The following is a 57,671-nucleotide window of genomic DNA, read 5'->3' on the forward strand; positions in this document are numbered from 1 at the left end:
GAATCCTGACTGTTATTTCTCATCGCAACAAAATTTATTAAAGTTAAATTTTGTTACCGAATTATCTAACCTTTACAATTTCGACCGAAGGGAGACCCGAGCGATAGCGAACAGGCGAAGCAAATCTCCACAAGTAGCTCGACAAAGATTGGCTATTTAGATTGCGGGGCTTCGACTTCGCTCAGCCTGACAAAGGTGTTCAATTTGTCTATTCGTTTAGTTTGTCATTTCGAGGAACGAGAAATCTCCACAAGTAGCTCGACAAAGATTGTCAACTCACTTTGCGGAGTTTCTCGCGAAGATTTGCTTCGCCTGTTCGCTATCGCTCGTGTCTCCTCACGTCGAAATGACAAAAATGCGATAAATACCTCCTGAAATATAGATTTCTCCTTGCTAGCGCTCAAGTGTAGCAACTAACGAACGCAATATACATCACTACAATATTTCATTTTTCTACTTTCTCTCTTTTGTAAAAAATAAGATTTTATATTAATTTATATTTGTAGTATATTTTAATCTAAAACTATGGACATACTCGGCGACTATGAAGTACAATTCTATATCATGTGGGGTAAAATGATTAATACTAAATACACATGGTTAACAGCTTACATAAATGACTATAAGGAATTAGAGGAAGTTCAGAAATTTTTAGACGAACATATTTATACCGTTATAAATGGAGAAATAGAAAGAGGTGGGGAAATTACAGAAAGTCAATATTTTGCTGATATTAATATTTTGGAAACAAAAATATACAAAGATGCAAGAGCTTGGCAAAATGATAATGCTATCGAACCTGATCTTATTATACCAACTCTTCATTTTACAACGATTTTTGAAGCATGGCGTGATTATTCTCTTATATATGGTTAGAGATTTTAATTATTTTTAAAGCTATTTTAAAATAATATTTTTCTTACTTTTTTAAAAAGTTTTCTTACATTTGAAGTTCTTAAATCTTCACATTAAGACAACATAAAAATTTGCCCTCGTGCTATGTAGTAAAGCTCCGAAAGGACTTTGACGCCGTGAAGAAGCGTAAGACTACTAAGGTATGAGGGTTTTTCTTAAATTCTTCACTTTATGAAAACTAACACCCTTTCCAAAGAAGCCGAAACAAGGCTGATTGATTTTTTTAACCATATTATAGATCCTGAAGATATGGCTAAAATCTTAAGACAAGTAAATTGCATTTTAGCTCTCGGCGTAATGCGACAACACGAAACCCTCCAAATTGGACTAACCAATTTTGAAGACAATTATTATTGGCTCAATGAATTGGCAGAGATTTTGAATCCTTATTTGAGTGAGGAGTAAAGATTTATTAAATTTAAAAACCTCGATTTTTTTAAGAATCGAGGTTTTTATTTTGATTAATTTATGCTTACAAAAGAAAGTCAGCATAAGTAAATTGCGAATTATTTATAATGTATTTATGGAAATATTAGGCTCTAAATAAAGGTTTCTTTGATGATATTTTGCTACAAGTTTCTTCACAAATAAATATGTCTATTTTCCAGGTTGGTTCTTCAATCAATAAATTTTGCCAATCGTTACTAACTTCAATAATCATATCCATAAACATTATTCTCCGCTCATGAATTTGGCTACGTCTTGCTCGACGAACAGTGACACGTAAATATTTAGCAACAATTTCATTCTTATTATCATTTCTTTCTACCGTATTATAAATAGATTTTGTATAATAATTAAAGCGCGCACTTTCATTTATCATCTTATCGTGATAACTATGACTGAAATTTGTAAAAGCATCAAATATATCTACATTATCTCCTTGGCGTAAATCATATAAATAATTAAAAAATGTTTGAATTTCTAAATTTGTTTGAAAGTTGTGTTGCCAAAAAGTAAGTCCCATTTTACCTCTTGCTGCTAAATCATAAAATAAATAATCACGTTGATTGTTCAAGTTTGAAAGTGTTGCAGAAAATTTTGATTGTGTTGAGTCAATATCGTTAAATGAAAGATTAACATATGTTTGATTTCGGGAAAGTGCAAGATATTTTCTTTCCATTGCTTGGAGCAACAACTGCAAATTACCACCAGATGCTGAAATGCTAATAGATTGATTATTTATAAAAGTTGCAAATTCATCTCTGAAAAAATCACGTTCAGACGTATTTTCAGGGAATTCTTGTTCGAATAAATCTAGTAGTGCTTTATTTAAAACAAAATGATTGGTTTTAGTTTCAAAGACTTGGCTTACTAATTGTTCTTCTGTTGTTTTTTGGAATTTTGATCTAGTATTAATGTAAATTTTCACTAGTTGTGGTGTTAATAATATTTCCATGATTAATCCAATAAAGCTCTTGAGAGTTGATATGAATTGTCAAAAAAACCAGATGGAAAAGAAGGAATTAGTTTCCCATCCTGTTGAATTTTGTGAGCGGTAACTTTACTATTTTCTTCGCGAATTAAGTAATGAATACTTACGCTTTCAGGAGTTAACTCTGCTTTTTTCTCTTTTACTGCAACTTGAAGTTTTCTAAGAATATGTTCACTATGTGTTTCGATTACATAAGTCGTTCTTTTGGATAACATTAATAAAGTATCTATTAGTTTTGCATGTAGTTTTGGGTGTAAATGAACTTCTGGTTGTTCTATTAAAATTATAGACCCATGACGTTCCGGAAGAATTTCGGCTAAAAAGCATTTTAAAATTATTGGAAGTTGTAATGACACTCCATATCCTACATCAGTTATGTTACTAAAATGATCTTTAATTTTTACTCTTAACTCACGAACAGGAAGCTTTGGATCATTAAGGATTTCTAAGTCATCTAAAATCCCAAAATTTTTCAATATACTTATAAATACTCCTAATAATATTTTTGTTTGCTCATTTTCTTTACTGAAAAAATGAACAAAATCTTCAATATCGTTAATGTGTGAACTATCTTTGGCATCTCTAGCAAAATAAATTCGATTAGGCGCTGTCTTGATTGGATTAATATATTCCATTTTCTCAATATTACGTTGCAAATAATTTTGAGCAATAAGAAGATATGAAATTGGATAAAAAACAGATTCGTAATTTAATTGATTTTCTCCTAACAAGTCTTTTGCAGGTGAAGGTAAGTCTAATAATTTTAAGATTGAAGCTTCTAAGGTAGAAGCTTGTACAAGTGTCAAAAAGCCATCTTTCTCAAAGCGTAAATTATTCAAAGTAAATTTTTGCTTAGTTCGATAATCTTCAAATACTAAAGAACATGGTTTGGAAGTTTCAAGAAATATATTTTTGTTAGAATCTTGCGCTTTAATAAATAAAAAAGTTATTTTTCCTAGTGCTTCATTTTCTATAAAACAATTTATTGATTCATGATTATTCAATTCTTTAGTGAGTGAGAAACTTACATTTGTAGATTTTTCAGCAGCGTTTCCTAAAGATGATTTTATACGTCGGATTGATCCAAAATTTACATTTTTGACAAAACTAAAGAAGTAAGGATCAAATTCGTAAAGAGAAAATGCAAAAGAAAGAGGGAGATCCTCTTGATTATAGAATATTGTCTCCTTGTAATTACCTAAATCAGCGTATTGACCAGAAAAAGCGAAATTTGTTTCAGTATTATTTTGTGAACTAAGAGTTTGCTTAAGTGCAAGAAAAAATTTAAGCAAACTACTTTTTCCTGAGCTATTTTCACCAATCAAGATATTTATTTTTGAAAACGAGAAATCTTGATCTTTGAAACTTCGAAAGTTTTTAATTGTTAAATCAAACATAGAGTAAAGTAATTTTTAGTAATATTACAATTATTTTGTACATAATTTCTATTTAGGTTTGGAAAATTGAATTTTTATTTTTAAGTTTAGTAAGATTTTGTTTACTTCTTTAATTGTTAAAAAAAAGATTATGGTATTTCGTTAAAAAAGGAAAAATTTCCAAGTTATGATTAACTTAAATTTAAGTAAACTTTTATTTGCGATAAAATCATTAATTATTATCGAAATAATTTTGTTCCTTAATTTGTTAATCCAAAAATATTGAATTTATTAAAACAGATAATCAGGTATTTTTACCTGTTTATCTGTTTTAAATAAAATTTAATAGAACCTCATAGTTATGCTTAAAAAACAAATATTCAAAATTTGAAAAGTTCAAAGGCTTTTTTTTAGCACTTTTATGTATATAAACAAAAAAAACAGTCCCTCCACAAAGAGGAACTGTCATAAGGCAAATTTTTAAATTTGCATTCCTAAGAATGCGTACAGTTTTTGGTAATCACTAAATTGAAGACTAAAACGCAGGTTATTCGTTTATGACATCGCCTTCCTTAGTTTCTTCGCTGGCAATTTTTACCAGTTTATCGTTTGGAGTCAAATCGCCGAAAATTTCGATTTTATCTTCGATTTCTCTTCCTTTTTTAATGTCAACTCTTGTCGCTTTGTGGTTTACCACTTTCACCACATATAAACCTTCTGCAGAATTCACCACTGCCGATTTTGGCACTACAAACGTACTGTCTTTCGCGTTAAGCGGTAACAAAACTTCGGCAACCATTCCAGGCAATAAATTTCCTTTGGTGTTGTGAACGTCCATTTCAACTCTTTCTGAGCGTAGTTTCAAATCTAAAGCGCCAGACATTCTGGTAATTTTTGCTGTAAATGTTTCTGGTAACGATTTTACATTAAAACTCATTTCGTCGCCTGGGTGTAAATATCCTGTATATAGTTCTGGAACCGAAACCGCCAAACGCAATTTACTTTGCTCCTGAATCGTTAATAAAGGCAAATCTGAACCTTTTCCTGCCGGGCCAACAAATGTTCCTAAATTCACATTTCTAGCTGCTACAACGCCATCAAAAGGAGCACGAATTTCAAGATAACCTCTCATAATCGCAATTTCTTTATGAGCTGCAATTGCTGCTTGGTATTGTGCGTAATCAGAATTCTTTTTACCGCTTGCCATTTCTAAATCGTTTTTAGAAATCGTTCCTTCTACTTTGCTTGTTTCATACAAACGGTTGTACGTGCTTTTGCTGGTTGCATAAATCGCTTCCATAGATTTCAATCTCGATTCGGCTGCAGCCAATTGCGAACTGATTTCTGGTGCTTCTAAAACGATTAAAAGCTGTCCCTTTTTTACTTTCGTACCAATATCAACTTTCAATAATTTTACGAAACTGCTCACTTTTGCATACAAATCAACTTGTTGGAAACCGGTTAATTCGGCTGGTAAACGCAATTCTGTTGTTAGTTTTTCTTTCGCTAAAGCGAAAGTTTCTACTTTAGGTTCGATTTCCGCTTTTACTGTTTCTTCTTTTTTAGAATTACAGCTGTTCAGGAAAAATACTGCTGCTAGAAACAGCGGGCTATATTTTATAATTTTAGTGTTCATTTTTTGGTTTTAATGATGAGATATAATGGATGCTTTCTTCGTCTTCAGGATCTAAAGAAACAGATTGTGTCGATGTTTTTTCTTGTGCCCACGCAAATATCTGCGGAAGGATTAATAATACGGCAAAAGTAGAAAATAATAATCCGCCAATAACCGCTCTTCCTAACGGAGAAACCTGATCGCCTCCTTCGCCGTGTCCAATTGCCATTGGCAACATTCCCGCAATCATCGCAACCGAAGTCATGATAATTGGACGAAGACGTAACGCAGCAGCTTCACGCGCAGATTCTAACGCATTTCCGTTTATTTTTCGAAGCTGTTCGGCATTCGTAACCAATAAAACGGCGTTGGCAATAGAAACTCCGACGGACATAATGATTCCCATATACGATTGTAAATTTAATGTAGAACCTGTAATAGTTAACATTAATAAAGATCCTAAAACTACCGCAGGAACTGTCGTTAAAATAACCAACGAAACTTTAAACGATTGGAAATTAGCAGCCAACATTAAGAAGATTACAAAAATGGCAACCAATAATCCTGTTTGTAAACTGCTTAATGTTTCGGTCAATACAGTACTTAGTCCAATTGGCGTAATAAACAAACCACGAGGTAATTCGCCCAAAGCGCTAATTGTTTTGCCCACATCTTTTGTAGCCGTACCTAAATCGGTTTGGTAGATGTTTGCCGTAACGGTAATGTATGGCATGGCTCCTAAATTGTCGTTTTCACCGCTTACAAAGCCCGGTGTAATTTTGGCAACGTCGCTTAAAACAGGACGAAGCGAGTTTTTCAATACCGGAATTTCTCCAATATCGGTTTTGCTTTTCATTTTATTTAATGGTACTTGAACCTGAACAGAATACGATAATCCTGCTTTTTCGTCTACCCAGTTATTTTTTTCGGTATAACGAGAAGATGAGGTTGAAGCCACCAATGAACGCGAAATATCATTCATATCAACTCCTAATTCGGCAGCGCGAGTTCTGTCAATATCAATATTCATTGCTGGATAATGAATGGGCTGACCAATCTGTACGTCTCTGAAATACGAAATCGCTTTTAGTTTGTCTACAATTTGAGTCGCGTATAATTCGTTTCGTTTTTTGTCTTTTCCGGCCACTCGAATCTCAATTGGAGTAGGAGAACCCTGGCTTAAAACTTTATCCGTCAATTCGATTGGCTCAAAAGAAAGTTTGGTGTCTGGCAATACTTTTTTAAGTCTTGCTCTAAACTCATCTTTAAAATCATCCATATCTTCATGATAGTCTTTTAAACTCACTTGAAAAACTGCTTCATGAGAACCTGCCATGAATAGATAAATCGGGTTGATCGAGAACAGAGAAGGGTGCTGGCCGACATATACAGACGTAATTCCGATATGATCTTTACCCACCATTTTTTCCAATTCTTTTAAAACAACTCTGGCTTGTTCTTCGGTTCTTTCCAAACGCGTTCCGTCAACAGCGCGCATTCTCAATTGAAACTGACTAGAATTGGTTCTCGGGAAAACGTCTTTTCCGATAAAAGTAAGAAATACAATCGCCAGAATAATGGATCCTGTTAGATAAATAATAGTCGTTGCTTTTTTATGAACAAACAAACGATCTAAAGTTCGCATGAAACGATTTCTGAATTTTTCAAAACCGCTTACTTTTCCGTCGTTATTGAAATCTTCTCTTTCAACCAAATCTTTTTTCTGACCAATTAAATTCTGCTCCGATTCAGGCGTTAATCCGCAGGCGTTAAACTCTGCTTCGTCGTCTGTAATGTTTGGTTCGTGTGCGTGTTTTTCATGACCTTTCATCATCCAGTTGGCCATTACAGGAACAAAAGTCTGCGAAAGCAAGAATGAAATTACCATTGAGAATCCGATTGCTAAAGCCAATGGCAAGAACAACGCTCCCGGAATTCCGACCATGGTAAAGGCTGGTGCAAATACGGCTAGAATACAAAGAAGGATCAACAATTTAGGCAAAGCAATTTCCTGACAGGCATCCCAAATGGCGAGTGCCTTGGGTTTTCCCATGTCGAGATGCTGGTGAATATTTTCGATGGTTACGGTACTTTCATCCACCAAAATACCAATTGCCAAAGCCAATCCTGAAAGAGACATTAAGTTAATCGTCTGTCCGAATAATTTCAGGAATAAAACTCCAGAAATAATCGAAATCGGAATTGTCATAATTACGATTAAAGCGGCACGACGGTCGCCCAAGAATAATAAAACCATTAAACCAGTTAGAACCGCACCGATAATTCCTTCGGTAATCAAACTTTTAACCGAGTTGATTACATAAACCGACTGGTCAAATTCGTACGTAATGTTTACATCTTCAGGAAGCGTACTTTGAATTTTAGGAAGCTCTTTTTTCAATTTCTGAACCACATCCCAAGTAGAAGCGTCGCCCGCTTTTGCAATACTGATATAAACCGAACGTTTTCCGTTTACTAATGCGTAACCTGCCGTGATATCGGCACCGTCTTTTACATTGGCAACATCGCCTAGTTTTAAGTTTTGAACACCGCCTTTGAATAACGGAATCTGCTCAAAATCTTTAATTTCTTTAATCGTATTATTGGTTGGCGTAATATAGTTTTTGTCGCCCATACGTACGTTACCAGATGGAGCCGTTTGGTTGTTTAAACGAATCGCTTCCACGATTTGATCTGGCGTCATATTATGAGAACGCAATAAATCTGGATCTACGTTTACCTCAATAGTTCTTGGACTTCCTCCAAATGGAGCTGGAGATAATAAACCAGGAATCGAAGTAAAAGAAGCACGAACATAAACGTTGGCCAAATCCTGTAATTCGTTGTTTGAACGTATTTTACTGCTCAAAACCAATTGTCCGATTGGCAGTGAAGAAGCATCAAAACGAATGATAAACGGAGGCTGTGTTCCCGGAGGGAAAACCGCTTGGATTCTGTTTGAAAGCGCACTTAACTCGGCAGCCGCCTGAGCCATGTTGGTTCCTTCATAATAGGTTAATTTCATAATCATTAACCCTTGAATATTTTTAGTTTCTACCGATTTGATACCATTCGAAAAAGGTAAAACGTTTACGTAGTTTTTGGCAAAATAAGCCTCCATCTGGTCTGGCGTGTAACCTCCAAACGGATGCGCGATATAGATAACCGGCAAATTCATTTTGGGCAGAATGTCTACCTTAATGTCTTTGATGGCACCAATTCCGAAGAAAAATAGACCCGCAACCAATACTAATATGGAGATGGGTTTGCGGAGTGCAAAACGTATTAAATTCATTAGGATTTATAATTAAAATTCATTTATAAATAAGTCAAAATTTCCTGTCGCAGCGACTTTCAATAAGTACGATTGCCACACATTATTATTGACAATATCTTGATCGATTTCAGCGCGATTTAAAACATACATCGTTTGTGTTAAATCAGTCAAATCAGTTAAACCGTTTTTGTATAAAGTTGATTTCTGTACATAAGCTCTTTTTGCCGCATCAACTTGAATAGGCGCTTCGGCATAATTTTCTAAAGTAATTTTGATCTTATCTTCGGCAAAATTCAATTGCGATTTCAATTCTCTATCGGCCTGATTGTATTCTTCCTGCAATGCCTGAGAAACAAATTTCTGAGCGCTAACTTGTTTGCTTGATCTAAAAGGAGTGGTTAAATTCCATGTAATTCCAACACCAACCAAATAATTGGTACGATCCGGATTTACGCCATCCCAATAGTTTCTGCTAAAGGCATTTTGGTCTGTAGCATAAGTATTCTCAAATCCCGAAGCTCTGGTTTGTAAAACCCCAAAAGCACTCATGGTCGGATAATAAAATCTCTTATACAATTTAACCTGCTGGTTGCTGTAATCGATTTTCGTTTTATAGAATTGTAATAAAGGATGAAGACTATCTGTAGAAGCTTCTTTTGTTACTAATTCCTTCGGAATCTGAGTTACAAATAAAGTATCTGTAACGAAATCCTGAGGCGCAACGCCCATTAAATCGACTAATTTGTTGTTTTGTTCTTTAACGAAGTTTCTAGCAAGGTTTAAAGCAATTTTAGCTTTAGAAACCTCGGCTGTAGCCAAAGTAGAATCGACTCCGGCCAATAATCCGTTTTTAACTCTCGCTGCAGCAGTCTTTTTGAAAACTTCTGCACGATCTAAGTTCTTTTGCTGTGAAATCACTAATCTCTGGCTCGCCAATAGATTGAGATAAGCAGCCGAAATTTTGATTTCCTGCTGGAATTTTTCCTGCTGTAAATCTTTTTCTTTAGCCTGAACATCAATTTTAGATAAATTGATTTTTTCCTGTGTTTTTCCGAAAGTGAAAAAATCCCAGTTCATGTTGACTAAATAAAGTGCGCCAAAAGCCGAATTCCAGTTTTGTTCTGGTAACGGAAGTCCTGATGAAGCAACTCCTAAACCTCCAAAACCATAAAGCGGTCCGTTTTGTCCGTTTACAGTTCCGTAATCCTGCTGTGCCGATAAATTTAAGTTCGGCAGATAATCACGTCGAGATTGTTTTAGAGTCTCTTTTGATGCATTGGTGTAATTGTTTTTTGCTCGGATAGAACCGTAGTTTTCAAGACCTATCTTTAATGCTTCTTTTAAAGACAGGGTTTGAGCATAACCGATTGAGGCAAAAATCAATAAAAATAATAAGGTAATTTTTTTGAAATACATAAACTCAAGGTGTGAATAGAAATGTTTTTGAAGCAACAAATTTATTTCTCTTATGCTGATAAAAGTCAGGTTAAGTGATGTACTGCACTAGTAAATGACGAATTGAATTGGTCATTTTTTGAAAAAATTAATTAAATATTTGTTCGTACTTTGTAAACTATTTCAAAATTAAGAATGAACAAAAAAATTGATAACATACTGGATAACAAATGGTGGCAGGAGGTTGCCGTTGTCCTTTTCTCCTTTACAATATATACCCTAAAAAATGATTGGATGTTATTTAGTTCATTCATTTCTATTGCAATGGGTATATTTTTCTATTGCGTTTTGTACATGCATGCCCAGTTTAATCGCTTTTTTCTGCTTCCTATTTTATTCAAAGCAAACAAACCTTTTACCTATATCATTTTAACGCTTTTTGGAGTTTTTGTATTTTCTGTCATTTTGTATGAAATTACAAGGATGGATATGTTTGCCAAATGCCATTTGTATCAAAACTCGCATCAGAGAAGTTATGCGTACCAATTGGCAAGTGTTTTAGGAACTTTGGTCTGCATTCTGAGTCCGATTATTGTCTTTAAGTTTTATCGTATTCATAGAAAACAAACCGATGCGGCTTTATTGTTCAATCAAATGCAATTAAATTCATTGAAAGGACAATTAAATCCGCATTTTTTGTTCAATACTTTTAATACATTGTACGGAATCAGTCTGGAATTTCCAGACAGAACGCCAGATTTAATTATGAAGGTTTCGCAGTTAATGCGTTATCAATTAGAAAGCAATAGTAAACAATGTGTTTCTTTAGAAGACGAACTCGAATTTATAAACAGTTATGTTCAGTTGGAAAAAGAACGTGTTGGTTATCGCTGTGATATTACTTTTGACAGTACGGTAGACAAAGATTACACGTATAAAATTTCGCCAATGCTTTTAATTGCGTTTATAGAAAATGCATTTAAACACGGAACTTGCGCTATTGAAAACTGCTTTGTAAAAATTGCTATTAAAGTTGAAAATGGATTATTGCATCTTCATGTTACCAATTCAATTCCGAAGAAAAATGATGTGATTTCGACTAAAATTGGTTTAAAAAACACGATCGAACGTTTGAATTTAATTTATGGAAAAGACTATAAATTAGACATTCAGGACGATAAAAAGACTTACATTGTTGATTTAGAAATACAGCTAAAAAAGTTTGTAGGATGAGAGAAACAAAAAGATGTATTATAATTGATGATGAACCCGCTGCACATTATGTTCTGGCTAATTACATTAAGCAGAACCCGCAGTTAGAATTGGTTTTTCAAGGATATAACGGCATTGAAGCGATGAATTACCTTAGAGAAAATTCAGTCGATTTAATGTTTCTGGATATCAATATGCCTGAAATTTCGGGAATGGAATTGCTTAAAATTCTTCCAACGCATCCTAAAACTATTTTAACCACAGCCTATTCTGAATTTGCATTGGAAAGCTACGATTACGGCGTGATTGATTATTTACTGAAACCAATCTATTTTCCAAGATTTTTAAAAGCAATTGACCGTTTTTTTGCTACTGAAAGTACCAAACAAAAGACAGAAGAAACTGTAAATTCAGTAAGTGTAAAAGTTGATGGTTATTTAATGGGAATTGAATTGGACCAGCTTTTATACGCCCAGAGTTTTGGTAATTACGTAAAACTTCACACCATCAAAAGAACGTATCTGGCTTCTATCACGACAACAGAGTTTGAAAAATGTCTTCCCGAAAAGAGTTTTATGCGTATTCATAAATCGTACATCGTAGCGCTGGATAAAATTGATGCAACCGAAAAAGATTTTGTGGTCATTAAAAATGAAAGAATCCCAATCGGAATTACGTATAAAAGAGAACTAACAGATCGATTAAAAAAGCTTGAATTGTAATCTAAAGCTTTGATTTTAAAGGCGTTTTTCGTGCAGATGAAAAATGTTAATTTCTTCATGTTATCTTAATAAAAAAGTAGTAATTTTAATACGTTATTAAAGTCTAATTTAAAAAATGAAACTATGAAAAACGTGCTTTTGTCTTTTACTTTTTTATGCAGTAGTTTTTTAATTGCGCAGGAGGGAACCAATATGAAAAAAGTGGTCACGCCTCCAGAAAAAATCCGATTTGCTTTTGAAAGGGAATATCCGGGAAAAGTACCAGTCTGGTCGGAAGAATATGTTGGTGACGACGCAGATGAGATCAGGTATGAAGCGCGATACAATGTAGATGATAGAACCAAAGCAGTAGCGATTTACGATAATCTCGGAAACATGAAAGCGTATGAATTGCAAATTCCGTTTAAACAGCTTCCGATAAAAGCACAGTCGTATTTAAAAAAGAATTATAAAGCAAAAGCGATTCTAGAAATTGCAATGGTGGTAGACGATAAGAAAAAAACAACCTACGAAGTCGGTGTAGAAAAAGATACTAAATTTTATGATATTGTTTTTGACGCAGAGGGAGGTTTTAATGTCTCTGTAGAAAAAAACTAAATGCTTTACTAATTCAAATATTATTTGAAATGACAAACCCGATGAGTTTTTGGTTACTTATCGGGTTTTGTTTTTTTTAGGTTTCAAGTTTAAAGTTTCAAGTTTCAAGTTTAAAGTTTCAAGTTTCAAGTTTCAAGTTTCAAGTTGATATTCTTTGTGTGTTTTAACCGCAAAGAGCGCAAGTTTTTTTTAAGCTTTATGCTATATAAACGCAAAGTTCGCAAAGCTTTATGTAAAAACTTTGCGAACCTTGGCATTCTTTGCGGTTAAACCTGAAGCTTGGAATTTGGAATAACCGCAAAGAGCGCAAGATTTTTTCTAAGCTTTATGTTATATAAACGCAAAGTTCGCAAAGCTTTGTCTATAAACTTTGCGAACCTTGCGTAATCCCTAGCGTTCTTTGCGGTTAAACCTGAAACTTGAAACTTCAAACTTCAAACTTGAAACCTCTTATAACATCATTCCACCAGAAACTTCGATTCGTTGTGCATTTACCCAGCGAGAATCCTCAGTACATAAAAAGGCAACAACACCGCCAATATCATCAGGAAGACCAACTCTTCCTAAAGCCGTTACAGAAGCAATTTGTTGGTTCATTTGCTCATTGTCGCGAACAACTCCGCCACCAAAATCAGTTTCGATAGCGCCAGGAGCAACAACATTGGCTCTAATTTTTCTTGCACCCAATTCTTTTGCCTGATATTTGGTCAAAGTTTCAATAGCTCCTTTCATAGATGCATAAGCCGCATAACCTGGGAATGAAAATCTTGCTAAACCTGTCGAAATGTTTACAATTCCGCCACCGTCGTTCATTGCGTTTAATCCTTTTTGAGTCAAGAAAAACGGACCTTTAAACTGAATATTAGTCAATTGATCAAACTCAGCTTCGGTCGTTCCAATGAAAGAATTGTGAATTCCAATTCCGGCATTGTTTACTAAAAAGTCGAATTTATCGGTTTTGAATGTGTTCTTTAAAGTTGATTCTACTTCTTTAAAGAAAGAATCAAAAGTGTTTGATTCAGCTACGTTTAATTGTAATGAAGCTGCTTTTTGACCTAACTCTTCAATTTCTTTTACTACTAAATCAGCTTCTTCTTTTTTGCTGTTGTACGTGATAATTACATCAAGTCCTTTTTTTGCAATTGCAATTGCCATGTTTTTTCCTAAACCTCTGCTACCGCCTGTAACTAGAGCTATTTTTGTATTTACTGCCATTTTTTTAATTGTTAATTGTGAATGGTTAATTGTGAATTATTTACTGTTTGTTGTCAGTCTGAGCGGAGTCGAAGACCTTTTAAGGTAATAATGTCCTTCGACTTCGCTCAGGAGGACAAATCGTTGAGTTTATTATTTAAACACATAGAAACATAGATTTTATTTCTCTTTTAAAAGACTATAAAAAGAAACTAGTTTCTAACACATAGCTATGTGTTTTATTAAAAGTGAAACGCCTTTTTATTAACTCCAAAAATCTATGTTTCTATGTGTTTAAATTAAAACTACGGATGCATTGCATTAAAATGATTTCTCAATTCTTCTGCGCTTGCGTTTAATCTGGTTTCGCTTGTGCCGAAAGTCAGTTCTTGTCTGCCTTGTTTTAGCTGTTCGAAAATAGATTCGATAAAACTGCTTACGCTTGGATGTGCATCGTGAAGACCGATTCCGCCTAAATCGGTATTTAAAGCTGGTGGAATAATTTCTACTACTTCAATATTTTTTTCTTTTAATAAATGACGAAGCGAAAGTGTAAACGATCTTAAAAATGCTTTTGTAGCCGAATAAACTGGAACTTTTGCAAAAGGAGAAAAGGCTAATCCAGAAGTTACATTCATCACTGTTTTTAGCGATGGCAACTGAATAAATAAGGAAGTTAAATGCAAAGGAGCTTCAATATTGGTGCTGATTTCAGCTTTCATACTTTCGTAGAAATTAGCATCAGTAACCGAAACCCATTTTTGAATTCCTGCATTATTGATTAAAACGTTTAAATCAGGATGATTTGCAGCAATCCATTCGTAAAGAGCGATTCGTTCTTGTTCTATAGATAAGTCGCATACTTTAGTAATAATAGAAGGAAATTTTGCTTTTACGTCGTTTAAAACCGATTCTCTTCTGCCGCAAATGATCACGGTATTGTTTTCCTGAATAAATCGTTCAGCAAGTCCAAGTCCGATACCACTTGCACCGCCAGTGATTAAAATTTTGTTGTCTGATAAATTCATCTTTTCGTTCTTTTAATTTGATGAGACAAAGGTAGGAGCGAAGTAGAGTTGGGGAGTTGTAAATATCAAATGGATGTTTGCGAAATTCAAATCACGAGTGATAAATTCCAAAATTCAAATTCCAAATTCCAAAACGTTGTGTTAAACTTTGTCAAAGTTTCAAACTTTGACAAAGTTCTACGAAACCTGAAAACTGAAACCTGAAACCTGAAACAAAATTTAAGCTCTAAAAGCAATCGGCGTATAAGAAGTTTGTTTTTTAAAGAAATTAGAGAAATGCGCTAATTCTTCAAAACCAAGCGAATAAGCGATTTCAGAGATGTTCCAATCGGTTTGTTTTAAAAGTATTTTGGCTTCGTTTGTTAGTCGGTTGCTGATTAATTCGGTTGTGGTTTTTCCGGTGTTTTCCTTTAAAACCTTATTTAAATGATTTACGTGAACGGATAATCTTTCTGCAAAATCTTTCGCTGTTCTCAATTCTAATCGCTGATTTGGAGACTCAATAGGGAATTGTCTTTCTAACAATTCAGCAAATAAAGAAGAAACTCTTGCTGCCGAATTGTGCTTAGAATATAAAGCTGTAATAGGCTGTAATTTTTGTCCGAAGTGAATTAACTCCGCCACATAATTTCGAATTAAATCATATTTGTAAATATAATCAGAATTAATTTCCTTTTGTATTTTATTGAAAATCAATTCTACTTCTGAAACTTCTTCATCTGAAAGCTGAAAAATCGGATAACCGTCTGAAGCGAAAATTGGGAGTTCGTCCAAATCAATTCCGCTTTTGTTTTTAGATAAAAATTCACTCGTAAAAACACAAAACTGTCCGCCTTGATTGGTGTCTTGTGGTAAATAGTTATACGGAATTTTTGGAGTTGCAAATAGCAATCCCTGTTTTTCGATTTCGATTACTTTGTCTGCGTATTCCGCTTTATTGTGACCTCTAATTAAACTTATTTTGTAATACGCTCTGCGGTCATAAGGCATTCCAGGCTTTCCTTTCATGCGTTCCAAAAGTTCTTTGATATCAAAAACATTAAAATGCCCGATTTCTTTCTGAATGTCGTTTGGCAATAAAGAAGTAGGATCAACAGTTGAGCCTTCGGTAATATCTTGGTAAAAGGAATCTAGGGATTTCATATTTGTAAATTGCGAAATTCAAATATACGAAAAAATGTTATGCGAATTTTTGCCACAAAGTCGCTAAGGCGGAAAGTTTTTTTAAGATCCCTCAAATTGTAACGCAATGCAAATCAAATTCACAGTTCCCGTGGTTGAAACCACGGGCTATAACCAAAATGATTACCTATTGTCAACCAATTTTGCAAAAACAAAAAATCTTTGTGCCTTAGTGCCTTTGCGGCAAAACTTTTAAAACAAACTCCCTTGCATAAACTCAGGTTCTGGATTACTTCCAAAAGGAAAAGCATCAATCACAAAAAACTGTTTTACTTTGGGATCGAACTCTCTTAAAACAATTTCATTGCATTCAAATTGAAGATCAATTGTGGTAAAAAGCTCAGAAGCTATTTTAAGATTTTCTGGCGTTAATCTTCGTCCGATTGACATATGAGGATCATTGCTTTTTTTCATACCAGGGACTTTTAAAGTCTCCTGAGTTTTTTTCATAATTGATTTTAATGTAGATTGTTCAATTTCGTCTTCATTAGGTTTCGGTTTCGACTTCCCTTTAATCGGTTCTTTTAAAGCATTATCTGTTTTTTTTACTTTTGGTTTTGATTTAGCTTTTGGCTTCTCATTAGGAACCATAAAAAAAGCTCCAGCATTTTCATAAGCTCCAAATTCTTCAAAATAAACTTGAAAAGGCGTAAAAGTATCCGAAATTTTAGAAAGCTTCTGTTTGATTGCATCGAATTGGGATTCGTCAATTTTAAACTCACAAATCGTAATATGCGCTTCAGAATTGCAGCTGTTGTACCAATTGATTTTGCTTCTTAAAAAGTCCTTCAATTTTTTAACGGGCTCAACCAGTGTTTTAGAATAAAATACAACTGAATATGTTTTTTCCATTAGATACTGTTCTACAATTTTAAAATCGGAATTGTAATGGTGCTGTCAGAATACCATTTTATTTGTAGAGGTTCTTTAGCATCAGCAATAGTTTCGTCGCTCACATTTTTACCTGTACCGTAATTAACTTCCCAATTCGGATTTTTGTTAGCTCCTAATACGATTACAATCGAACTTCCTTTTTCTAATTCTTTAGAAATTATAAAAGTTTGTTCAATGTCAATTGTTTCTATCTTATTAGGAGTCAATAACTGTCTTTTGGTTCTGTCTTTTGCAAAACTTGCTCTTTGCAAATTATTGGTTAAAGCAAAATATTGCCCTTTTGCTGTTTTTTCGTAAAGCTGTATTTCGACATCAATGTCTTTTTTGTTGGTGCTTATTTTTAACGATGTTTTTAGTGAACCGCTAATTATAGTTGCATTTTCAAGAGGATCACTTTCAAAGACCAATAGATGTTTTTCGGGTTTCAAAATCGAATCTATAACTTTAGGAAAACCATTTACATAGTCGTCATTGTAGATATTAATTTCAGATCGATCTGTAAAATCAACCGTTTGGTTAATAGAAATGGCTTTTTTAGGAGCTGTTTTTTGTAAGGAGTATTTCGAATTGCTGCCGCTTAAATAAAAGGTTAGGTCATCATTGTGCATTTTGTCCAACGAAGAAACACTTTTCCATTCATTTTTGCCCATAATTTCAAAGTTTACTTTATCCTTCAAAATTTCAGGACGTTTTGCACCTTTCAAAATATAATCAAACCATTGAAAAATAATGGCATTAATTGGAATATTTGCCGCCTCATCGATAGTGTAACCTCCCAATTCTTTTCGGGGAGTACCTTGTGAACCGCCATGATCATACGGCCCGATTATAAGATAATAATTATCGCTTTTATTATATTTTTGGTATTGATTGTAGTAATACATCGCTCCGAGCTGATCGTCATCGTAATAGCCAGTTGTGCTTAGAATCGGAATATTAATATTAGCAAAAGCTTCTTTTTGAGGCGTCATATTCTGCCAGTAGCTATCATAAGCAGGATGTTCTAGCCATCTTTGAAACAACGGGGAAGGATTGCCTTCAATTTTGTCTAAGGAACGGAAACTCGCTCCGGTTTTATAATATTGCGTAAAAACTTCGTCCCATTTTTTGCTGTTCAAAAAGCTATTGAGATCTGTTAATTTGGTATTGGCAACCAGATGAATCCATTTTAAAGCATAACTCATAAAAATGCCATTTTGCATCGGAAAATCAATTCCTGCACCAACAGAAACTAACGGTACAATTGTTTTTAAAGCAGGATGTACTTTTTTTACCGCGCTCCATTGGCTAAATCCTAAATAACTACCGCCGTATAATCCGATTTTACCATTGCACCACTGTTGTTTGCTAACCCAGTCCAAAATATGATACGCATCGTCGCCATCGTGTTCGTAAGGTTCTATTGGATCATTGCTTAAACGTTTGCCGCGTGTGTTGGCAACAAAACCTACATAGCCCATATTCGCAATTTCTTTGCAGTCGCTAACTTCATTTCCTGCATAGATATTATATTTCATTACCACGGGCTGTGGTTCAGATACATTTTTAAGTCTGACCATAGTGGCAGAAATAGTACTTCCGTTTGGCAAAGTAATAATGATATCGCGGTCTATTATATAGGTATCACCTTCTATTTTTGAAATTATTTTATGAGCAAGAGACAGTGTTTTGCTTAAAATAAAATAGCGAGAATATTGTCGGCACAATTGCGCAGCATTTTCTACACTTATGCTGTCATTATCCTGAACCGCTTTAAGCTGTGTTTCAAAATCTTTTTTAATGTCGGATAATTTTAATTCATAATATCCTTCTGCCCAGCTTTTTCCATCTGTATTTAATGTATTGTATAATTTGTAAAACTCAGTTGTAAAAACTTTTTCAAAATCAGCTTTTGTTTTAGGTTCTTTTGATGCTGTTTTTCCATAAATTTTGTAAACAAACCCTAAAGGTCTATTGGCAATACTATCGCCTAAAATTTCTTGCGAATAGGTCACAAAAGTCTCGTGCATTCCTTTAAAATCTCCTGCAACAGATTGTATTCTAGCATAATTGTCCAAGTAGGAAGCCCTGCTTGGATTTTTATAAAGTGGAAGTACTTTTTTGGCAAGAAGCGGTATGCTTTTGCTAAGAGTTATACTGTCTTTGTAATTGCTTTTTTCGAAATAGATTTTTTGTGAAGTTCCTATTTGAAAGGAAAAACAAATTAATAAAAGAATGATGCTTTTTTTCATCTTAAGAAACTTACTTTTTGAGGTGTTGGTTTAAATTTGTGTTCTCAAAAATAGCATAAATTTCTTATAATCAATAAGTGGATTTTTATTATATTTAAAAAAGAAAAATGTATGCTAAATCTTTCCTTTTAGATGCAATCTATGCAGAATTTCAGATTTCAATAAACCGCTTCCGCCTCCAAAATGCTCAATGACTTCAACATTTGGCTGATTTTTTAAGCAGAAAGAAGTAAATTCTTTTTCGACATGATCTTCAATAGCAGAACTCAAAAGAACAATATCAATGGTATTATTTTGAAAGTATTCTTGTGCTTCTTTTTCATTATTAAAAGCTACTGCGTTCCAGTTTTCATCTGCATTAACGAGACGAAGTAAAATAGCTAAAATAGCTTCGTTTTTTCCGAGTAATAAAAATTGCAGTTGTTTCATTTTTTTGAGGTTCTAAGATGCTAAAGTTCTGAGATTCTAATTATCTAATTAATGAATTACATACAAATGTAGGGAGGGTTTTGGAAAAAGAGACTTAATCTAGGACAAGAAATATTTTTTTTCGGCTCTTTTTTCAGGTTTTATGTATGAATTCGATATTTTATTATGCTAAAATTTCGTTAAAGTATATTTTGACAATAATTTGCAGTACAATAACTTAAGGTTTTTAATTGTAAATAATGTTGTTAATTTTTTGATGCAATGAGGAAAACCGTAAGGTATTCTCTTTTTAGGGCTTTACTTTTGGCATGTTGAAATTTAAAAACAAATGCTGTTTTTACCTTTTTTAGAATATCATTTTTTAGATTTTAACTAATTCATGTTTTTTGGAGAAACATTTTTTTTGAATTAAATTTTGACATATTCATTTGATCGTGGGTACTTGTATAAAAGTTTAGATTATACATTAATGTCTTATTTTAAGGGTTTTAAGAGGAAGTCGACGGACTGAATTTTAAAACCCTTATTTTTAACATATAAATGAAAACGCGAGAAACCAAAACTGAAGGATATCGGTATTGATTTTAAATTTCTGAGGAGAAAATCCGTAATAGTTTTTAAACGCGGCCGAGAAATGAGAAACGTCTTTATAACCGCATTTATACGCCGCTTCGCTTACCGTAAAGGCTTTGGCTTGAAATAATTCTTTGGCGTGCTCCATTCTAAGTTTAATGATGTAGCTTTTTACAGTTGTTCCAAAACAAGCTTTAAAGCCTTTTTTTAATTTGAATTCGTTTAGCGAAATAAGTCTGGAAAGTTCAGGAAGAGTAGGGGTGTTGCGATAGTCGTTTTCTAGTATTTTTTTTGCTTCTAAAAGTTTACTGTAATCTTCTTCGTTGATATTTTCTGCTGGTAAAGGTTTGATAATTAATGTTTCGAGCTGATGGATAAGGAGTTCTTTAATCTTACTTTCGATATAAATTCTTTTTAAAAGACCTTCTCTTGTGCAATTTTTTATCTCCGAAGTTACCCACTGGATTGCTGGTGTAAACGGAAGATATTTTGAGATTAAATAACCGGATTGCTTCTGAAGAATTTTTTTTGAAAATTTTTCATGCAGCTGCCAATCTTCGTTAATGATGTTATAATAAAACTCTTTAGAAAGAATAATCGAAAGATAGTTTACATTTTTGTGAGCTGGAATTTTAAATGATCCTTTAAAATTATTGGTGTAAAATATATTATGGGTATTTTCTTTAGAATACTTTTCGCTTTCCAATTGATCAATATGAGTTTCTACGTTACTACTATAGATAAAATTCATAACAATCGATTCTTCGTCAATTTCAAAAAGAATAGTTTTAGAATTGGAGAAATACAATTGCGTATCCAATAGGACTAATCCGTCGGTTATGAAATGGCGACTAATTATTTTTTCCGAATGGTCATTTTCAATATGAACATTTTCTTCGGTTAAAATACTTTTCGGATAATATTTATCTCCAATTTGAATTTTAATGATGGGCGTTTGAGAAGTTAGAAGAGTGGCTTTGATTTTCAAAATATAATCCGTTTTTACAAAATAATAATCCGTTTTTCCCTATCTTTTTTGGAGACGTTGATGGTACTTTTGCAGCAAAGTTATTTATAATTAGTCTAATTAAAGATATGTCAACTCAAAAATTTTTATTTGCCAGTTTATTTTTTCTAACCACGTTCTTATCATTTTCCCAGCAAAATCAAGGTTTCACAGTGTCTGGAAAAGTTGTTGAAAATTCTGGAGAAACAATTCCGTTTGCAACAGTTATCATCGAAAAAACAGGTTTAAGTGTTATGTCAGATGAAAACGGAAATTATATTTTAAAAAATGTACCATCAGGAAAACATACATTAAGAATCTCAGCAATGGGATTTGCAGTTCAGAAAAAACAGATTGAAGTTTCAGGTAATTTGGATGTTTCAATTAAAATGGAAGGCGAATTGCAGGAGTTAGAAAGTGTAACCGTATTGGGAAGATCTCAAACGGATAAAGTAAATAAGCAATCTTATAGTGTAACTGCCATCGATGCTAAAAAACTACACAACTCAACTCTAGATTTATCACATGCTTTGGACCGTGTTTCTGGGGTTCGTAATCGTGAAGCGGGTGGAGTAGGTTCTAGATCGGAGCTTTCTATAAATGGATTCTCAGGAAATCAGATTAAAGTTTTTATTGACGGAGTTCCGATGGATAATTTTGGTTCTTCTTTTCAGATGAATAATATTCCGATCAATCTTGCCGATCGTGTAGAGGTCTACAAAGGGGTTGTGCCAATTTGGCTAGGAGGAGATGCTTTGGGAGGAGCAATAAATATTGTAACGAATAGTAAGCCAAGAACTTTTGTAGATGCTTCTTATTCCTTCGGATCTTTTAATACCCATCGTTCAAGCATAAACGCGGGTTATACGGCAAAAAGCGGTTTTACAACAGAAATTAATGCTTTTCAGAACTATTCAGATAATAATTATTGGGTAAATGTAGATGTAGCCGATTTAAATACGGGGGCTTATTTTCCAAATCAGAGAGTGAGACGTTTTCACGATAAATATCGCAACGAAACGGTAATTGTAAATGTTGGGGTAACGGGTAAAAAATATGCTGATAAATTAATGATCGGTTTTACTGGCGGAGAAAATCAAGCAGATATACAAACCGGTGCAAGAATGGTAAGTGTTTTTGGAAAGATTTACAGAAAAGGAAGCATTGTAATGCCAACTTTAAAATATCAGGTAAAAGATTTGTTTACTAAAGGCCTTAATGTAAATGTAACAGGTAATTACAATTTTGGTTACGAACAGAATATTGATACTGTTTTTAGAAGATACAATTGGTTTGGCGATTACAAACAATATGAAGGAGCAGGAGGAGAAAGAAGCCGAACGCTTCGTAAGTTCTATAACAACAATGGTATAGCAACAGCCAACGCGACTTATACGCTTAATGACAGACACTCTTTTATGGTCAATAATACGTTTAATACGTTCGATCGTAAAGAAAGTGATGAGTTGGTTCCTGAATCCTTGGTTTATAAACAGCCTAAAAAAACGCAGAAAAATGTTTTAGGATTGGGGTATAAATTAGATTACAATGATAAGTGGAGTACTTCTGTATTCTTAAAAGATTATTCATTAAAAACTACTTATTCTAGAAGTTACAATCCTTCAGGGGCTACAGGAGATATTGCTTATCAGAAATATGTAGACCATACTTCTACAACGGGTTATGGAGCGGCTACGAGTTATTATTTAAAACGTAATCTGCAGATTAAAGCCTCTTATGAAAAGACGTATAGATTGCCAACTCCAGAGGAAATCTTTGGTAATGTCAATGACAACTTAGAAGGAAATCTTGCTTTGAAACCAGAATCTAGCGACAACTATAATTTAGGAGCAAGTTATCAAACGAGTTTCAGCGAAAAGAATGCTTTATCATTTGATGTAAATCTTTTGCAAAGAAATGCAGTAGACTTTATTCGTCCGACATTGAATAATAATCAAACCATGACAACCAATGTCAATCAGGGAAAAGTGACGAATTATGGTATTGACGGTGAGGTAAGATATTCGTACGGGAATCGTTTTACGGCTGGTTTCAATGCTACATACCAGAACATTAGAAACAAAACAATGTACGAGCCTAATCAGAACTATGTGTCTCCTTTCTATAATGACAGGATTCCGAATATGCCTTATTTATTTGGTAATGCAGATGCGACAATGTTCTTTAATAATGTTTGGAAAAAAGGAAACAATCTTTCTGTTGGTTACAACCTGCTTTATGTGCATACGTACTATTTGTCTTGGCCAAGTATGGGAAGCAAAGACAGCAAACTGGAAATTCCACAGCAGTTTAGCCATGATTTGAATGCCGTTTATACGATGGCAAACGGAAAATACAATATTGCTTTAGAATGTAAAAACCTTTTAGACAATAAGCTTTACGATAATTTCTCCTTACAAAAACCAAGTAGAGCTTTTTATATCAAGTTGAGATATTACTTCAGTAAATCAAATAATTAAATTTAATACAAACACCATAATACAATGAAAAAAAGTACAACATTAGCTTTATTATCAGCTGTTTTAGCTTTTACAGCATTTTCTTGCAGCAGTGATTCTGATAAATCAGGAGGTGAAACTGGCGGAGGAAACGATACAGGAAAAACGAAATATATTATTACTGCAACAACTGGAGCAGCAGGAATTGCAGATTATTTATTAACTGCAGACGATGTTTCTGCTGGAGTGATCACAACTACAGGAAACGGATTAGAGCAAGACGGAACATACCGTTATTACATTACAGCACAAAACAATTTCTTTAGTTTACTTTACGGACAAGGAAATCCAGGAGCTGTTACCACTTATAACTTAAATGCTGAAGGAAAACTAGTTAAGAAATCTGACTTTCAAGCAGAAACGGTACACGTATTTGCTGCTGTAAACCAAGATATTTTAACTATTAAAGTTCCAAGAAGTGGTGCTTCTATTGCTTCTATGTACAAAATTGATGCAACAAAATCGCTTATTACAGGAGAAGCACAACAAGATACTAAAGTATTGGCTAAAAATGGAGAAAGAGCTTTCTTTACTTGGGCAACTCAAGTGGGAGATAAAGTGTATATGCCTTATATGAGTATTAAAGGAGACGGTGTAGACAACTTCGGAACTGCAAATCCAGATAGTACTTGGGTTGCTGTTTACAACTACCCAGAATTGAAGTTAGAAAAAGTAATCAAAGATAACCGTACAAGTTATTTAGGTGCTTATTTTACAAACGGATTATTCCAAGATGAAAATGGAGATGCTTACGGTTTCTCTGGAGCGATTGCTACAAGCAATGCTGTTATGACTTCTACAAAACCGTCTGCGGTTGTGAGAATCAAAAAAGGAACTACAGAGTTTGATCAATCATACTTCTTTAATGTTCAAGAAAAATCTGGAGGATATAAAATTTCTTCTACAAGCTACATTTCAAAAGGTAAATTCTTATTGTTAATGTACGGAAATGTTGGAAAAAACAACGGTGCAGTTAAAATGGCAATTGCAGATGTTTACAACCAAACATTTACTTGGGTAACAGGTGCTCCAGAAACATTAACTTCTGTAACTAGCCGTTACAACATTACTTCAGAAGACGGAAGCTCTGCAATTGTAGGTATTAATACTCCTGACGGAAACTGGATTTACTCAATCAACGGTACAAGTGCTGTTGCAACAAAAGGCATGAAAGTTGAAGGCGGACAAATTACTGCAATCCAAAAATTAAAATACTAATATTTTTTTGCCGTAAGTCCTTTTTTATGAGGACTTGCGGTTTTTTTATTTATCCTATTTATCTATCCAATTATGTTTTCTTCTTCAAAACCAAATAATAAGAAAAAAAGTAAAAAGTCGCTTTTTAAGCGCATCATGGCTTGGCTGCACTTGTGGCTGGGTTTGGCATCTGGAATCATTGTAGTTATTGTCAGTCTTACCGGCTGTATTTATGTTTTCGAAAATGAAATAAAAGATTTTCTTGAAGACTGGCGTTTTGTAAAACATCAGAAAGAAGCATTTTTACTGCCATCGCAATTGGTTTCGATTGCAGATAAAAAAATGAAAGATAAAAAAGCTACCAGTGTAACTTTCGGTGCAAAAGATGAAGCTGCGATTGTAGGTTATTTTGTTGAGAAAAAAGAAGAAGGCGAAAGAGGTGGTCGTGGTGAAAAAGGAGAACAAAAAAGAGGAGAAAGAAGAAAAGATCTAGCCCAAAATAAAGAAAAGGCAAAATCGGAACTGAAACCTCAAGGAAAACCTGGAGAAAAAGGAAAGGAAAAGAAGGGTAAAGGAGGAAGAAGACAAGGAACTTTTATAAGTGTTTATATGAATCCGTATACGGGTGAAGTGTTAAATGTGAAGACTTTTTCTAGAGGAGACTCACCAGATTTTTTCAGATGGATTTTAAACGGACACCGTGCATTGTGGCTTCCTTATGATATTGGAAGACCGATCGTTGGAGTTGCAGTTTTAATTTTCGTTGTATTATTAATTTCGGGCATCGTTTTATGGTGGCCAACAAAATGGATTAAGTCCATTATAGATAAAAGTTTTAAAATTAAATGGGATGCCAGCTTTAAACGTGTCAATTATGACATGCATAATGTATTTGGTTTTTACAGCTGTATTTTCCTGTTTTTTATTGCCGTAACAGGCTTAGTGTGGAGTTTTGGATGGTGGAGTAAATCTTTGTATTGGGTAACTTCGGGAGGAAAACCATTGGTTGAAAACCGCGAATCTCCAAAATCTGATACAACCAATGTAAAAGAGTTTAATATCACAACAGCGGATAAAGTTTTATTGAATTTAAGAAAAGAAAATCCTCAGGCAGCCGGAATCATGATTAGTATTCCAGGAAAACCTGCAGATCCGATAGGTGCTTTTGTTTACAAACAGAAACACACTTTTTATAACATGGATCGTTATAGTTTTGATCAGCAAAGCTTGAAGGAAATTTCGATTAAAACTCCTTTTTCAGGAAAGTATATCGAAGCGAATATTCCAGACAAAATCCGACGTATGAATTACGATATTCACGTAGGAAGCGTTCTTGGACTTACGGGTAAAATTATTGCATTTTTGGCCAGTTTAATTTCTGCCAGCTTACCCATTACAGGATTTATTATCTGGTGGGGGAAACAGAAATTTGGCAAAAAGAAACCTACTGCAAAACCAAAAGTGGCAAGTAAAGCAATTCCCGCTCCTAAATTGAAAAATACAGCAGAACAAGAAATTACTGCTTAAACATATTAAATCGGTTTTTATAATTCCTTTTTTTTTTTTTTTTGATAAAAGGCAAAACTTGTAAAAGTTTTGCCTTTCTGTTTTTTAATTATATCCGTTTGCTTTGAGCCATTCAGCACAATCTCTAGTCCAGAATTTACTAGTGTCAGCAACACCTAATCCAAATCCGTGACCGCCTTTTTCATAGATATGCAACTCTACTGAAACGCCATTTTTCTTTAAAGCCAAATAGTAATTAATACTGTTTTCTGGTATAACAACCGTATCATCTGTAGCATGAATTAAGAAAGTAGGTGGCGTTTTAGAAGTCACTTTCTTTTCGTTCGAAAAAGAATCTATTAACTCTTTTGAGGTATTTTCTCCAAGCAGATTGGTTTGAGAACCTTTATGCGTAATTTCATTTTCCATAGAAATCACAGGATAAATTAGCAATGAAAAATCAGGACGTGCACTTACTTTATAAGCAGATTCATAAACTTTATCATCATAATGAGTGGATGCTGTTGAAGCCAAATGTCCTCCAGCAGAAAAGCCTAAAATCCCAACCTTATTAGGATCAATACTCCATTTTGCCGCATTTTGTCTTACGTAGCGAATGGCTTCCTGAGCATCTTGCAAAGGCCCAACGTTTTTGTTCTTCATCGTTAAATCAGTCGGCATTCTGTATTTTAAGACAAATGCCGTAATACCTAAGCTATTAAACCATTCAGCGACTTTTGTGCCTTCTTTATCAAAAGCCAAATGCGTGTAGCCGCCGCCCGGACAAATTACAACAGCAGTCTGATTTGGTTTTGTCTCTTTCGGAATAAAAATGCTCAAAGTAGGAACAGAGACCTGACTTGTACTTTGTACTTTTCCGTCTTTTAGTTCTGGTTTTTCTTTGTAATTGGCTGCTTTAACTTCATCTGGAATTTTATCCCATAACGGGATTACTTGATTTTGTGCACTCATAGAAAATAGCCCTGAAAAAAGAAGAAAACTCAACGTGATTCCTCTTGAAAATTGTGTTCTTGTAGTTTTCAATTTAATTTATAATTATTTGGTTTGTAATATGATAGGTTTTTTGTTTCAAAAAATACAACCGATGGCCTAAAGTACCCAAAATTGATGAAAAATTCTTTTTTTAATTGTGAATTTGGGGACAATTTTACCCCTTAAAAAGGATGAATTTCACCTGTTAGCTTTTAACAAATATATTGTTTAATGTGTAATTTTGTATTCTTTTTTTTATGTAATATATTTATTTAAGGAGCTAAAATAATTTTTTATACAATATTATTTGGATTGTACAGATTAAAAACTATATTTGTGCAATCGATTACATTATTTTTCTTTGAAGGTGTTAATTTATTGATTTTAATATTTTTAGAAAGCAGTAAATATAGTCTTTTAAGATAACCAAGAATTTCAAAAACTATAATACCCACTTACTATGAATCAAACCGAAACTGTTGCAGTAAATCAGAGTGTAAAAACCACTGGAAAATACCGTTGGAGTATTTGTGCATTGCTTTTTTTTGCGACTACAATCAATTATTTGGATAGACAAGTGCTTTCCTTAACTTGGAGTGATTTTATTGCGCCAGAATTTCACTGGACCAATAACGACTACGGAAATATTACCGCTTTATTTTCTATTTTTTACGCAGTATCATTATTGTTTGCAGGAAGATTTGTAGATTGGTTAGATACTAAAAAGGGATTTCTTTGGGCAATCGGAATTTGGTCTGTAGGAGCTTGTCTTCACGCTTTCTGCGGTATCGCAACTTCAGGAATTATTACAGGAGAATGGTTTGTAGGGTTTCACGGTTCAAAAGAAATAATCAGCACAATAAGCGATACAGCATTGGTAATCAATGTAAGTGTGGCTTTGTTTATTTTTGCTCGTTTCGTTTTAGCAGTGGGAGAAGCAGGGAACTTTCCTGCGGCAATTAAAACTACAGCAGAATATTTCCCTAAAAAAGACAGAGCTTTTGCAACTAGTATTTTCAATGCAGGAGCAACAGTGGGAGCTTTAGCAGCACCCATTACAATTCCGTTTATTGCAAAATCTTTCGGTTGGGAAATGTCTTTCATTATCATCGGAGCTTTAGGATTTGTCTGGATGGGATTCTGGATGTTTATGTACGATAAACCAGAGAAACATGCTAAAGTTACACCAGAAGAATTGGCTTATATTCAGCAAGATGATATTGCCGACAGTAAATTAGTTGGTTATGTTCCAGAAACGACTTCAAAAGTTTCTTTAATGGAATGTTTTAAATACAAACAAACGTGGGCTTTTGCATTTGGTAAATTCATGACAGATGGGGTTTGGTGGTTCTTTTTGTTCTGGACTCCAGCATATTTGAGTTCTGTTTACGGAATGGATTCTACAGAAGCTGCACTTCCTTTATTTGTGTTATATATGATCACATTATTGTCAATTATTGGAGGATGGCTTCCAACTTATTTCGTAGAGAAAAAAGGAATGAATCCGTACGAAGGAAGAATGAGAGCGATGCTAATTTTTGCATTTTTCCCATTGTTAGCTTTAATCGCACAGCCTTTGGGATATATTAGTTACTGGGTTCCGGTAATTATTATCGGAATTGCAGGTGCTGCTCACCAATCTTGGTCGGCAAATATTTTTACTACAGTAGGAGATATGTTTCCTAAAAAAGCCATTGCAACCATTACAGGGATTGGAGGTTTAGCAGGTGGGCTTGGTTCTACATTGATTAATAAAGGATCGGGTGTTTTGTTTGATTATGCAAAAGATACGAATATGGTTTTTATGGGATTCAAAGGAATTGAGGCTGGATATTTCATCATTTTCTCCATTTGTGCTGTTTGCTACTTAACGGGTTGGATTGTAATGAAATCGTTGGTTCCAAAATATAGTCCGATCACTAATTTATAAAGAAAAATGAACAGAATTGAAATATTTTTTTCGTTTCAATTATGCTATTTAAATATAAAAATATAATTTTGTGCAATCGATTACATTAAATTAAAATTATGACAAAATATAGTTCAAGATACGCGTCAAGCCCTGAAGCTGTTAAAAAGTATGATACACAGCAATTGAGAGAAGAATTCTTAATTGATGACTTAATGCAGGAAGATGAAGTGGTTTTGGTTTATTCACACTACGACAGATACATTGCAGGTTCTGCAGTTCCTGTAAAAGGCGATTTAGCTTTAGAAACTATTGATCCGCTTAAAGCTCCTTATTTTTTAGAAAGAAGAGAATTAGGGATCATCAATGTTGGAGGAAGCGGTTCGGTTGTGGTAGAAGGAACAACTTATGAGTTAGGTTTTAAAGATGCTTTGTACATCGGAGCTGGAAATAAAGAGGTGGTTTTTAAAAGTGATGACAAAAGTAATCCTGCTAAATTCTATTTAAACTCTGCACCAGCACATACCACTTATCCTACTAAGAAAGTAAGTTTAGCTGAAGCTAATAAATTACAATTAGGAACAATGGAAACGGCAAATCACCGTACCGTAAACCAAATGATTATTGGAAGCGTGGTAACCACTTGCCAATTACAAATGGGTATGACAGAATTAAAACCAGGAAGTGTTTGGAATACAATGCCAGCGCACGTTCACGATCGTAGAATGGAGGTATATTTCTATTTGGATATTCCAGAAAATCAAGCGGTTTGTCACTTTATGGGACAGCCACAGGAAACAAGACATATCTGGATGAACAATCATCAGGCAGTAATTTCTCCGCCTTGGTCTATTCACTCAGGTTCTGGAACTAGTAATTATACTTTTATCTGGGGAATGGCTGGTGAGAACTTAGATTACGGAGATATGGATGTTTGTAAAATCACTGATTTAAGATAAGATGACAAATTTATTTGATATAAAAGGAAAAGTTGCCTTGATCACAGGAAGTACGCACGGACTGGGAATGGCAATGGCAAAAGGATTAGGTCAGGCGGGTGCAACGATTGTGGTGAATGGAAATTCTTCTCAAGAAAAAATTGATAATGCTGTAGCAGAATTAAAAAGTGAAGGCATCAATGCAGTGGGTTATAAATTTAATGTAACAGAAGAACAAGAAGTTAAAGCAGCTGTTGCGAAAATTGAAAGCGAAGTTGGACCAATCGATATCTTAATCAATAATGCAGGAATTATCAAGAGAATTCCGCTTTTGGATATGGAAGTATCAGATTTCAGAGAAGTAGTAGATATTGATCTTGTAAGTCCGTTTATTGTTTCTAAGCATGTTGCTAAAGGAATGATTGAAAGAAGACAAGGAAAAATCATCAACATTTGCTCTATGATGAGTGAGTTGGGTAGAAATACCGTTTCTGCTTATGCTGCTGCAAAAGGCGGTTTGAAAATGCTAACTAAAAATATGGCAACAGAATGGGCAAAATACAATGTTCAGATCAACGGAATCGGGCCAGGGTATTTTGCAACAGAACAAACCAAACCAATTAGAGTTGATGGGCATCCGTTTAATGATTTCATCATCAGCAGAACTCCTGCAGCAAAATGGGGAGATCCAAGCGATTTAGCTGGAGCAGCGATATTTTTATCATCAAAAGCGAGTGATTTCGTAAACGGTCACATTTTATATGTTGACGGTGGAATCCTTGCAACAATCGGAAAACCTTCAAACGAAGAATAATTTTCAAATTATATTTTAAAAGACATGAGCCAGAAATTCATACACGATAATTTTTTATTAGAAAATAAATATGCTGAAGAGTTGTACCATAATTACTCTAAAAATCAGCCGATTATTGATTACCATAATCACTTAAATCCACAGTTTATTGCAGAAGATAAAATCTTCGATAATATTACGCAAGTTTGGATTAATGGTGACCATTACAAATGGCGAGCAATGCGTACTTTAGGAATTAACGAGCAGTTTGTAACTGGAAATGGTTCAGATAAAGATAAGTTCTTAAACTGGGGAAAAACGGTTCCGTATACTATGCGTAACCCTTTGTATCACTGGACGCATTTAGAATTGGCTCGTTATTTTGATATTTATGATTTGTTGAATGAGAAATCGGCAGAGAAAATCTATATCGAAACTTCAGAAAAAATAAATTCTCAAGCGTACAGCACACAAAACCTTCTTAAAAAAGTAAATGCTGAATTGGTTTGTACTACAGAAGATCCAATTGATTCGTTAGAATTTCACCAAAAATTCGCGAACAATTCGACTGGAATCAAAATGAGTACGGCTTTCAGACCTGATAAAGCCATCTTAATTGCTAATGATGGTTATAATGCATATCTGGACACATTAGGGGATGTGTCCGGTATTGCAATTAACACTTATGCTGATTTACAGTCTGCATTAAGAAAGAGAATCGAATTCTTTAATGCAAACGGATGTAAATTGAGCGATCACGGATTGAATCAAATTGATTTTGAGAACTATACCGAAAGTGAAGTAAATGCTATTTTCAAAAAGAAAAGAGAAAATGGCGAATTGTCTCCAGAAGAAGTTTTAAAATTCCATAGTGCTATTTTGGTTTTCTTATCAGAAACTTATCATGAGTTTGGATGGGTGCAACAATTTCATTTAGGAGCGTTGCGTAACAACAATGCACGTATGCACAGAATCTTAGGCCCGGATACAGGATGGGATTCTATTGGAGATTATCCGCAAGCACAAAAATTATCTGCTTTCTTAAATGCTTTAGACAGTAAAGATAAATTGACTAAAACGATTATCTATAACTTAAATCCTGCTGATAATGAAGTTATGGCAACGATGATTGGAAACTTCAACGACGGAAGCGTTCGCGGAAAAGTACAATTTGGTTCTGGATGGTGGTTTTTAGATCAGAAAGACGGAATGACAAAACAATTGAATGCGCTTTCAAACATGGGCTTAATTAGCTGTTTTGTTGGAATGCTGACAGATTCTAGGAGTTTCTTATCGTTCCCAAGACACGAATATTTCAGACGTATCTTGTGTAACCTTTTGGGAGACGAAATCAAAAGAGGAGAACTTCCAAACGATATGGAATGGATCGGAAAATTAGTTTCTGATATTTCATACAACAACGCTAAAGAATATTTTAAATTTTAATTTTTTTGAACCATTAAGGCATTAAGAAAATTAAGTTTTTGGTTTAATAAATAGTTACTTAAATAATAAAGATAATTAAGCGAGTGGGCTTAATAAACTTAACCTTTAATAGCAAAGAGAACATAAAGTAAAGCTTAATTTTCTTAATGCCTTAATGGTAAAATTTAAAAAAGATAATATGAGTAGAGTAGTTGCATTTGGAGAAATCATGCTGCGTTTATCGACAGAAAGACATTTACGTTTTTCGCAATCTACAGCATTTGGTGCTACGTATGGTGGCGGAGAATTCAATGTATGTGTTTCTTTGGCTAATTATGGCGTAAATGCTGAATTTGTTACCAGACTGCCTGAAAATGAAATTGGTTTTTCTGCATTAAAAGAAATCAGAAAAATGAATGTCGAATCTAAAAACATTGTTTACGGAGGAGAACGTTTAGGAATTTATTTCTTAGAAACAGGTGCAGGAACTCGTGGAAGTAATGTCGTTTATGATCGTGCTCACAGTGCCATGTCGACTATCCAAAAAGGACAGGTGGATTGGGAAAAAGTGTTGGAAGGAGCTGAATGGTTTCATTGGAGCGGTATTACACCAGCGATTTCAGAAAGTGCAGCAGAAGCTTGTTTAGAAGCGATTAAAGTCGCTCATAAAAAAGGAATTAAAATTTCATGCGATTTAAACTATAGATCAAAACTTTGGCAATACGGAAAAACTCCGAGTGAAGTTATGCCAGAAATGCTAAAATACAGCAATGTGATTTTAGGTGATATTGATACGGCTTATTTCATGTTAGGAATTCCGAAAGTAAATCCGAATTATCAGGACGAAAAATCACTTCCAGCAGTATATGATAAATTGTTTGAATTGATTCCGAGCTTGAAAATCGCTGCAACGACGCTTCGTTATTCTGTTAGTGCTTCTCATCAGAGAATAGGCGGAATTTTATACGACGGAAAAGCAATTTACAGTGCAGCAGTTAAAGAAGTTACTCCAGTTGTAGACCGTGTAGGAAGCGGAGATGCCTTTATGGGCGGATTGATCTACGGTTTGTTGGAATATAATAATAACCAGAGAGCATTAGATTTTGCAGTTGCTGCTTGTTGTTTAAAACATACCATTGCAGGAGATTACAACTTGGTTACTTTAAAAGAAGTCGAAAATATGATTGATGGTGATGGTTCTGCATTAGTATCAAGATAATTTTAAAATAAAAATGGCAAAATATTCAAGAATTGAAGTAGCTCAGACAATGAAAGAAAATGGTATGGTTCCGTTGTTTTTTCATTCTGATATTGAGTTGAGTAAGAAAGTTTTAAAAGCCTGTTATGACGGAGGTTCCAGATTAATGGAATTTACAAGCCGCGGTGATTTTGCTCATGAAGTTTTCGGAGCTTTAAATAAATATGCTTTGGCCGAACTGCCAGGGATGATTTTGGGAGTTGGTTCTATTACAGATGCAGCTTCGGCTTCATTATACATGAGTTTAGGAGCAAATTTTATTGTAACACCGGTTTTTAGAGAAGATATAGCTATAGCTTGTAATCGCAGAAAAGTGCTTTGGTCACCAGGCTGTGGTACTTTGACAGAAATTGCTAGAGCAGAAGAATTAGGCTGTGAAATCGTAAAATTATTTCCAGCTGATACTTACGGGCCAGAGTTTATTAAAGCGATAAAAGGCCCATGTCCATGGACAAACATTATGCCGACAGGAGGCGTTTATCCAACGGTTGAAAGTTTGAGTTCATGGTTAAATGCCGGTGCAACTTGTGTTGGTTTAGGTTCGCAATTAATCTCAAAAGATATATTGGACAACAAAGACTTCGAGGGACTAACTGTAAAAGTGAAACAGGTTCTTGACATTATAAAAGATATTAGAAAATAGATTAAGGGGTAATCATGCCTAACTCCTTATTTTATAAGTTTTTTTTAGATTTTTAGAGATTGTAATAGAGCATTGCGCTTGAAAAATGGAGTCCGCCATTCCTCACAGCAGATTTTATTTTACTCAATCGAGTGTGATGCTTCTTTTACAATTTTAAAGGCAGAAATGAAGAAATAAGGTTTGTAAATGGTTATTTATAACGCATTAAAGAAAATTTAAAATGAAAAAATTAAATAGAATAAATACAGGATTAGAAAAGTTACAGCCAATTAAGGTAGTTCAGTTTGGAGAAGGTAACTTTTTAAGAGCCTTTGTTGATTATGCTTTTGACAAATTAAATAAAGAAGTTGATTTTAATGCCGGTATTGCAGTAGTTCAGCCTTTGAAAGACGGTATGGTAAATATGATTAAGGATCAGGACGGTCTTTATACCTTGTTTATGAACGGAATCAAAAAAGGTGAAAAGATACAAGATATTCAGTTAATTAATAATATTGTAAAAACTATAAACCCATATACTGAATTTGCAAATTATTTGGCTTTAGCCAAAGAAGAAGAACTTCAGTTTATTGTTTCTAATACTACAGAAGCTGGAATTGAATTTATTGAAAGTGATACTCCAGACATGCAGCCACCAGTGTCATTTCCTGCAAAATTGACGGTTTTATTGTATGAAAGATTTAAACATTTTAACGGAGATGCTTCTAAAGGAGTTACAATAATTCCTTGTGAATTAATTGATTATAACTCTGAAACGCTTAAAAAATATATTTTGCAATATGTTGATTTATGGAAATTAGAGGATGCGTTTAGAACTTGGGTATCAGATGCTTGTACGTATCATAGTACTTTGGTTGACAGAATTGTTCCTGGATATCCAAGAGCTGAAATTGAAGAATACAATAATAAATTAGATTATGAAGACAATTTAATTGTTGCCGCTGAACCTTTCTTCCTTTGGGCTATTGAAGGTGGAGATGATTTAAAAGCAAAATTGCCTTTTCACAAAACAGATTTGAATGTAAAAATCGTTGATGATATACGTCCTTTTAAAATGATTAAAGTTCGTATTTTAAACGGTGCGCATACAGCAATGGTTCCTTTTTCACTTTTGCATGGTAATAAATTAGTAATGGAAACTGTTAACGGAGATTTTACAGGAAAATTTGTAAATAGCGTTATTAGTGAAATTAGTGAAACTCTTGATATGGACAAAAACGAAATTACGGCCTATTCTGAGGAAGTAATGGACCGATTTAAAAATCCATTTATCAAACATGCACTTGCTGATATCGCATTAAATTCTGTATCGAAATTCAAAGTAAGAGTTTTGCCTAGTTTATTAGGATATTATAAGGCGAACAAAGAATTACCTGTTAATTTGACTTTTTCATTAGCAAGCTTAATTCGTTTCTACAAAGGAACTTGGAATGGTCAAAGTTTACCAGTTAAAGATGGTGAAGATATTACAGCATTCTTTAACGGACTTTGGAAGTCTGATGATTACGAGAAAATTGCTCGTTTAACATTACAAAACAAAGGTTTCTGGGACCAGGATTTAACTGAAATTCCAGGACTTATAAGAGCAATTACAATTGCATTAGAAGAAATTGATTCAAATGGAATTGAAGCTGGTTTTGCTAAGTTTCAAGAAAGAATAAAATAAATCCGTTAGATAAAAATCTAATTTGATCTGCTAAAATCTTTTTAAATCTGCGTGAAATATTTGTTAGACATCGATTTTTTCACGCAGATTTATACAGATTCAAGCAGATTTTCACAGATTTAAATTTAAGTTGGTGAATATTATTGAAAAAAATAATTTCACATAACAGACAAAATAAGAGAAAAATAAAAAGAACAAAGAACAAAGGTTAATTATGGCAACGCAGAAAAAATTAATAAAAGTTCACCCAACCGACAATGTTGCGGTTGCTTTGGTGGATCTTACTGCAGGCGAAGTGATTGATTTTGAAGGACAATCAATTACCGTAGAGTCTGATGTAAAAATGAAACATAAGATTGCAATGGTTCCTTTTAATGTAGGGGACAGAATCATTATGTATGGTGTTTTAGTAGGAAAGGCAAGCTCTAGAATCGAAAAAGGCGGGTTACTTTCTACGGCAAATGTAAAACACGAAAGCGATAAAGTTACAGGTAAAACTGAAACTATTGGCTGGAATGCTCCAAATGTGGATAAGTGGAAAGACAGAACGTGGCAGGGCTATCATAGAGAAGATGGGCAGGTTGGAACAGAAAATGTTTGGTTGTTTTTTCCATTGGTTTTTTGTGAAAACAGAAACATCGAAATTTTAAAAGATATTTTTGAGAAAGAATTGATGAAGCCTAAAGAGAATGATTATCAGTTATTGTTACGTTCTTTGGTGAAATCAGAAACGGGTGGAGCAGGAAATCAGGAAGCTTCAAATGACGCTAATTTATTCAATAATATTGAAGTGAAATTCATTACACACCAAGGTGGATGTGGTGGAATTCGTCAGGATTCTCATAGTTTAGCGAAGCTTTTGGCTGGTTATGTAAATAACCCAAACGTGGCAGGAGCAACGGTATTGAGTTTAGGATGCCAGAATCTTCAAATTTCAATTTTCAAAGAAGCTTTAGATGCCATTAATCCAAACAGTAAAAAACCTGTTTTAATTTACGATCAGCAATCTATTGGAACAATTGAGACGATGTTGAGCAGTGTGGTAAAAGACACTTTTGAAGCTATTAAAAAAGCAAATGAAATTAAGAGAGAGCCAGCTCCATTATCTAAGCTAAGAATTGGTTTAGAGTGTGGTGGATCTGACGGATTCTCTGGAATTTCTGCAAACCCAACATTGGGAGTATTATCGGATCATTTAGTTGCTTTGGGAGGAACTACAATTCTTTCTGAATTTCCTGAATTATGTGGAGTAGAGCAGGAATTAGTAAATCGTTGTATAGATGATGAGGATGGGAAACGTTTCTTAGACTTAATGAAATGGTACGAAAAAACAGTTGTTGATGCAGGTTCAGGATTTGACATGAATCCGTCTCCAGGTAACATTAAAGACGGTCTGATTACAGATGCTATGAAATCGGCTGGTGCTGCTAAAAAAGGTGGAACATCGCCAATTACAGGTGTTTTTGATTATGGAGAATATATTAATGAACCAGGCTTTACATTGTTATGTACACCAGGAAATGACGTAGAATGTACTACTGCAATGGTGGGTTCTGGAGCTAATATGGTATTGTTTACAACAGGATTAGGAACTCCAACAGGAAACCCGATTGCTCCAGTTGTAAAGATTTCATCAAACACGCAATTGGCAAACAAAATGTCTGATATTATCGATATTGATACTGGTGGAATTATCACTGGAGAAAAATCAATTGATGAAATGGCCGATGAAATGTTAGAGTTTATTATTGATGTTGCCAGCGGTAACATTAAAACAAAAGCAGCAATTTTAAATCAGAACGATTTTATTCCTTGGAAAAGAGGGGTATCGCTTTAAGTTTTTAGGTACAAAGGTACAGAGATACAAAGTGACAAAGGTTTATATGTAGAGGCGCACAGTAGTGCGTCTCTTTTTTTTGAGAAAGCTTCGGAGAAGCGAAAGTAATAAAGGTTTATGTGTAGAGAAGGATTAGAGTGCATCTCTTTTTTTTTAGAGAAAGCTTCGGAGAAGCGAAATATTTATAGCAAAAGATTAACCGGTTACAACATAAAGCTCCAGAGGAGCGACATATATTTAGGTTGCAAAAAAAATATGTCGCTCCTCTGGAGCTTTATTCTTGATGACTAATTTTTATCTATAAATGTTTCGCTTCTCCGAAGCTTGTATAAAAAAAGCCCATTCTAAAATGAGCTTATATAACTTATATGGTGAAAAATATTAAAAATTAGTTCGTGTAGAAGATTTGCGAATATGTAATTCTGGTGCAAGAACAACTTTCTTTTCAATTTTAATAGTATCTGTTTTGTCTACCTGTTCTAAGAAAACACGAGCAGACATTCTTCCCATTTCCAGTGGTGACTGATCTACAGAGGTAATCGATAATTCCATGAATTTTGTAAAAGGCTCGTTACTGAAACCCGCAACACAAAACTCACTCGGAATACTGATATTTCGTTCTTTTAACTCCTGTATTGCTCCTAAAGCGGCAAAATCACTCGAAGAAAAAATAGCATCTGGAGGAGTTTGCAACTGTAAAAGTTTATCGACAGCATCTTTACCAGCCTCTACGCTACTTTTAGTAAAAATAACATACTCTTCATTAAAAGGAAGTCCGTTATCTAATAAAGCTTGTTTGTATCCTAAAAACCTGTTTTTGAAAATGTCTAACGATTGATCTCCAGAGAAATGAGCAATATTTCTGCAACCTTCATCTATTAAGTGTTTAGTTGCTAAATAACCGCCCTTAAAGTCATTAATAGTTACAGAACTTACTCCATCAATGTGTTTGCTTCTATCAAAAAAGATCAGCGGTACATTTTTTTCTAATACATTTCTGAAAGCGCTGTCATTTTCATCTGAAATACCCGTAACCGACATCATAATTCCGTCAACTTGGGCATCTACTAATGTATGGAGGTTTTCGTTTTCTCTTTTAATGCTTTCATGCGTCTGGCAAATAATAACCTGATAGCCGTGAGGATAAAGCTCTTCTTCGATTCCTCGAATAACCGATGCGAAAAAATTGCTGTCAATACGCGGCACAATAACTCCGATATTATTACTTCTACCGCTTTTCAAAGCTAGCGCCAGTTTGTTCTGCTTGTAGTTCATAGCAGCGGCAGTTTTGATTACCAGCTCTCGCGTCGCTTCCTTTATTTTAGGATTATTGTTTAACGCTCTGGAAACTGTTGCAGCAGTGATGTTTAATTTTTCAGCAATATCATAAATAGTTACTTTTTCACTCATTCAAAAAAAGTTTTTCGGATTATTTTTAGACAAAAGTACATTTTTTTTCATTACTTAATAAAAATTGTTATCGATTACCGTATTGAAAAACTCAAACGTTTTAGATTTTACAATGATAATAAATTATCTAATTTTTTGCATTAAATGTAATTAATTTTTGTAATAAAAATTAAATATATAATTTTTTTCTAAATTAATTTGGTCTCTTAGAACAATTTTTCTACTTTCGTGTAATCGATTACATAAAACCTGATGTTTTTGATGTTCCAATAAGAAAAATCTGTGCAAATGACTACAAATAAGATAATCACATTTAAAAAGATTCTTTTTTTAGCTGCTTTAGGGCTTTTGATAGCATCGTGCGCTAGACATTCTTCTTCAATTTCTTCAGAGAATCCATGGGAAAGAATGGATTTAGTGATAAAAAGCATTCCTCAAACGCATTTCTCAGATAAAGTATATAACATAAATGATTTTGGTGCTATTGCAGATGGAAAAACGTTAAACACTTTGGCTTTCCAAAAAGCAATACAAGAATGTTCAAAAAATGGTGGAGGAAAAGTTTTGGTTCCAAACGGAAAATATTTAACTGGAGCCATTCATTTAGAAAATAACGTTAATCTGCATTTAGAGGATCATGCGGAGATTCTTTTCAGTTTAAATCCAAAAGATTACCCTATCGTTCATACTTCTTGGGAGGGAACAGAATTAATGAATTTCTCACCGCTTGTTTACGCAAAAAACAAAACCAATATTGCCATTACAGGAAAAGGAACCTTAAACGGTCAAGCAGACAACACCAATTGGTGGATATGGTCTGGAGGAAAAGATTATGGGTGGAAAAAAGGGATTCAGTCTCAAAACGATCCAACGAACCGTGAAGTTTTGGTAGACATGGCAGAAAAAGGAATTCCAGTATCAGAAAGAATTTTTGGTGAAGGACGCTACTTAAGACCAAATTTCATTGAGTTTTTTGAATGTAATACAGCTTTAATTAAAGATGTAAAAATTATTAATTCGCCTTTTTGGATTTTACATCCTATAAAAACAAACAACATGATTATTGATGGAGTAACGGTTAATAGCCATGGTCCTAATAATGATGGTTGCGATCCAGAATATTCGCAGAATATTTTAATAAAAAACTGCACTTTCAATACAGGGGATGATTGTATTGCTATTAAAGCAGGACGTGACGGAGACGGAAGAAGAGTGGCAATACCAAGTAAAAATATCATTGTACAAAACTGCAAAATGATCGATGGCCACGGCGGTGTTGTAATTGGAAGCGAAATTTCGGCAGGAGTAAATAATGTTTTTGTTGAAAATTGTGTTATGGATAGTCCGCATTTGGATCGTGCCATTCGTATCAAAACCAATTCAAAAAGAGGTGGAGTCATTGAAAATGTATATGTGCGAAATCTAGAAGTGGGAACTGTAAAAGAATGTGTTTTAAAACTAAACATGTTTTACAATGTATACGGATCTCAAACAGGAAACTTTATTCCAGTAATCAGAAATGTAAGCTTAGAGAATGTAACTGTAAAAAACGGTGGAAAATACAGCGTTTGGGCAGAAGGTTATGCAGCATCTCCAGTGGAGAATATTACACTAAAAAATGTAAAAATCCAGAAGGTAGATTCTGTCTATTTATTAAAAAACGTAAAAAACATAAATTTTATAAATACCTATATTAATGAGAAAAAAGTAGAATCTATCAACAATTAAACACTATCAATTAACCAAACTTTAAACCACATGAGTATTAAACAATTATCTGAGAAAAAAGATAAGTACTTTGTATTTTTCTTTTTCCTGAATTTTTTGCTGTGCAGTTCTATTTACGCACAGTCAACAACAATTGAAGGGAAGATTACCGACGCTACAGGTATGTCGCTGCCAGGGGTAAACATTAATGAAAAGGGAACAAAAAACGGAACTTCGACAGATTTTGAAGGAAGTTTCAAAATTAATGTATCAAACAGTAAAGCGACTTTAATAATTAGCTATTTAGGATTTCAGACACAAGAAGTAAATGTTGCTGGAAAAACTAAAATCAACGTAAGTTTAGCAGAACAATCAAACGCATTAACAGAAGTTGTTGTGGTAGGATACGGTTCTGTAAAAAAGACAGATCTTACAGGATCTGTTAGTACTATTAGTGCTGCCACTATCACAGAAAGAAATACAATTAATCCTTTGGAGGCAATTCAAGGTAGTACGCCTGGGGTTCAGATTTCGTCTTCATCAGGACGTGCGGGAGACGGATTTAAAGTAGTAATTAGAGGTAATAATTCCCTAATTGCAGATTCAAATAACCCAAGTGTGGTTGGTTCTTCGCCTTTATACGTTGTAGATGGTGTGCCAATGGATGGAATTGATTTCTTAAATCCGCAGGATATTGCCAGAATGGACGTTTTAAAAGATGCCTCTTCTGCTGCAATCTACGGTTCTAGAGGATCAAACGGGGTTATTATCGTTACAACAAAAAGCGGAACGAGCGCAAAAGCAGGAATCAGTGTAACTTTTGACACTTCTTACGGAAATAAAATTGCGACTAGATTGCCAAAAATGATGACCGGAGAAGAGTGGTGGAAATTCCATCAAGTTGCTTACATGAGTGCAACTCCTCTTACACAAACGCCAGCTCAATTAGCATCTTTAGCTGGAAACCAAAGTCCATTATTGGTTTCTCGTGCCAATAGCGGTTACAATTTTGACTGGTATGATGCTGTACTGAAATCAGGAATGACAGAGAATAATTATTTAAATATTTCTGGACGTTCAGATTCTGGTTTAAGTTATAACTTAGGATTCGGAATCCAGAGTGATCGTGGTCTTATTGAAAATGATGCTACAGATAAATACTCTTTTAAATTAGGGTTAAATCATAAAATAAACGACAAATTTTCTACAGGAGTAAACGTTACAATCGCAAGATTAGATAATCAATTAGGAAGTGATTTGGCAATGCAAGATGCATTTAGATTAAGTCCGCTTATGTCTCCATGGGCAGTTGATGCGCAAGGAAATGAGAAAGTGGGAACTTTATTTTTCTTGCCTGGAAAATTAACGTATCCTGATGGCTCTTGGGCAATTAACAAAACGTCTACAGTGAACCCTTTAATGGAGATTGCAAATTCTTCTCAAACAGAAAAAACATGGCAAACTGTAGGAAACGCGTATTTCCAATATCAGCCACTAAAATGGCTTTCGTTTAAAACAACATTTGCTGCAGGAATTATGGATACTCAAAATTCTAAAGCTTACACTGCACAAACAAATGCAGGGGTAACCTTAAACGGAAAAAACTCAGCAACTTTAGAAAACATAAACAACTTCAATTATACTTGGGATAATCAAATCGATTTGAAACATACTTTCAATGAAGTTCACGATGTAAGTGTTTTATTATTGCAAAGTTTGTATTCAAATACAGATGAAAACTCTTATATGTATTCTAATAATCAGCCTTTTGATGTTGGAACAGATAATATGGGTTCTGGTGCGCAAACGAGTTATGTAATAAGATCGGCTTTTGCGAAAAATACCTTAAACTCATATGCAGTACGTTTAAACTATGCGTTTAAAGATAAATATTTGATTACTGCTTCTTCAAGATGGGATGGTTCGTCTGTTTTATCTGAAGGTAACAAATGGGAAAGTTTCCCATCATTAGCCTTAGGATGGAAACTTAGTAAAGAATCATTTTTAGCAAACAGCTCAGTTGTTTCAGATTTGAAATTACGTGCTAGTATTGGTTACACAGGAAACGATAACGTAGCTCCTTATACCTCTCAGGCACTTTTAAACCAACAGACATTCTATGCACAAGGTTCAAATGTTATTCCAGGTTGGCAGTCAGAAAATTTGGCAAATCCAAATTTAACTTGGGAAAAAACAAGAGAATATAATTTGGGTCTTGATTTTGGATTCTTAAAAAATAGAATTACAGGTAGTGTAGATGTATACGACAGATTATCAGACAATTTGATTTACAAACAGCAATTGCCAGCTGAGACAGGTTGGAAAAATACGTTTGCAAATGTTGGATCTGTTAGCAATAAAGGTATAGAAGCTTTATTGACTACAAAAAACATTAAGTCTGGAAAAGTAACTTGGGAAACGACTTTTACTTTTACTAAAAACGTAAATAAATTAGAGTCAATTTACAATCAGGACAAAGTAAGTGATATTGGAAACAAATTGATACTTGGTGCGCCATTAAACCCAAATTACAATTATGTTTATGATGGAGTTTGGCAAGAAAGCGAAGCGGCTCAGGCAGCATCTTACGGAATGGCTCCTGGACAGGCAAGACCAAAAGATTTAAACGGAGATGGTAAATTTAATCAAGATGATAGAACGGTAATTGGAAATCCAAATCCAGAATGGCAAGGAAGTTTATATTCTAAATTAGTTGTTGGACAATTTGATTTTAATTTTTCTGTCTTAACAAGCCAAGGGCAAACTGTTTTAAGTACTTTCCACCAAAACTTTGCCGATGTAAGCGATAGAGGACGTCAAAAAATAGCAATGGATTACTTTATTCCAACAAATGGTACAGGAATCGAGGCTAATGCAAATACTACAAACCCAAGACCAGGACCTGTTGCAACAGGTGCAGGAGCCTATTGGTCTTCTCTTTTTGGGTATTATAGAGATGTTTCTTACGTGAAAATCAAAAATATATCTTTAGGTTACACTTTAGATTCTGAATTATTGAAAAAACTAAAAATTTCTAATTTCAGAATTTATGTGAATGTTCTAGATCCATTTGTGTTTACAGATTTTGATGGTTATGATCCAGAATGGGCAGCTTCTCCTTTTGGAGTAAACCGTCCAGCGGCAGTAACTACACAATTAGGATTAAGTGTTAAATTTTAATAAAGATATTCAAATGAAAAAAATATTAGTAATGATAGGAATAATCGCTGCAGCTGTAAGTTCTTGCAGTGATTATATTGAAGAAGATAGCCGCTCTTTTGTACCGGCAGACGCAACATATAAAACAGCATCTGGATTCCAGTTATTGGTCAACACAAACTATGCTTGGCTAAAAGGAATTTATGGTGGAAACCCATGGCTTTTTGAAGCAGGAACCGATATGTATGCTGAAGGAAGAACTCCAGAACCAGCAGGATTAAGCCAGTATACACTTTTAATTCCTTCGTCAGACAACGTAGCCGATTTGTATACTTCTTGTTATCAGCAGATTCAAGCAGTAAACAAGACGGTATATTATTCTACAATTACAGAACAGACACCAAATTTAAATACACTTGTTGGTGAGGCACGTTATTTAAGAGCCAATGCTTATTTCTTATTAGTGCAGACTTATGGTGGTGTGCCGATTGTTTTGGATAATATTACTACTCCAGTTTTATCTTTTACAAGAAATACTGCTGAGGAAGTGTACACACAAATTATTGCAGATTTAGATTTTGCTTTGGCGAATGTTGGAACTACGGCTTATGGTACTACAGGAAGAGTAAATAAAAGAGCAGTAAACGATTTGTTGGCAAAAGTGTATTTAACAAGAGGATATGAAACTTTTGGAAAAGCAGATGATTTCTCTAAAGCAGCAGCTTACGCCGATGCAGCAATTGCAGGTCAAACTTTAGCAATTGCATTCGACCAGCTATTTAAACCAGGAAATGATTTAAATGCAGAAACGATTTTTTCTGTACAATACGATAAAGCTTCTACAAGTACAGATCCGACAAAATTGGGGAACAATCAGTTTTACTATTTCAGTTCTTATTTAGGAGGAGCAGAAACAGGAGCTCCATTAAGAAGTTACAATTTATGTCCTACCGATTATGCTTTAGGCTTATATGAAAAAGGGGATGCTAGATGGAATGCTACTTTCATGACTGAAATTTTAGAAGGACCTGAAACAACAAACGGAGTTACAAAAACTATTTTATACTATCCGTACTACAGAAGTTCAAATCCATCTTCTTTAAAAATTAGACATTTTTACGAGCCAAAATGGTTTACAGCGGCAGATAAAGCGGCTTATATGACAACTAATGCTTCTAGATTAGCTTCGACATTTGTATATCACCCTTGGGGAGAATATTCTGCAGCTCATACGCTAATTAAAAACTTAGACTGTTATACTATTCCAGTTAAGAAATTTGACGATCCAGATCCAACTACTCCATCAAGTACAGGGCCAGTAAGTACAAGAGATATTATTGTTTCTAGACTTGGAGAAACATACTTAGTTGCAGCAGAAGCTTATTTAAAAGCAGGAAACCCAGGAACAGGATTAGCTCGTTTAAATGAAGTAAGAAGAAGAGCAGGTGTTGCCAATGCAACTGCAGCTCAATTTAATATCGACTATATCTTAGACGAAAGAGGACGCGAACTATTAGGAGAATACAAACGCTGGTTCGACTTAAAACGTACAGGAACTTTAGTTGCAAGAGCTTCAGCTCATAATTATAAAATTAAAGAAGCAAATTTTGTTGGTATAGACGGAAAACTTAAAATTTTAAGACCAATTCCACAATCAGCTTTAGATTTGAATCAGAATAAAGATTTTCCTCAAAATCCTGGTTATTAGTAATTTGTTAGTTTTTTGAGAACTATGTTTTTTGAAGTAGTTAAAAAGGAGTTTGACTATAGGTCGAACTCCTTTCTTAACTAAAAAGTAAAGATTAAAAATGCATAAAATTAAATTAATCTTAGCGTTGTTTTTTAATGTCCTTGTAATGCAAAGTCAGCAGTACCAAGTAGATACGTCGTATACTATAAAAAGCACTTACGCTAAATTAATTAAGAAGCATCCGTTTATTACAATTCCAGAAATAAAAGCAAATCCAGATGTCAAAGAATTGTTCGATCTGGTTTACAATCAAGAACAAGATCGTGTTTTGCATTTTGATGCTTTTATAAATATTAAAAAGAAAAAAAATCCGGCAGTGATCATGATTCACGGCGGAGGTTGGAGATCTGGAAACAAAAGCCAGATGCAGTTTATAGGAAAAGAAATTGCTGCAAAAGGCTATTCTTGTTTTGCAATTGAATACAGATTATCATTAGAAGCAAAATATCCTGATGGTGTTATTGATATCAAGAATGCGATAAAATTTATTAAAGATAATGCGGCGAAATTTAATGTAGATCCAAACAAAATTGCGGTTTTAGGCTGTTCTGCAGGAGGGCAAATGGCAGCTTTGATTGGTACGACAAATAATTATCCGCTTTTTGAAGATAAAAATTTTAAAAGCCGTTCTTCTTCAAAAGTCCATGCCATAATAGATGTTGACGGCGTTTTGGCATTCAAGCATCCAGAATCATCAGAAGGGGATATGGCAGCATTTTGGTTAGGAGGAAAATCAGATGAGATACCAGAAAATTGGAAAAATGCTTCTGCACTAAGTCATACAGACAAAAATACGCCACCCGTATTATACATCTGCAGCAGTATTCCGAGATTTCATGCAGGAAGAGATGATATGATCAAGATTTTGAACAATTATAAAATCTACAATGAAGTGCAGACTATTCCAGATTCACCCCATTCATTTTGGTTTTATGATCCTTGGTTTACACAAACAATCACGTACAGCGTACGATTTTTAGATACAATTTTTAAATAATTTAGAATACAGAAATGAAAGCAAAAATCACGTCAGAAATTTTATTTTTCGCGGGTTTAACTGCCATAAAACGCACAGAAATACGATATTAAAAAGAACTAAACTTACGCCGAAATATCTGTAAAAACAGATGGAAAATAGAAAGGGAGAAAGTATAAAGGCGGAACTGTTTAAAAAAAAATGTAAATTGTTTTTTGCCACAGATTAAAAGATTAAAATGATTTTAAAAAATCTGCTCAATATGCCGACTCTGCGTGAGATTAATTTTAACAAATAGTAACATAGAATTTTATGTGTGTTGATGTAAGTGAAGCGCCTTTTATTAAGTTTTATCCTGATAGTTATCAGGATTATGTGTTTAAAAAAAAGCAAGCAAAGAATAATCCAAATAATCCATTAATCTGTGGCAAAAAGAAACATAAATATGAAGTATAGAAAAACAGTCCTATTATTATTTCTGCTTTTCAATGTTTTTGCATTTGCACAAAATCAGTCTGAAACAGTAATTCCGTATGATCTAAAATGGTCAGAACGAACAGCACTTTCTATTTTAAATAAATATCCGAATGCTTGGCAACTTGACGGAAATGAAAAGCCAAAATGGGATTATAAAATGGGTTTTGTATTGTCGGGATTTGAAAAATTATATCAAAAAACAAACAATAAAAAATACCTGAATTACATCAAAGAATATGTTGATGGAATGATTGACAGTACGGGAAATATCAAAAAATATGATATCAAGGAGTATAATATTGATTGTTTAAATCCGGGAAAACTGCTGTTTAATTTATATGATATAACAAAAGATTCTCGCTATCTGAAGATTATTGGGCAGCTTAGAAATCAATTAGAAAGTCAGCCGAGAACACCAAGCGGAGGATTTTGGCACAAACAGATTTACCCAAACCAAATGTGGATTGACGGTTTGTATATGGCTGAACCTTTTTATGCGCAGTTTACCGTTAAGTACGAAAAGGGAAAAAGTCTGGATGATATTGCTAAACAATTTGAATTGGTTCAGAATCATCTTGTAGATCAAAAAACAGGTTTGGTTTACCAAGCTTGGGATGAAAGTAAAGAGATTGCTTGGGCAGATAAACAAACGGGAACTTCGCCTACAATCTGGGGAAGAGGAATTGGATGGTACATGGTGGCGCTGGTTGAAACGTTAGATTATTTCCCGAAATCGCACCCAAAACATAAAGTTTTGGTGGAGTATTTGAATCAGATTGCCAAAAATGTGAATCTATACAAAAGCGAAAACGGACTTTGGTATCAAGTAGCCGATAAACCAGAATTGTACGGAAATTATGTAGAACCATCGGCTTCTGGAATGATTATTTATGCTTTTGCAAAAGGAGCTAATAAAGGCTATTTAGCTTCAAGCTACAAGACAACAGCTAAAAAATCATTTGACAGTTTTGTAAAAGAATTTGTGAAAGTAGATAAAAAAGGAGAAGTGAATATTTTGAACGTTTCATCAAATGTAGGTTTGGGCGGAAAACCATTTCGCGACGGAACAAACAGTTATTATCTACTTTCTAAAACAAAAGAAAACGGTGCAATTGGTTTGGGGGCTTTTTTATTAAGTGCAATCGAATTGGATAAATAAATGTTTTTAATGGATAAAAAGAGAAAATATTTTGGTTTACTGCTTGTAATTATTAGTCTGCTGTTTTCATTTATGAATGCAAGAGCTCAAGAAAAGACAATGGTTATTTCTAAAGACTTAAAGTGGTCTGAAAGAATGGCTCTTTCTATTATGAAACGTGACCCAAAAGCTTGGCAGATTGATAATAACGAAAAACCAAAATGGGATTACAAGCTAGGTCTTATGATGACTGCTTTTGAGAATCTGTACAATAAAACACAAAATCCAGTTTATTTCAATTACGTTAAAGAGTATTACGAAACAGTTATAAACGATTCGGGCGATATTCTAAATTATAAACTAGACGATTACAATATAGATTATATAAATGCTGGAAAAGGACTTTTTGAAATTTATAAACAAACCAAAGATGATCGTTACCTTAAAGCGTTGCAGCTTTTAAGAAAACAATTGGAAACACATCCGAGAACAAATTCTGGTGGTTTTTGGCATAAGAAAATTTACCCAAATCAAATGTGGTTGGATGGATTGTATATGGGAACTCCTTTTTATGCACAATACACAGCTGAATTTGAGCAAGGAAAAAGTTTTAATGATATTGTAAAACAGTTTGAGCAGATTCACCAGCATACTTTAGATCCAAAAACGGGTCTTCTTTTTCATGCTTGGGATGAAAGTAAAAAAATGGATTGGGCAAATAAAGAAACCGGGACATCTCCGAATTTTTGGTCTCGATCTATAGGCTGGTACATGATGGCTTTGGTTGATGTTTTAGACTTTATGCCAAAAGAACATCCGAAAAGAAAAGAACTTATCCAGTATTTGAATGAGATCTCGAAAGCTGTTGCAAAATATCAAGATAAATCAGGATTATGGTATCAAGTTACAGATGCTGGAAATAGAAAAGGAAATTACCTTGAAGCATCTGGTTCTGAAATGTTTGTTTACGCATTTGCAAAAGGAGTAAAAAAAGGGTATTTGCCAAAAAACTATAAAAAGTTAGCAGAAAAAGGATTCGACGGAATTACAAAAAAGCTCGTTACAGTTGATCCAGACGGAGAAATACATATTACTCAAGTTTGTGCTAGTGCAGGGTTAGGAGGAAATCCTTATCGTGATGGGTCTTATGAATATTATATAAGCGAAAAAATAAAAGTGGATAATTCGCATGGATTAGGGCCTTTTATTTTAGCGGCAGTTGAATTAGAAAAATAGTAGAATTTAAATAAATTTTGAAATGAGAAATAGTAGAAAGCAAAGTTATTTTATGTCGATTTTGATGGCTTGTTTTATGACCATTACAAGTTGTAAAGTGACATCGCAGGAACCAGCAAAAGAGATTGTGATTGGAAAGAATGCGAAATGGTCTGATAAAATGGCCTTAACATTGATGAAACGCCATCCAGAATCGTATATGATCGACGATGCTAAAAAACCAAAATGGGATTATGTTCATGCTTTAGTTTTACATTCAATAGAAGAGCTGTACAAAAAAAATCCAGATCCTAGATATAAAGCTTATGTAAGAAGTTATGTCGACCAATTTGTACAGGCAGACGGAAGCATCACTACGTATGAATTTGAAAAATACAATATTGACTTAGTATTGCCAGGACGTCTTCTTTTTGATGTATATGCTAGTTCAAAAGAAGATAAATATTTAAAAGCGTTGCAATTAATTCGTAAACAGCTTTCAGAACAGCCAAGAACACAAAGCGGAGGATTCTGGCACAAACAAATTTATCCAAACCAAATGTGGTTGGATGGTTTGTACATGGGAGAGCCATTCTATGCAGAATACACAGCTAAGTTTGAAAACGGGAAAAGCTTTGATGATATCGCAAAACAATTCGAATTGATTCAGCTTAAAGCTACAGATCCAAAAACTGGATTATTATACCACGGTTGGGACGAAAGCAAACAAATGCCTTGGGCAAATAAAGAAACAGGAAACTCTCCAAACTTCTGGTCTAGATCTTTGGGCTGGTATGTAATGGCTTTGGTTGATGTTTTAGATTACATGCCAAAAGATCATCCAAAAAGAAAAGAGTTGATTCAGTATTTAAACAATGTTTCTGAGGCTTTACTAAAATTCCAAGATAAGTCTGGATTGTGGTATCAAGTTACAGACAAAGGCGGTGAAAAAGACAATTATTTAGAAGCTTCTGGATCTGCAATGTTTTCATATGCTTTTGCAAAAGGAGCAAACAAAGGATATTTGCCATCTAAATTTAAAAAAGCAGCCAACAAAGCTTTTGACGGATTAACAACTGTATTAATCAAAAAAGTAGATCAAGATGGAGGAATTACATTAACAAACTGTTGCCAAGTAGCAGGTTTAGGTGGCAATCCATATCGTGACGGATCTTACGAATATTACGTAAACGAAAGAAAAAAAGACAACGACCCTAAAGCAACAGGGCCATTTATTTTGGCAGCTTTGGAGTTGAATAGATAATTTTTTAGAAGTTATGAGTTATGATTGATGAATGTTCAGCTTTGTCTTGCTGAGTGAAGTCGAAGCATCTCAAAGTAACTCCTCAAAGAATAAGCAAGTTACAAACCCGACAGGTTTTTAAAACCTGTCGGGTTTAAATAAAAAGAACAGTTAAAAATGAAAAATATAAAAATCATCCTATTTCTTCTTTCCATTTTTTGTTTCCAGAAGAATACCGCACAAGTTTGGACGCCAGATAACGGAGACGGAACATACACCAATCCGATTATTCATGCCGATTATTCAGATCCAGATGTTGTTCGCGTAGGCGATGATTATTATATGACAGCTTCTTCTTTCAACTGTATTCCAGGGTTACCGATTTTACATTCAAAAGACTTGGTAAATTGGAAAATTATAAGCTACGCTTTGGCTAAACAGCCTCCATTTGAAACCTACAATAGCGTACAGCACGGAAACGGAGTTTGGGCGCCAAGCATCAATTATCACAACAACGAATTTTACATCTATTATCCAGATCCAGATTTCGGAATTTATATGATAAAAGCTAAAAAAGCGGAAGGGCCTTGGTCTGAGCCACTTTTAGTTAAAGCAGGAGTTGGATTGATAGATCCGAGTCCGCTTTGGGACAATGATGGCAAAGCTTATTTGGTGCATGCTTTTGCAGGAAGCCGCGCTCAGATTAAAAGTTTGTTAGTTGTATGTACTATGAATCCTGAAGGAACGGTAGTGAATAATGATGAAGTTATGGTTATTGACGGACACGAAAGCGAAGGCACAATTGAAGGTCCAAAATTTTACAAACGAAATGGATATTATTACATTTTTGCACCAGCAGGAGGAGTTGCAACGGGATGGCAGACTGTTTTAAGATCGAAAAATGTTTTCGGACCTTATGAAAAGAAGAAGGTTCTAGAACAAGGTTCGACCGCAATAAATGGGCCGCATCAAGGCGCTTGGGTAACAACTCAGACAGGCGAAGATTGGTTTTTCCATTTTCAAGATAAAGGCGCTTATGGACGAATTGTGCATCTGCAACCAATGAAATGGGTGAATGACTGGCCGGTTATGGGAGAAGATTTTGATAAAAATGGAATAGGCGAGCCCGTAACAACATACAAGAAACCAAATGTTGGTAAAAAATATCCGATTGAAGTTCCAGCAACTTCAGATGAATTTAATGAGCCAAAATTAGGATTGCAATGGCAATGGCAGGCAAATAAACAGACAAACTTTGGTTTTCCAACTAGTTTGGGTTATTTGAATTTGTTTTGCAATACCACAACCAAAAATATTTTTAATGCTCCGAATTTACTTTTGCAAAAATTTCCAGCAGAAGAATTTACCGCGACTACAAAACTGACTTTTAATGCAAGATTAAATGGAGAAAGTACTGGTTTGATCGTTATGGGGTTAGATTATAGTTATCTGAATTTCAAAAATGAGAACGGAAAATTATATCTGAACCAGAAAACAGGAACTTTTGATAAAACGGTTTCAGAGACTGAAACCAAGCCTGTATTAATTGAGCAAAACACAATTTATTTAAGAGTAAAAATTAGCAAAGGTGCAATCTGTAGTTTTTCGTATAGTTTAGACGATAAAAATTACCAAACCATAGGAAAAGATTTTACTGCTAAAGAAGGAAAATGGATTGGAGCCAAAGTCGGACTTTTTGCTTTGGGTGAGATAATTAAAAATGATTCAGGGAATGTTGCTGTTGATTGGTTCAGAGTAACAAAATAGCTAGGAAATGATACAGTTTAAAAAACAAATAATGCTTTTTTTATGCCTTTGCAGTTTTGCTGTAAATGCTCAGAATACTTATAAAAGATGGTCTGAAATTATTCGCAAGAGTGATGCCGCTTGGTTTGCAACTGCAGATGCAAAAAGAGTAGCGGATAATGTACTGCTATACCAAAGAGATATTGGAGGCTGGCCAAAGAATATTCAAATGCAGGATCAGTTGACCGAAAAGCAGAAAAAAGATTTGATTGCTCTTAAAAAAACAGCTGTCGAAACTACTACCGATAACGGTGCAACTTGTCAGGAAATGCTTTTTATGTCTAGAATGTATGCGCAGGTCAAAGACGAACGTTACAGAGAATCTTTCTTAAAGGGGTTAAATTATCTTTTGGAAGCTCAATATCCAAACGGAGGATGGCCTCAGTTTTATCCGTTAAAAAAAGGATATTATACGCACATTACTTACAATGATGATTCAATGGTTAATATTATGAACGTAATAAAAGCCGTAGCAGACGAATCGGATTATTACAGTATTAAACCATCAAAAGAAATTGTTGAAAAATGCAGAAAATCATTTGATAAAGGAATCGATTGTATTCTAAAAACACAATATAAACAAAATGGCGTTTTAACCGCTTGGTGTGCTCAGCATGATGAAGTGACTTTGGCTCCAGCAAATGCAAGAGCTTTTGAATTGGCTTCGTTAAGCGGTTATGAATCAGCAAAAATAGTATTGCTTTTAATGTCGATTAACAAACCGTCAAGAGATGTTGTTATTGCTGTAAAAAGCGCTGTAGAATGGTTCGAAAAAACTAAAATTACCAATTTAGAAGAAAAAAGAGTTTTAAACGACGCTGGAAAAATTGTAGACAAAAAAATGATTCTGGTAGCAAATGCCCAACCAATCTGGGCAAGATTTATGGATTTGGAAACCAATGAACCTTTCTTTTGTGACCGTGATGGAATTAAGAAAAAATCATTGGATCAAATAGGATCAGAGAGAAGAAATGGCTATTCATGGTACTCAGATGCGCCTCAGGAAGTCTTAAAAAGATTTCCAGATTGGGCAGTTAAAAATGGTACTAAAGTAGGTGCATCCGAAAAGAAAATTGTAGATTATATTACTGTAGCGCAAGATGGTTCGGGAGATTTTACCAAAATTCAGGATGCAATTTATGCAACACCCGCTTTTCCGTATGAGAAAGTTACTATTTTTATTAAAAACGGAATCTACAACGAAAAAGTTCGAATTCCAGAATGGAATACTCATGTATTTCTGAAAGGTGAAAGTAAAGAAAATACCATTATTACTTTTGATGATAATTTTTCGAGAATAGCTTTAGGCAGAAATAGCACTTTTTATACCTATACGCTTTTGGTCGAAGGAGACGATTTTACAGCATCAAATCTAACGATTAAAAATACTTCTGGTGAGCATGGACAAGCTATTGCGTTGTCTGTTGTAGGAAACCGCGCTAAAATTATAAACTGTAATCTTTTAGGAAATCAAGATACTTTGTACTTGTCTGGAAAAGATGCCAAACAATATTTTAAGGATTGTTATATTGAAGGAACAACAGATTTTATTTTTGGAGGCGCAACAGCTCTATTTGAAAATTGCAATATTCACAGTATAAAAAGTTCTTATATCACAGCGGCTTCAACGCCAGAAGGAACTCCATTCGGTTTCGTTTTTAAAAACTGTAAACTCACGGCAAATCCTGAAGCAAAAGAGGTGTATTTAGGAAGACCTTGGCGCATTTATGCAAAAACGGTTTTTATAAATTGCGACATGGGTAATCAAATTAAACCTGAAGGCTGGGAAAATTGGTCAAAACCAGAAGCAGAAAAAAAATCTTTTTATGCAGAATACAATTGTAGCGGAGAAGGGTTTCAGCCATCAAAAAGAGTAAAATGGTCTTATCAGCTTTCAAAAAAAGAAGCAACACAATATTCGATAGAAAATATCCTTAAAGATAAGATTGCGAATTGGTATTCTCTTTAGTCGCAGTCCCAGTTCTCAGTCGCAGTTTCAGTCGGCACTGAAAACTGGGACTGCGACTGCGACTAGCACGCACTTAAAATAAAAAAACATGAATTTCAAATACTTCTTTCTAATCTTCCTTTCGTGGGCATCATTTGCACAGAATAGCGATTTTCCGTCAGCTAAAGTGGATTCTATTGTGAAACGAATTCAACTTCCAATAATAACTTCCTATCGGATTAATGTTTTGACATTAGGTGCCAAAGGCGATTCTATTACAGATAATAAAAAGTCTTTTGATAAAGCAATGGCTTTGTGCAAAAAAAATAAAGGCGGAACAATTATAGTTCCAAAAGGAATTTATAAAATCAACGGACCGATACATTTTGTAAGCAATGTAAACCTTAGAATTGAAAAAGGGGCTAAAATAAAGTTCAGTGATAATCCGAAAGATTATCTTCCAATGGTTTTAACAAGCTGGGAAGGGACGATGTTGTATAATTACAGTCCGCTTATTTATGCTAATAATTGCACGAATATTTCCATTTCTGGAGAAGGAACAATTGACGGAGAAGGAGGAAAGACTTGGAAAACTTTTAAAGCAAAAGAGAACGAAGGTAAAAACCGAAGCCGTGACATGAATCACAACAATACGCCATTAGAGGAAAGAAAATTTGGAGAAGGCTATTTTTTACGACCACAGATGATTCAGTTTTTAAATTGTAAAAACATTTTAGTCGAAAATATCAGAATCGAAAATTCGCCGTTTTGGTGTCTGCATCTTTTAAAATCAGAAAGTGTTACCATTCGCGGAATAAGTTATAAATCCTTAAATCACAATAACGACGGAATCGATCCAGAATACGCAAAAGACGTTTTAATTGAAAATGTCACTTTCGACAACGGAGACGACAATGTTGCCATAAAAGCAGGAAGAGATCATGAAGGAAGAGCCAATGCAGCAACGCCTAGCGAGAATATTGTGATACGAAATTGTAATTTTAAAGGACTTCACGGAGTAGTAATTGGAAGCGAAATGTCGGCTGGAGTTCAGAATGTATTTGTAGAAAATTGTAAAACGGCAGGTTATTTAAAAAGAGGCATTTATTTAAAAACGAATGCCGATCGTGGAGGCTATATCAAAAATATATTTGTTCAAAATATTCAATTAGATCAAGTAGAAGATTGTCTATACATTACAGCAAATTATCACGGAGAAGGAAAAGGCTATCAGTCAGAGATATCAAATGTATATTTCTCTAATATCACCTGTAACAAAGCGTCAGAATCTGGTATTGTAATTCAGGGATTTGCAGATAAAAAAATCAAGAATATCTCTTTGAAAAACATAGAAATAAAAGAAGCTAAAAATGCGCTCTCGAATGAAAACGCAGAAAACGTCTTGATGACAGATGTTTTAATAGGTAAAAGAGCAACAGTGCCTACAGCAGTTTCAAAACATTAGAGTTTTAACCTCATTTTATAGCTAAGCGTTTTTTTTAACGCAAAGTGCACAAAGAAAGCGCAAAGTTCGCAAAGGTTTAATAAAAGGAGGCAAAGGCTCAAAGGTTCAGAGATTCAAAGATTTTTCGTAGAGATGCACTGCAGTGCATCTACACAAAGAATAACCACAAGCTTTGTGTCCTCATTGACAAAGTAAATAAAGAATAAAAAACTTAGCGAACTTTGCGTAACCTTAGCGCATTTTGCGTTAAAAAAACACTTCGCAATAAAACCACTCAGCATTAAAAAAATAAAAGAAAATGAAAAAATATATCTTTCTAACATTACTTATCACCACAGTAAGTTTTGCCCAAAAAACCTCTTTGTATTGCATTGGAGACTCTACAATGGCAAATAAAAAAGATCCGGACAAAAATCCAGAACATGGTTGGGCTCAGGTATTGCAACCTTTTTTTAATGAAAACATTACAGTAATCAATAAAGCGGTAAACGGACGAAGCACGAGAAGCTTTATCAATGAAAAACGCTGGGATTCTGTTTATAACAAACTTAAAAAAGGAGATTATGTTTTTATAGAATTCGGACATAATGATCAGAAAATAGAAGATTCAGCACGATTTACCAATCCGCATACGGCTTACAGATACAACCTGATTCGTTTTGTAAAAGAAAGTAGAGAAAAAGGTGCTATTCCGATATTATTAACTTCCATTTCAAGACGTAACTTTAACGAAAAAGGAGTTTTGGTGCCAACTCATGGCGATTATCCTTTAGAAACCCGATTGGTCGCACAGGAATATAATGTGCCTTTTATAGATTTAGAATACTACACCGAATTATTAGAGCAATCTTACGGGCCAGAAAAATCAAAACAGCTTCATCTCCATTTTAAAGCAGGAGAAAATGCTTTTTATAATACAGATAAAGCTGATGATACACACCTTTCCTTGTTAGGAGCAAATAAAATTGCTGAAATTGTAATTAACCAAATTAAGCTTTCGAAAGACGCTTCGCTAAAGAATCTTAAAAGCGGAATTAAGTAAAACGTTTTTAAACTTAAAGTAATTAAAAGAAAGGGGGAATTTGTATTTCCCCTTTTTTGGTTTTTGACATTTCATGTAAAAAGAAGATAAAAAAGTAAAGATTAAAGAAATAAATCTAGCCCTATTTTAATATTATAAAAGCTTCTAAGTCTAATCTGTGCTTTTTTGTTGATATACTTTTGCCTTGAATAATATACCTAAGAAAACAAAAATTATGAAAGCGGCTAATTTTTCATTAGAGTTTCAGTTAAATATTTCTGAAATTAGAAAACTTAACAAAATGTACTTTGAACACTTGTTTAAAGAGCGTTTAATCTATGTTTTTTTTGTTGTTGCATTAGTGATGCTTTTTCTTGATTTTATTAACGAAGCCGATTTTTTTCAGTGGCTGATAAGTTGTTTGGTTACACTTGTTTTTTTGGTGATCATTCAATTCTTTTTTCTGGATGCTATATCTAGAACGATTTTCTGCTTAACAAAGTGGCTTATCCAGTACAACAAATTTTATAGCAGATATAAACTCACTTTTACCTATTCTGATGTTTGCGTTCGATCTCCATTAAGAGAATT

General features: G+C 34.2%; 42 protein-coding genes (1 of these 42 running past the window's edge). 28 read left to right on the forward strand and 14 right to left on the reverse strand.

Annotation, left to right across the window (positions count from 1 at the left end; all coding sequences use genetic code 11):
• The first annotated feature begins 525 nt into the window (after positions 1 to 525).
• A complete protein-coding gene (locus tag AC3Y25_RS15330; protein WP_482501963.1) occupies positions 526 to 876 on the forward strand; it encodes a hypothetical protein in 351 nt (116 codons plus the stop codon).
• A gap of 210 nt (positions 877 to 1,086) precedes the next feature.
• Entirely contained in the window at positions 1,087 to 1,320 is a 234-nt protein-coding gene (locus tag AC3Y25_RS15335; RefSeq protein WP_489903320.1) for a hypothetical protein, read from the forward strand.
• 127 nt (positions 1,321 to 1,447) lie between these two features.
• Here the strand turns inward: AC3Y25_RS15335 and AC3Y25_RS15340 are convergent, their stop codons facing one another.
• From AC3Y25_RS15340 to AC3Y25_RS15360, 5 genes are all read right to left on the reverse strand, one after another.
• Complete coding sequence (locus tag AC3Y25_RS15340) at positions 1,448 to 2,314, reverse strand: hypothetical protein (RefSeq protein ID WP_489903321.1); 867 nt, start codon at positions 2,312 to 2,314, stop codon at positions 1,448 to 1,450.
• Positions 2,315 to 2,316: 2 nt separating this feature from the next.
• Positions 2,317 to 3,747, reverse strand: coding sequence for a DUF3696 domain-containing protein (locus AC3Y25_RS15345; protein ID WP_489903322.1), 1,431 nt, complete (start codon positions 3,745 to 3,747; stop codon positions 2,317 to 2,319).
• A gap of 526 nt (positions 3,748 to 4,273) precedes the next feature.
• Positions 4,274 to 5,362 carry an efflux RND transporter periplasmic adaptor subunit gene (locus AC3Y25_RS15350; RefSeq protein WP_489903323.1) on the reverse strand — a complete coding sequence of 363 codons (1,089 nt, stop codon included), beginning with the start codon at positions 5,360 to 5,362 and terminating at the stop codon, positions 4,274 to 4,276.
• The gene (locus tag AC3Y25_RS15355) at positions 5,352 to 8,636 is read right to left on the reverse strand and encodes an efflux RND transporter permease subunit (protein ID WP_489903324.1); all 3,285 of its coding nucleotides are present in this window, start codon (positions 8,634 to 8,636) and stop codon (positions 5,352 to 5,354) included. The genes AC3Y25_RS15350 and AC3Y25_RS15355 overlap by 11 nt, the downstream gene beginning before the upstream one ends.
• A gap of 12 nt (positions 8,637 to 8,648) precedes the next feature.
• Positions 8,649 to 10,034 (reverse strand): TolC family protein, encoded by a 1,386-nt coding sequence (locus tag AC3Y25_RS15360; protein ID WP_489903325.1) that lies wholly within the window; start codon positions 10,032 to 10,034, stop codon positions 8,649 to 8,651.
• 174 nt (positions 10,035 to 10,208) lie between these two features.
• On the opposite strand from AC3Y25_RS15360, the gene AC3Y25_RS15365 reads away from it, so the two are divergent.
• The 3 genes from AC3Y25_RS15365 (at position 10,209) to AC3Y25_RS15375 (ending at position 12,544) form a co-directional block, all read left to right on the forward strand.
• A complete protein-coding gene (locus AC3Y25_RS15365; protein WP_427874302.1) occupies positions 10,209 to 11,246 on the forward strand; it encodes a sensor histidine kinase in 1,038 nt (345 codons plus the stop codon).
• Complete coding sequence (locus AC3Y25_RS15370) at positions 11,243 to 11,947, forward strand: LytR/AlgR family response regulator transcription factor (protein ID WP_489903326.1); 705 nt, start codon at positions 11,243 to 11,245, stop codon at positions 11,945 to 11,947. Before AC3Y25_RS15365 ends, AC3Y25_RS15370 begins: the two co-directional genes overlap by 4 nt.
• Positions 11,948 to 12,070: 123 nt before the next feature.
• Complete coding sequence (locus AC3Y25_RS15375) at positions 12,071 to 12,544, forward strand: hypothetical protein (protein WP_250836471.1); 474 nt, start codon at positions 12,071 to 12,073, stop codon at positions 12,542 to 12,544.
• A gap of 450 nt (positions 12,545 to 12,994) precedes the next feature.
• On the opposite strand, the gene AC3Y25_RS15380 is transcribed toward AC3Y25_RS15375, so the two are convergent.
• The 7 genes from AC3Y25_RS15380 to AC3Y25_RS15410 all read right to left on the reverse strand — a co-directional run bounded on the left by AC3Y25_RS15380 (position 12,995) and on the right by AC3Y25_RS15410 (position 21,063).
• Positions 12,995 to 13,759: an SDR family oxidoreductase gene (locus tag AC3Y25_RS15380; protein ID WP_489903327.1), complete on the reverse strand. Its 765-nt coding sequence runs from the start codon at positions 13,757 to 13,759 to the stop codon at positions 12,995 to 12,997.
• Between the two features lie 284 nt (positions 13,760 to 14,043).
• Complete coding sequence (locus AC3Y25_RS15385; RefSeq protein WP_489903328.1) at positions 14,044 to 14,766, reverse strand: SDR family oxidoreductase; 723 nt, start codon at positions 14,764 to 14,766, stop codon at positions 14,044 to 14,046.
• A gap of 219 nt (positions 14,767 to 14,985) precedes the next feature.
• The gene (locus AC3Y25_RS15390) at positions 14,986 to 15,909 is read right to left on the reverse strand and encodes a helix-turn-helix domain-containing protein (protein WP_202004485.1); all 924 of its coding nucleotides are present in this window, start codon (positions 15,907 to 15,909) and stop codon (positions 14,986 to 14,988) included.
• A 231-nt stretch (positions 15,910 to 16,140) separates the two neighbouring features.
• Positions 16,141 to 16,800: a 2'-5' RNA ligase family protein gene (locus AC3Y25_RS15395; protein WP_489903329.1), complete on the reverse strand. Its 660-nt coding sequence runs from the start codon at positions 16,798 to 16,800 to the stop codon at positions 16,141 to 16,143.
• Positions 16,801 to 16,811: 11 nt separating this feature from the next.
• On the reverse strand, positions 16,812 to 19,073 hold the full coding sequence (locus tag AC3Y25_RS15400; RefSeq protein WP_489903330.1) for a CocE/NonD family hydrolase: 2,262 nt from the start codon (positions 19,071 to 19,073) through the stop codon (positions 16,812 to 16,814).
• Between the two features lie 114 nt (positions 19,074 to 19,187).
• Entirely contained in the window at positions 19,188 to 19,502 is a 315-nt protein-coding gene (locus AC3Y25_RS15405) for a hypothetical protein (protein ID WP_427874298.1), read from the reverse strand.
• 529 nt (positions 19,503 to 20,031) lie between these two features.
• On the reverse strand, positions 20,032 to 21,063 hold the full coding sequence (locus AC3Y25_RS15410; protein WP_489903331.1) for a helix-turn-helix transcriptional regulator: 1,032 nt from the start codon (positions 21,061 to 21,063) through the stop codon (positions 20,032 to 20,034).
• Positions 21,064 to 21,170: 107 nt separating this feature from the next.
• On the opposite strand from AC3Y25_RS15410, the gene AC3Y25_RS15415 reads away from it, so the two are divergent.
• From AC3Y25_RS15415 to AC3Y25_RS15425, 3 genes are all read left to right on the forward strand, one after another.
• Positions 21,171 to 23,561 (forward strand): TonB-dependent receptor, encoded by a 2,391-nt coding sequence (locus tag AC3Y25_RS15415; protein ID WP_489903332.1) that lies wholly within the window; start codon positions 21,171 to 21,173, stop codon positions 23,559 to 23,561.
• 24 nt (positions 23,562 to 23,585) lie between these two features.
• A complete protein-coding gene (locus AC3Y25_RS15420) occupies positions 23,586 to 24,818 on the forward strand; it encodes a DUF4374 domain-containing protein (RefSeq protein WP_427874295.1) in 1,233 nt (410 codons plus the stop codon).
• Between the two features lie 135 nt (positions 24,819 to 24,953).
• Positions 24,954 to 26,324: a PepSY-associated TM helix domain-containing protein gene (locus tag AC3Y25_RS15425; RefSeq protein ID WP_489903333.1), complete on the forward strand. Its 1,371-nt coding sequence runs from the start codon at positions 24,954 to 24,956 to the stop codon at positions 26,322 to 26,324.
• An 84-nt stretch (positions 26,325 to 26,408) separates the two neighbouring features.
• On the opposite strand, the gene AC3Y25_RS15430 is transcribed toward AC3Y25_RS15425, so the two are convergent.
• The gene (locus tag AC3Y25_RS15430) at positions 26,409 to 27,347 is read right to left on the reverse strand and encodes an alpha/beta hydrolase (RefSeq protein WP_489903334.1); all 939 of its coding nucleotides are present in this window, start codon (positions 27,345 to 27,347) and stop codon (positions 26,409 to 26,411) included.
• Positions 27,348 to 27,756: 409 nt separating this feature from the next.
• Here AC3Y25_RS15430 and AC3Y25_RS15435 point away from each other — a divergent pair, with 409 nt between their 5' ends.
• The 8 genes from AC3Y25_RS15435 to AC3Y25_RS15470 all read left to right on the forward strand — a co-directional run bounded on the left by AC3Y25_RS15435 (position 27,757) and on the right by AC3Y25_RS15470 (position 37,765).
• Positions 27,757 to 29,226 carry an MFS transporter gene (locus AC3Y25_RS15435; protein ID WP_427874291.1) on the forward strand — a complete coding sequence of 490 codons (1,470 nt, stop codon included), beginning with the start codon at positions 27,757 to 27,759 and terminating at the stop codon, positions 29,224 to 29,226.
• Between the two features lie 98 nt (positions 29,227 to 29,324).
• Positions 29,325 to 30,164: a 5-dehydro-4-deoxy-D-glucuronate isomerase gene (gene kduI / locus AC3Y25_RS15440; protein ID WP_427874290.1), complete on the forward strand. Its 840-nt coding sequence runs from the start codon at positions 29,325 to 29,327 to the stop codon at positions 30,162 to 30,164.
• A gap of 1 nt (position 30,165) precedes the next feature.
• Positions 30,166 to 30,957 (forward strand): gluconate 5-dehydrogenase, encoded by a 792-nt coding sequence (locus tag AC3Y25_RS15445; RefSeq protein ID WP_250836457.1) that lies wholly within the window; start codon positions 30,166 to 30,168, stop codon positions 30,955 to 30,957.
• 24 nt (positions 30,958 to 30,981) lie between these two features.
• Positions 30,982 to 32,382, forward strand: a complete 1,401-nt coding sequence (gene uxaC / locus AC3Y25_RS15450) for a glucuronate isomerase (protein WP_198857982.1) — start codon at positions 30,982 to 30,984, stop codon at positions 32,380 to 32,382.
• 178 nt (positions 32,383 to 32,560) lie between these two features.
• Positions 32,561 to 33,580, forward strand: coding sequence for a sugar kinase (locus AC3Y25_RS15455; RefSeq protein WP_111425577.1), 1,020 nt, complete (start codon positions 32,561 to 32,563; stop codon positions 33,578 to 33,580).
• Positions 33,581 to 33,593: 13 nt separating this feature from the next.
• Complete coding sequence (locus AC3Y25_RS15460) at positions 33,594 to 34,262, forward strand: bifunctional 4-hydroxy-2-oxoglutarate aldolase/2-dehydro-3-deoxy-phosphogluconate aldolase (protein ID WP_427874288.1); 669 nt, start codon at positions 33,594 to 33,596, stop codon at positions 34,260 to 34,262.
• Between the two features lie 220 nt (positions 34,263 to 34,482).
• Positions 34,483 to 35,928, forward strand: a complete 1,446-nt coding sequence (locus tag AC3Y25_RS15465) for a tagaturonate reductase (RefSeq protein ID WP_489903335.1) — start codon at positions 34,483 to 34,485, stop codon at positions 35,926 to 35,928.
• A gap of 214 nt (positions 35,929 to 36,142) precedes the next feature.
• Entirely contained in the window at positions 36,143 to 37,765 is a 1,623-nt protein-coding gene (locus AC3Y25_RS15470) for a UxaA family hydrolase (RefSeq protein ID WP_379801201.1), read from the forward strand.
• A gap of 381 nt (positions 37,766 to 38,146) precedes the next feature.
• On the opposite strand, the gene AC3Y25_RS15475 is transcribed toward AC3Y25_RS15470, so the two are convergent.
• Complete coding sequence (locus tag AC3Y25_RS15475; protein WP_427874285.1) at positions 38,147 to 39,175, reverse strand: LacI family DNA-binding transcriptional regulator; 1,029 nt, start codon at positions 39,173 to 39,175, stop codon at positions 38,147 to 38,149.
• A 288-nt stretch (positions 39,176 to 39,463) separates the two neighbouring features.
• On the opposite strand from AC3Y25_RS15475, the gene AC3Y25_RS15480 reads away from it, so the two are divergent.
• The 12 genes from AC3Y25_RS15480 to AC3Y25_RS15535 all read left to right on the forward strand — a co-directional run.
• Complete coding sequence (locus tag AC3Y25_RS15480) at positions 39,464 to 40,903, forward strand: glycoside hydrolase family 28 protein (RefSeq protein WP_489903336.1); 1,440 nt, start codon at positions 39,464 to 39,466, stop codon at positions 40,901 to 40,903.
• Positions 40,904 to 40,933: 30 nt separating this feature from the next.
• Positions 40,934 to 44,062, forward strand: coding sequence for a SusC/RagA family TonB-linked outer membrane protein (locus AC3Y25_RS15485; protein ID WP_489903337.1), 3,129 nt, complete (start codon positions 40,934 to 40,936; stop codon positions 44,060 to 44,062).
• A 13-nt stretch (positions 44,063 to 44,075) separates the two neighbouring features.
• Positions 44,076 to 45,749: a RagB/SusD family nutrient uptake outer membrane protein gene (locus tag AC3Y25_RS15490; RefSeq protein WP_379801208.1), complete on the forward strand. Its 1,674-nt coding sequence runs from the start codon at positions 44,076 to 44,078 to the stop codon at positions 45,747 to 45,749.
• 100 nt (positions 45,750 to 45,849) lie between these two features.
• The gene (locus tag AC3Y25_RS15495) at positions 45,850 to 46,788 is read left to right on the forward strand and encodes an alpha/beta hydrolase fold domain-containing protein (RefSeq protein WP_489903338.1); all 939 of its coding nucleotides are present in this window, start codon (positions 45,850 to 45,852) and stop codon (positions 46,786 to 46,788) included.
• Between the two features lie 424 nt (positions 46,789 to 47,212).
• Entirely contained in the window at positions 47,213 to 48,403 is a 1,191-nt protein-coding gene (locus AC3Y25_RS15500) for a glycoside hydrolase family 88/105 protein (protein ID WP_489903339.1), read from the forward strand.
• 9 nt (positions 48,404 to 48,412) lie between these two features.
• A complete protein-coding gene (locus AC3Y25_RS15505) occupies positions 48,413 to 49,618 on the forward strand; it encodes a glycoside hydrolase family 88/105 protein (RefSeq protein WP_489903340.1) in 1,206 nt (401 codons plus the stop codon).
• Between the two features lie 22 nt (positions 49,619 to 49,640).
• A complete protein-coding gene (locus AC3Y25_RS15510; protein ID WP_489903341.1) occupies positions 49,641 to 50,861 on the forward strand; it encodes a glycoside hydrolase family 88/105 protein in 1,221 nt (406 codons plus the stop codon).
• Positions 50,862 to 51,017: 156 nt separating this feature from the next.
• Positions 51,018 to 52,607: a glycoside hydrolase family 43 protein gene (locus AC3Y25_RS15515; RefSeq protein WP_489903342.1), complete on the forward strand. Its 1,590-nt coding sequence runs from the start codon at positions 51,018 to 51,020 to the stop codon at positions 52,605 to 52,607.
• A gap of 7 nt (positions 52,608 to 52,614) precedes the next feature.
• The gene (gene pelA, locus AC3Y25_RS15520) at positions 52,615 to 54,615 is read left to right on the forward strand and encodes a pectate lyase (RefSeq protein WP_489903343.1); all 2,001 of its coding nucleotides are present in this window, start codon (positions 52,615 to 52,617) and stop codon (positions 54,613 to 54,615) included.
• Positions 54,616 to 54,703: 88 nt separating this feature from the next.
• Entirely contained in the window at positions 54,704 to 56,059 is a 1,356-nt protein-coding gene (locus AC3Y25_RS15525) for a glycoside hydrolase family 28 protein (protein WP_489903344.1), read from the forward strand.
• 298 nt (positions 56,060 to 56,357) lie between these two features.
• Positions 56,358 to 57,101, forward strand: a complete 744-nt coding sequence (locus AC3Y25_RS15530; protein WP_489903345.1) for a rhamnogalacturonan acetylesterase — start codon at positions 56,358 to 56,360, stop codon at positions 57,099 to 57,101.
• 214 nt (positions 57,102 to 57,315) lie between these two features.
• Positions 57,316 to 57,671 carry the 5' portion of a YcxB family protein gene (locus tag AC3Y25_RS15535; protein WP_489903346.1) on the forward strand. Its footprint extends 178 nt past the window's final position, so 356 of the gene's 534 nt are visible here — the first part of the coding sequence; its start codon is at positions 57,316 to 57,318; its stop codon lies beyond the right edge, outside the window.

The sequence above is a fragment of the Flavobacterium sp. LK-23 genome, from assembly GCF_058135255.1.

What these genes read in the sequence shown, in the direction of transcription:
- AC3Y25_RS15335 (WP_489903320.1), top strand. Translation starts at nt 1,087, where the DNA reads ATGAAAACTAACACCCTTTCCAAAGAAGCCGAAACAAGGCTGATTGAT.
- AC3Y25_RS15445 (WP_250836457.1), top strand. Translation starts at nt 30,166, where the DNA reads ATGACAAATTTATTTGATATAAAAGGAAAAGTTGCCTTGATCACAGGA.
- AC3Y25_RS15360 (WP_489903325.1), bottom strand. Translation starts at nt 10,034, where the DNA reads ATGTATTTCAAAAAAATTACCTTATTATTTTTATTGATTTTTGCCTCA.
- AC3Y25_RS15530 (WP_489903345.1), top strand. Translation starts at nt 56,358, where the DNA reads ATGAAAAAATATATCTTTCTAACATTACTTATCACCACAGTAAGTTTT.
- AC3Y25_RS15365 (WP_427874302.1), top strand. Translation starts at nt 10,209, where the DNA reads ATGAACAAAAAAATTGATAACATACTGGATAACAAATGGTGGCAGGAG.
- AC3Y25_RS15330 (WP_482501963.1), top strand. Translation starts at nt 526, where the DNA reads ATGGACATACTCGGCGACTATGAAGTACAATTCTATATCATGTGGGGT.
- uxaC (WP_198857982.1), top strand. Translation starts at nt 30,982, where the DNA reads ATGAGCCAGAAATTCATACACGATAATTTTTTATTAGAAAATAAATAT.
- AC3Y25_RS15495 (WP_489903338.1), top strand. Translation starts at nt 45,850, where the DNA reads ATGCATAAAATTAAATTAATCTTAGCGTTGTTTTTTAATGTCCTTGTA.
- AC3Y25_RS15490 (WP_379801208.1), top strand. Translation starts at nt 44,076, where the DNA reads ATGAAAAAAATATTAGTAATGATAGGAATAATCGCTGCAGCTGTAAGT.
- AC3Y25_RS15480 (WP_489903336.1), top strand. Translation starts at nt 39,464, where the DNA reads ATGACTACAAATAAGATAATCACATTTAAAAAGATTCTTTTTTTAGCT.
- AC3Y25_RS15435 (WP_427874291.1), top strand. Translation starts at nt 27,757, where the DNA reads ATGAATCAAACCGAAACTGTTGCAGTAAATCAGAGTGTAAAAACCACT.
- AC3Y25_RS15475 (WP_427874285.1), bottom strand. Translation starts at nt 39,175, where the DNA reads ATGAGTGAAAAAGTAACTATTTATGATATTGCTGAAAAATTAAACATC.
- AC3Y25_RS15405 (WP_427874298.1), bottom strand. Translation starts at nt 19,502, where the DNA reads ATGAAACAACTGCAATTTTTATTACTCGGAAAAAACGAAGCTATTTTA.
- AC3Y25_RS15515 (WP_489903342.1), top strand. Translation starts at nt 51,018, where the DNA reads ATGAAAAATATAAAAATCATCCTATTTCTTCTTTCCATTTTTTGTTTC.
- AC3Y25_RS15375 (WP_250836471.1), top strand. Translation starts at nt 12,071, where the DNA reads ATGAAAAACGTGCTTTTGTCTTTTACTTTTTTATGCAGTAGTTTTTTA.
- AC3Y25_RS15485 (WP_489903337.1), top strand. Translation starts at nt 40,934, where the DNA reads ATGAGTATTAAACAATTATCTGAGAAAAAAGATAAGTACTTTGTATTT.
- AC3Y25_RS15470 (WP_379801201.1), top strand. Translation starts at nt 36,143, where the DNA reads ATGGCAACGCAGAAAAAATTAATAAAAGTTCACCCAACCGACAATGTT.
- AC3Y25_RS15355 (WP_489903324.1), bottom strand. Translation starts at nt 8,636, where the DNA reads ATGAATTTAATACGTTTTGCACTCCGCAAACCCATCTCCATATTAGTA.
- AC3Y25_RS15455 (WP_111425577.1), top strand. Translation starts at nt 32,561, where the DNA reads ATGAGTAGAGTAGTTGCATTTGGAGAAATCATGCTGCGTTTATCGACA.
- AC3Y25_RS15425 (WP_489903333.1), top strand. Translation starts at nt 24,954, where the DNA reads ATGGCTTGGCTGCACTTGTGGCTGGGTTTGGCATCTGGAATCATTGTA.
- AC3Y25_RS15395 (WP_489903329.1), bottom strand. Translation starts at nt 16,800, where the DNA reads ATGGAAAAAACATATTCAGTTGTATTTTATTCTAAAACACTGGTTGAG.
- AC3Y25_RS15465 (WP_489903335.1), top strand. Translation starts at nt 34,483, where the DNA reads ATGAAAAAATTAAATAGAATAAATACAGGATTAGAAAAGTTACAGCCA.
- AC3Y25_RS15525 (WP_489903344.1), top strand. Translation starts at nt 54,704, where the DNA reads ATGAATTTCAAATACTTCTTTCTAATCTTCCTTTCGTGGGCATCATTT.
- AC3Y25_RS15510 (WP_489903341.1), top strand. Translation starts at nt 49,641, where the DNA reads ATGAGAAATAGTAGAAAGCAAAGTTATTTTATGTCGATTTTGATGGCT.
- AC3Y25_RS15385 (WP_489903328.1), bottom strand. Translation starts at nt 14,766, where the DNA reads ATGAATTTATCAGACAACAAAATTTTAATCACTGGCGGTGCAAGTGGT.
- AC3Y25_RS15420 (WP_427874295.1), top strand. Translation starts at nt 23,586, where the DNA reads ATGAAAAAAAGTACAACATTAGCTTTATTATCAGCTGTTTTAGCTTTT.
- AC3Y25_RS15370 (WP_489903326.1), top strand. Translation starts at nt 11,243, where the DNA reads ATGAGAGAAACAAAAAGATGTATTATAATTGATGATGAACCCGCTGCA.
- AC3Y25_RS15505 (WP_489903340.1), top strand. Translation starts at nt 48,413, where the DNA reads ATGGATAAAAAGAGAAAATATTTTGGTTTACTGCTTGTAATTATTAGT.
- AC3Y25_RS15390 (WP_202004485.1), bottom strand. Translation starts at nt 15,909, where the DNA reads ATGAAATCCCTAGATTCCTTTTACCAAGATATTACCGAAGGCTCAACT.
- AC3Y25_RS15500 (WP_489903339.1), top strand. Translation starts at nt 47,213, where the DNA reads ATGAAGTATAGAAAAACAGTCCTATTATTATTTCTGCTTTTCAATGTT.
- AC3Y25_RS15345 (WP_489903322.1), bottom strand. Translation starts at nt 3,747, where the DNA reads ATGTTTGATTTAACAATTAAAAACTTTCGAAGTTTCAAAGATCAAGAT.
- AC3Y25_RS15380 (WP_489903327.1), bottom strand. Translation starts at nt 13,759, where the DNA reads ATGGCAGTAAATACAAAAATAGCTCTAGTTACAGGCGGTAGCAGAGGT.
- AC3Y25_RS15400 (WP_489903330.1), bottom strand. Translation starts at nt 19,073, where the DNA reads ATGAAAAAAAGCATCATTCTTTTATTAATTTGTTTTTCCTTTCAAATA.
- AC3Y25_RS15415 (WP_489903332.1), top strand. Translation starts at nt 21,171, where the DNA reads ATGTCAACTCAAAAATTTTTATTTGCCAGTTTATTTTTTCTAACCACG.
- AC3Y25_RS15350 (WP_489903323.1), bottom strand. Translation starts at nt 5,362, where the DNA reads ATGAACACTAAAATTATAAAATATAGCCCGCTGTTTCTAGCAGCAGTA.
- pelA (WP_489903343.1), top strand. Translation starts at nt 52,615, where the DNA reads ATGATACAGTTTAAAAAACAAATAATGCTTTTTTTATGCCTTTGCAGT.
- AC3Y25_RS15460 (WP_427874288.1), top strand. Translation starts at nt 33,594, where the DNA reads ATGGCAAAATATTCAAGAATTGAAGTAGCTCAGACAATGAAAGAAAAT.
- kduI (WP_427874290.1), top strand. Translation starts at nt 29,325, where the DNA reads ATGACAAAATATAGTTCAAGATACGCGTCAAGCCCTGAAGCTGTTAAA.
- AC3Y25_RS15340 (WP_489903321.1), bottom strand. Translation starts at nt 2,314, where the DNA reads ATGGAAATATTATTAACACCACAACTAGTGAAAATTTACATTAATACT.